A 54,047-nucleotide genomic window follows, 5' to 3' on the forward strand; every position below is an offset into this window, starting at 1 on the left:
TGAATGAGGCTCATGCCAAAGCGGCGCACGGCGGACGCCGTCTTGCCGGGCACACCATAGAGGCGGGTGAGCGTATCGGTGGACGCCGCGACCATGAACGTGTCGAGGCTCCGCCAGCGCGCATAGCGAGCGAGCAATTGCGCGTCGCCAAGGTCGAGCCCGAGACGGGCGCCTTCGACCAGTACCTGCGCCAAAGCGGCAGCGTCGCGGAAACCAAGATTGAGGCCCTGCCCCGCAATCGGGTGGATGCCGTGCGCGGCGTCCCCCACCAATGCGAGCCGTTCCCCGGTAATTTGCGTAGCGTGATGAAAGCCAAGCGGGTAGCTGGACCGCGGCCCGGCAAGCGTAATGGCGCCAAGGAAACCGCCCATCCGCTTTTCGATCTCCGCCGCAATGGCGCGGTCGGGCAGGCCGAGCGTGGCTGGCGCATCGGCGGCGGAAATCGACCAGACGATTGCGGACCGCGTGCCGGGCAGCATCGGCAGGATCGCGAACGGGCCCGCCGGATAAAAGATTTCGTAAGCGACATTGCCGTGCGGCCGCTCATGCTCGATCGTCTGGATAATCGCGACATGATCATAGGACCAGCGCGCCATGGGGATCTGCGCCGCGTCCCGAGTCGGAGAATTACGGCCTTCTGCCCCGATCAGCAGCGGCGCGGCGAGCAAACGCCCATCTTCGAGCGCGATACGAACGCCCGCCGCATCCCGCACGACTTCGGCGGCGCGGGTCTTGGGGAGGAAGTTGAGGCCCGGCACAGTCTTGGCGGTTTCGAACAAGGCGGCGCGAATCAGCCGGTTTTCGAACATCATCCCGAGCGGATCGTCGCCCTGTTCCGCGTCGAAGACGAGCCCGCCGGGCGCAAGGCCGTCGCTCACCTGGATGGACTGGATCGGGCAGCCATGGCCTTCCAGCCGGCCCGCGACCCCGATCGCCTGCAACATGCGGAAGGACGAACTGGAAACCGCCGTGGCGCGGCCATCGAACGTCTTGGCGATCGTCTGTTCCGGATCGGCGGGATCGACGACGATCGTGGAAACCCCATGTTTGCCAAGGGCGATGGCCAGCGTCAGGCCAACGAGCCCGCCGCCCAAAATGATCACGTCCGCGCGTTCCATGGAGTGGGAGATAGACCGTTTGAACGATGAAGAGAAGAATGTTGAAATCCGAACCGCTAGCCCTGAGCCTGTCGAAGGGCGTGTGAATGAGACGGTGCACACGCCCTTCGACAGGCTCAGGGCTAGCGGGAGAGCAAGGGTGGGTGGGGTCACGATGAACCAGGCTGGCCTTGACCTGGGAGTCCGCTCAAGCGCATGGTAAACAAGCGGAACATTTGGGGGCCAGGATGGCGACTTCGGCAGCGCGGAATGGGCGGATGACCCGGATGCGCGACGGCATGAAAAAGGGTGCGAAACGATCAGGCACGATGCTGGGCGGCGCTGGCCTCGTCGCGGGCGCTGTCGTGACCAGCCTGTCGCTGGTCAGCTACCGCCCCACCGATCCGGCTCTCAACACGGCGGCGGCGGGCCCTGTCGGCAATTGGATGTCGGTGCCCGGTGCCTATCTGTCGGACCTGTCACTTAGCCTGTTCGGCTTGCCCTCAATCCTCTTTATCCCCCTGCTTCTGCTTCTCGGTCTACGCCTCGTCCGGGGGATTGAAGCGGGCCGGTGGAAGCGATCGCTGACGCTCATGCTTGTTGCGATTATCCTGGTCGGCACCGGCGCCGGCATGGTCGCTGGCGGAGCAATCAACGGCCTTCCCGGCGGCTGGGGCGGAGCGATCGGTCTGTCACTCGCCAGCCTTGCTGATCTTGGACTCGCCATGATCGAGCCGAGCTTTGCCGAACCGTTCCGTCTGGTTGTGATCGGCCTTCTCATCCTGTCGGGTCTGCTGTTTGCATGGTTCGGCCTTGGCCTGCGTTCCGAAGAGCGGCGCTGGCTCATCGGACGCCGCCGCAAGGTCATCCGCTCGGCGGTCGCCGACGACCATTATGATGAAAAGGATTTCGAGGAGCCGGAGGAGCGCACGCCCGTCGCCCCGCCCCAACCGAGCCGCACGATCATCGCCGACCGCGCCCAGACACCGACAAAGAGTAAAAGGCCGCAGCGGGAGCGTCAGGCGGCGCTGGCACTGGGCGACTCATACGTTCTCCCGACTCTCGACCTTCTGACCCCGGCCCCTCCGCCTGCTAACGCTGCGTTGGATAAAGCGAGTTTGGAGCGGAATGCCCGCCTGCTCGAATCGGTGCTCGAAGACTTTTCGGTGAAAGGCGAGATCGTCGAGGTTCGCCCTGGCCCCGTCGTCACCATGTATGAGCTTGAGCCGGCGAGCGGGATCAAGGCGAGCCGCGTCATCCAGCTGGCCGACGATATCGCGCGCAACATGTCCGCCCTGTCCGCGCGCGTCGCGACCATTCCCGGCCGCAGCGTGATCGGCATCGAGCTTCCCAATGTGAAGCGTGAAATGGTGTCCCTGTCCGAACTCATCGCAAGCCATGCGTTCGAGGATCAGAATGCGGCGCTCCCGCTCGTCCTTGGCAAGAATATCGCTGGCGATCCCGTGGTCGCGGATCTGTCGCCGATGCCGCACTTGCTCGTCGCGGGCACCACCGGATCGGGTAAGTCGGTGGGCCTCAACTGCATGATCCTGTCCCTGCTCTACCGGCTGACACCGGACGAGTGCCGGATGATCATGATCGATCCCAAGATGCTGGAACTCAGCATCTATGACGACATTCCGCATTTGCTCTCGCCGGTCGTCACCGAGCCTGCCAAGGCGATCCGCGCATTGAAATGGACCGTCGAGCAGATGGAGGAGCGCTACCGGATGATGGCGTCGGTTGGTGTCCGGTCGCTCTCCAGCTTCAACCAGAAGGTGCGCGAAGCAAAGGCCAAGGGGCAGCCCCTCGGCCGCCGCGTCCAGACCGGCTATGATTCGGATACCGGCCAGCCAAAATATGAGAATGAGGAGCTGGATTACGACACGTTGCCGCTGATCGTGGTCGTGGTCGACGAGCTGGCTGACCTCATGATGACGGCGGGTAAGGAAGTCGAATTCCTGATCCAGCGACTGGCACAGAAGGCGCGCGCGGCGGGCATCCACCTCATCATGGCGACGCAGCGCCCGTCGGTGGACGTCATCACCGGCGTTATCAAGGCCAACCTGCCGACCCGCATCTCCTTCTCCGTCACCTCAAAGATCGATTCGCGCACCATCCTTGGCGAGCAAGGCGCGGAGCAATTGCTCGGCAAGGGCGACATGCTCTACATGCCCGGCGGAAAGCAGATCGCCCGCGTCCACGGCCCCTTCGTGTCGGACGAGGAAGTGCGCGCGGTTGCCGACCATTGGCGCGCGCAGGGAACGCCGGATTACAATCAATCCGTCACCGAAGAGCCCGAAGACGGCGGCTACCTGTTCGAAGGTCAGCCAACCGGCGACGACGACGCTGAAACGCAGCTTTACCGCAAGGCCGTGCAGACGGTGGCGGAGAGCCAGAAGGCCTCAACGAGCTACATTCAGCGTCAGCTTCGCATCGGCTATAACAGCGCCGCGCGCCTGATCGAACGGATGGAAAAGGAAGGTATTGTTTCCTCTCCCGATCATGTCGGCCGCCGCGAAGTGCTGATCGATGCCGAAGGGCACGCCATCTGAACGAAAGGGAACCGGCGGGTTCACTGGGCATTCAAGACCAAAACCCCATATCCCCAAACCACATGATTGGAGATTTCGTGATGACGCGTTTTCTGGCGCTCTCCCTTGCCGCCGTGCCGTTGGCCGCTTCCGCCGTAACGCCCGCCGCGGCGGTCACGCCGGTCATGGCGATTAATCAAGTGCAGTCGCATCTTAAGGCGGTGAATACGATGACCGCCAATTTCAGCCAGACCGGGCGAGGGGGCCAAACTTTGACCGGCACGTTGAGCTTGAAGCGGCCTGGCAAGATCCGCTTTCAATATCAGAAGGGCGTGCCGATGCTGATCGTGGGCGACGGCAAATCGCTCGCCATGATCGACTATGAGGTCAATCAGGTGCAGCGCTGGCCGATCGGCGGATCGCCGCTCGCCGTCTTGCTCAACCCCAACCAGGATCTGTCGCGGGTTGCGAAAGTGACGCGTAATGACGGTCAGGTCATGCTCGTTCAGGCGCGCGATCCCAAGCGCCCGGAATTCGGCACGATCACCCTCTCCTTTGCAAAGGTCGCAAGCGGCCCGGCGGGGCTGGTTCTGTCGGGCTGGACGACGCGCGATGCGCAGAACAATGTGACGACAGTGCGCCTGTCGGGCCACCGCTTCAACGTCGCGGTTGCCGACAGCCTGTTCCGCTACGCCGACCCCCGCCGCAAGGGGCCAAAAGGTTAACGCGTTCATCGGCCCGACAGGTTCGGGCTTCTATAGAAAGAATGCAGTCGAGCCGCACGAACCGGGTTTCCCCCTGTTGCTCGGTCAGTGCGGCAAAGGCTGACCCTCGCGGAAGCTCCGCGTTTGGTAGGCCCCCGCTCCAAGCCCCCGGAGTGGGGGCCTTTCCATGTGCGGATCGCCGCCAATATCGACACGCAAAGCGGGGCCCGTTACAGCCTCTTGCCCATGGCCACCAACCTCAAGATCGCATCCTGGAACATCAATTCGGTTCGCGCCCGGATTGGAATCGTCGAACAGTTCCTGAATCAGGAACAGCCCGACATCCTCTGCCTTCAGGAAACCAAGGTCGTGGACCAGGATTTTCCGAAGGCCGCGTTCCAGCGCCTTGGCTACAAGCATATGATGATGTGCGGCCAACGCATGCATCATGGCGTTGCGATCGTCAGCCGCATTCCGATCGAGGCCGATCATCGGCACGATTGGCAGGATAATGGCGAAGCCAGGCATTTGGGCGTGAACCTGGAATGCGGGATCCGGCTGGAGAACGTCTATATTCCGGCGGGCGGAGATATTCCGGACCGCACGCTCAATCCAAAATTCGGACAGAAGCTGGACTTTATCGAGCGCATGACGCGCTGGTCGGAAACCTGTGCCCGGCCGACGATCCTGGTCGGCGACTTCAACGTCGCGCCGCTGGAATGCGATGTGTGGAGCCACAAGCAGCTGCTGAACGTCGTCAGCCACACGCCGATCGAGGTGGAGGCGCTGAACCGGCTGCAGCAGGCTGGCGACTGGGTTGACCTTGGCCGCCATTTCTTCCCGGCGCCGCAGCGACTCCATACCTGGTGGAGCTACCGCTCGCCCGATTTCACCAAGAACGACCGGGGCCGCCGCCTCGATCATATGTGGGCGTCGAAGGATGTCGCCGCGCTCGCTGTCGCGCATAAGGTGCACGAACCCTGTCGGAGCTGGGAGCGGCCTTCGGACCATGTGCCGCTCGTTACCGAGTTCGTCGTGTGACGGACGCGCGGCAGGTCGCGCGGGCGGTGGATGCGCTGCGGCGCGGCTGGCCCGTACGAGTGGACGGCCTCACCATTCTTGCGGTGGAAACCGCCGACGAGGCGGGCCTTGCCGCTTTCGACGCGGGCGCACCGACAGACCTCCTCATTTCCGGCAATCGCGCGGCGACGTTGAAGCTCGCCAACCAGCGCGAGGGCACGCCGACCGGCCCAGTCCGGATCGCTCGCGCGCCGTGGATCGACCTTGCCGAGGCGACCGCGATCGCCGATCCCGCGCTTGACCTCCAGATGCCGCTCAAGGGGCCGTTCCGGACCGTGGCTGTCACGGATGCGGACCCTGCGATGGCGGCGATCCGGCTCGCGAGGCTGGCCGGTTTGCTTCCTGCTTTTTTCGTCAGCGACAGTGCCGAGGCTGATCTTGCCATCGATACGGCGGACATTCTTTCCTATCGCGAAGCCGACAGCCTGGTCATCGCATCGCGCGCGCGCTTGCCCGTGGCCGCGGCGGAGCAGGCGGAGATCGTCGCCTTCCGGTCCGAAGGCGATGCCGCCGAACATGTCGCCTTGCTGATCGGCGCGCCAAACGGGCAGCCGCCGCTCGTGCGGCTGCACAGCGAATGTTTGACCGGCGACGTGCTGGGATCGCTGAAATGCGATTGCGGGCCGCAATTGAATGTCGCCCTCGACGCGATCCGCGCCGCGGGCTGGGGCATCCTCCTCTACCTTCGCCAGGAAGGGCGCGGCATCGGTCTCGTCAACAAATTGCGCGCTTATGCTCTGCAGGATCAGGGCTTCGACACGGTGGACGCAAACCTGCGCCTTGGTTTCGGCGATGACGAGCGTGATTTCGGTGTCGCGGCACGAATGCTGAAGCTGCTGAAGCAGGACGCGGTGCGGCTGCTTTCGAACAACCCCCGCAAAGCGGAGGGGCTGGAGGCAGAAGGCGTCAAGGTCGTCGAACGCGTGCCGCTTAAGATCGCGGCCAATCCGCATAACGAGCAATATCTTGCTACAAAGCGGGATCGCAGCGGGCATCAATTATAAGTACCCCCTACCCCGTTAGGGCTGAGCTTGTCGAAGCCCGTTCCAGCTGGAACCGTCCTTCGACAGGCTCAGGACTAGCGGTGGGGAAGAGGGAGGTTAGTCGCGCGCACCGAACAGAGCGGTGCCGACTCGGACATGGGTGGCGCCGATCGTGACGGCGGTCTCGAAATCTTCCGACATACCCATGCTGAGTCCGGCCAGTTGATGGCGCTTCGCCAGCTTGGCGAGCAGCGCGAAATAGGGAGCGGGCTCGACGTCGGCGGGCGGCACGCACATGAGGCCCGCGACGGGCAGATCCGCTTGCTCGGCAAGGGCAAGAAGCTCGGGAAGCTGATCGACCGCGCAGCCGCCCTTTTGCGCTTCGGCCCCAATATTGACCTGGATGAAGCAATCGGGACGCCGCCCGCTCTTCGCCATGGCGGCTGCGAGCGCGGTGACGAGCGATGGCCGGTCGAGGCTGTGGATTGCATCGAAGAGCAATACCGCCTCTTCGGACTTGTTCGACTGGAGCTGGCCGACAAGGTGAAGGCGAACATCAGGATATTCGGCGCGGAGCGTGGGCCATTTCTCGGCAGCTTCCTGAACCCGGTTTTCTCCAAATATACGGTGCCCGGCGGCGAGAAGCGGCTTGATCTCCTCCGCACTTTTCATCTTGGACACCGCGATCAGCGTCACCGCTTCCGCCTTGCGTCCTGCAATGCGGGCGGATTTGGCAATCGCGTCGTTGACGGCGGCGAGGCGTGCTTCAGGTGGTGCGCTGGTCATGGGCCTTGCCTATAGAAAGCGCGATGATGCGCCGCCAGCCCCTCCCGCGTGTATGGATGATGACCGATGAGCGCCAAGGCGATGCGCTATGGGCCGCGCTCGATCGGCTGCCGCGTGGCGCGGGCGTCGTCTTTCGCCACTATGCTTTGCCCTTGAGAGAGCGGCGACGACTGTTCGAGCGCATGAAGAAAGTGGCGCGGCGGCGGGGTCTGCTTCTCGTCGCGGCCAAGCCGGAAGGACTACGTCTTCATTCAGCTGTCGGCGTGCATAATCATAAACGCCACGTTTATTCTTACGTAGGGCAACGACCGGTCATGACTGCGGCCGTGCATAATATGCGCGAACTCCGCAGGGCGCAGTTTATGGGAGCGGACCTCATCTTCGTCTCTCCCATCTTTCCTACGCGGTCGCATCCGGACGCCCGGTCGCTGGGAATCGAGGGGTTTAGCCGGTTGGCGCGGGCGGCGCGGGTTCCAGTCATTGCGCTCGGCGGAATGGACGGGGATCGATATCGGGAATTGCGTCGTCATGGCGCTTATGGGTGGGCGGGCATCGATGCCTGGATATGTTCAGGATCGCCCCGGATCCGCCAGTCTTGAGACTGTCGAAGACGGAACCAGCTGGAACGGGCTTCGACAGACTCAGCCCTAGCGGTGGTTCGAGAAAGGCGAAAAAGAACGCGAATTAGAAGCGGAAGGCGGTGCCGACGTAAACCGATTGACTGTCGCGGCGATTGTCTTCCAGCGGCTCAAGGCGGTCGCGCTGAATGCGATAGCGTGCGCCCGCGGTCACCGCGACGTTGCGGGCGATCGAATAAGAGCCGCCGACGTCGAGCGAATAAGCCTCTTCCGGCGCAACGATGCGCGGCAGCGGACTGTTCGCGCGTTCGGTGCCGACTTCGACGCGGCCAGTGAACTTCTTGGCCGTGTAGCTGACGCCGATATCGGCCACTTCGCGGTCGCCGGGAAGCGTTCCGCCCTGAACCTTTGCAACGTCGCCCGAAATGGCGAAACGCTTCCAGCCCACCGCAACGCCAAGATTATAGGAAACCGGCGTAAGCGCGTTGATCGGGCTTGCCGAGGTTTCCACCGCCGACCGGTCCGCAACCTGCCGATTGCCCGACGCGCGTACCGCGACGCGGACAGATTTGTTGCGATCGGCTGCAGCAGAGGGCGTGAAACGATAGGCGCCCATGCGGCTGCCGCGTCGCGCAAATTCGGCGGCAAGCCGCGGATCAGCGATCGCCGGAGTGAAAGAACCGACATTGGCGAGAGCCACGGACCGCGAGGGCCGCGCTTTCTTGGCCTTCGTTTCTTGGGCAGCGATTGCAGGCGACAGTACGAGCGCAAGCGCTGTCAGCGCTGCTCCCCCCGTTCCTGCTATCCATGCCGCCCTGTTCACATTCGACTCCCGTAACGATCGTCTATTTAGAACGACTCATCCGTCCAAACTATAGCATGATCGGCCGCGAACGCCGGAATCCCCGTCCGTGTTGCATCTTTCACACAAAGCAGACTGACAGGAGATGAACGTTCAGGGCGGATACAGGCGCGCGCTCCAGAACAGCGCTTGCCGGTTTCGCGGGGGAAACTATAACGTCGCGCAAACCTCCTTTTCGCGTGCAAGGAATGTAAGCAAGATGAAGCGTGCTGTTATCCTGGGCCTGACCATGTCGGCGGCCGTGCTGGTTTCGGGCTGCCAATGGGTGCAGAACGATATCGCCAAATCGTCCGACTGGATCACGCGCGACGTCAACAAGAGCTTCGGCAAGGATGAGCCGACCGGCATCGAAAAGGCGGATCTCGCCGCCAGCCAAGTGACGACGATCGGCGTCAACGCCTATCTGTGGAAGGCAGCGCTCGACACATTATCCTTTGCGGCGATCGCCCAGACCGACTCCAACGGCGGTGTGATCGTAACCGATTGGTACACCAACCCGAGCAATCCGGGTGAGCGGATGAAGATCACCGCGGCGATCCTCGACCGCGATCTGCGCGCTGATGCCCTCCGCGTTTCCGCCGCCCGCCAGGTGTCGCAGAACGGCCAGTGGGTCGATGCGCCGGTTGCGGCCGCGACCGTTCAGAAGCTCGAGGAAATCATCCTCACCAAGGCTCGCGATCTGCGCCGTTCGGCCATCGTAAACTAGAAGCGTCAACTAAAAGGCTCGTCCCATGGCAGCGCGTTTCAACCCGCTCGACGCCGACGCCCGTTGGCAAAGGGTCTGGGAAGAAAGGGGCGTGTTCCACGCGTCCGATCAAAGCAGCAAGCCCAAGGCTTTTGTCCTGGAGATGTTCCCCTATCCTTCGGGGCGCATCCATATGGGCCATGTCCGCAACTATACGATGGGCGACGTGCTCGCCCGGTTCCGGCGGATGCAGGGCTTCGAGGTGCTCCATCCGATGGGCTGGGACGCGTTCGGCATGCCCGCCGAAAACGCCGCGATGGAAAAGAAGGTGCATCCGGGCGACTGGACGCGCGCCAATATCGCGACGATGCGCGCTCAGTTGAAGCGTCTGGGCTTCGCGCTCGATTGGAGCCGCGAACTCGCCACCTGCGAGCCCGATTATTATGGCCAGGAACAGGCTTTGTTCCTCGACCTTTACGAAGCCGGTCTCGTCTATCGCAAGCAGAGCGAGGTGAATTGGGATCCGGTCGACATGACCGTGCTCGCCAACGAACAAGTGATCGACGGGCGCGGCTGGCGTTCCGGCGCTCTGGTCGAGCGGCGCAAGCTCAATCAGTGGTTCCTGAAGATCACCGATTTCGCCGAGGAACTGCTCGACGGGCTCGATGATCTCGATGAATGGCCGGAAAAAGTCCGGCTGATGCAAAAGAATTGGATCGGCAAGAGCCAGGGCATGCGCTTCCGCTTCCAGCTCGCAGCGCCGGTGGATGGCCAGAATGAGGTAGAGGTCTTCACCACCCGACCCGACACGATCTTTGGCGCGAGCTTCGTCGCCGTATCCGCAGATCATCCGATCGCACTGGCGCTGGCGGGCGATCCTGCGGTTGCCGCCTTCATCGCCGAATGCAAGCAAGGCGGCACGACCGCGGCCGAACTCGAAACGGCGGAGAAGAAGGGTTTCGATACCGGTATCCGGGTCGCCCATCCGCTCGATCCCGATTGGCAGTTGCCGCTCTACATCGCGAACTTCGTACTGATGGATTATGGCACCGGTGCCGTGTTCGGCGTGCCGGGACACGACCAGCGCGACTTTGAATTTGCCAGCAAATATGGGCTCCCCATCAACCGTGTCGTCGCGGCAAGCCTCGACGAGGCCGGTGCGCCGATCGGCGGAGAAGCCGAGACGGGCGGCGGCGTGATCGTCAACAGCCGCTTCCTCGATGGGCTGGACGTAGAGGCTGCTAAGGCCGAAGTCATCGCCCGCGCCGAACAAGGCGGCTGGGGCCAGGGGACGACCGTCTGGCGCCTGCGCGACTGGGGCGTGTCGCGCCAGCGTTACTGGGGCACGCCGATCCCGATCATCCATTGCGAGGCCTGCGGCCCCGTAAGCGTGCCGAAGGACCAGCTGCCGGTCGTTCTGCCGGAAGATGTGAGCTTCGACATTCCCGGCAATCCGCTGGAACGCCATCCGACCTGGAGCCAGGCAAGCTGCCCGACATGCGGCGCGGCAGCGCGGCGGGAGACCGACACGCTCGACACATTCGTCGATTCAAGCTGGTATTTCATCCGTTTCGCAAGCCAACCCGACGACAAGCCCTTCGACAAGGAAGTGGCCGAGAGCTGGCTCCCCGTCGGGCAATATATTGGCGGCGTCGAACACGCGATCCTCCACTTGCTGTACGCCCGCTTCTGGACGCGCGCGCTGAAACGCATCGGCAAGCTCGACATCGCCGAGCCGTTCAAGGGCCTGTTCACACAAGGGATGGTGACGCACGAAACCTACAAGGCGGGCGATGGCAGCTGGCTGTCGCCTGACGAAGTACGGGCGGAGGGCGACGACTGGATCCATATCGAAAGCGGCAAGCCGGTGAGCGTCGGCCGCGTCGAGAAGATGTCCAAGTCCAAAAAGAATGTCGTCGATCCCGAGCCGATCGTCGATCAATATGGCGCGGACGCCGTGCGCTGGTTCATGCTTTCCGATAGCCCGCCAGAGCGCGACCTGCCGTGGAGCGAGGCGGGGATCGAGGGCGCGTGGCGCTTCGTCCAGCGCGTCTGGCGCCTGGTTGACGAGGAAGCGACCGGCGACGGCGCAGACAGGGCGCTCGACCGCAAGCTCCACCAGACGATCGCCAGCGTTGCCGCGAACATTGAATCGCTCGCCTTCAACAAGGCTGTGGCGAATATCTATGAACTGACGAGCGCCATCGAAAAGGCCCCGCCGTCGGCATCCCGCATCCACGCGATCCGCACGCTTCTCCGTATCGTCTCGCCAATGGTTCCGCATTTGGCCGAGGAGGCATGGGCATCGCTGGGGCAGCAAGGCCTCATTGCCGATGCGGCTTGGCCCGAGGTTGATGCGACTTTGCTGGTCGAAGACGAGGTTACGATCGCGGTCCAGGTCAATGGAAAGCTCCGCGACACTTTGACCGTGCCCAAAGCAATCGATGCAAAGGCATTGGAGGAAATCGCCCTCGCGTCCGAAAAGATCGTCCGTGCCATGGACGGCAAGCCTGCGCGCAAGGTGATTGTCGTCCCCGGCAGGTTGGTGAATATCGTCGCATGAGGATCGCTGCGGCTCTTGGCTTCGCGCTTTTGCTTTCGGCCTGCGGGCTGCGGCCTCTTTACGGCGGCGGTCAGCAGCAGGAGGTCGTCGCAACATTGAGCGAGATCGAGATCGCGCCGATCGAGGGCCGCGCCGGATGGCTGGTGCGCACGGCGCTGCAAGACCGGCTGCGCGCCGCCGGCGAGGGTAGCCCGCGCTATCGTCTGCGCGTCGAACTGGACGACGAAATCAGCGGCTTCGGCCTCCGTGCCGACAATGCCGTGACGCGCGAACGGCGGACGTTACGCGCGCGCTATCAACTGACCGATGCGGCGCTCGGCACCGTGCTGCTCGATGCAACGGCGGGGTCGGACGCCGGCATTGACGTCGTCAGCTCCGAATATGCGACGGTCGCGGCTGAAGAAACCGCGCTTGAACGGCTATCGGCCGAGATAGCCGATCAGATCGTCGCACGCGTGGCGCTCTACGCGACGCGAACCGAGCCGTGAAGGCGAATAAGGGGCAGATTGAAAGCGCGCTCAAGGCGCCAGGCAATCATCGTTTCTTCCTGCTCTACGGCCCGGATGATTCAGGATCGCGGGCGCTCGCCAAGCTTGTTTCGACCGCGTTGGGGCCGGATGCGGAGCGGATCGATCTCACCGGCGCCGATCTGAAAGGAGATCCGGCACGCCTTGCGGACGAAGCTGCGGCTTTCTCTCTCTTCGGCGGCGCACGCTACATTCTGGTCGACCAGGTGGGTGACGAAAGCCTGGCTGCGGTCGAGGCCCTGCTTGAGACCCAGGCTGAGGGCAATCCGGTTATCCTCATCTCCGGGGCGCTGAAGGCGACGTCGAAGTTGCTCAAGCTCGCCCTCGCAGCGCCCGACGCGTTGGCCTTTGCCAGTTATGCCCCGGAAGGACGTGACGGCGGGCGGGTAGTGATCGATATGGCGCGCGCCGAAGGCCTCACTTTGCGCCCCGACATCGCGCAGAGGATTGCCGATCTGACCGGCGGGAACCGCGCGTTGATCGGACAGGAACTCACAAAATACGCGCTCTATGCGGGCGCCAGCCCGGAGCATCCTCAAGCGATTGATCATGACGTCATCGATGCGGTGGGTGCCGAAAGCGATGAGGGCGACTTATCGCGATTGGTTGAGGCTGTGGCGGGCGGTAATCCCGCAATGCTGGAGAGCGAGTTAAGCCGCCTTGCAATGGAGGGGATTGAGGGTATCGCCTTGCTCCGCGCCGTTCTGCGCCGGATATCGCTCCTCACCCGTATGCGTTCGGTCGTGGAGGCTGGAAGCTCCCTGGATGCCGTCATGGCGTCAGAGGGCAAGGCGCTGTTTTGGAAAGAGAAGCCCGCCATACAACAGCAGCTGGGCCGTTGGCGCGGTAATCTCCTGGCTCGCGCACTGGAGCGCCTGTTGGCGGCCGAGCGGCTGGTGAAGAGCACCAATGGACCCGGGCCTATTGTCGCCGAGGACGCTCTTCTTGCGATAGCGCGCCAGGCCGCCCGGCTACGTTGACACAAACCAGGCGCAGCCGCTCCCTCATGGGCGGTTTTAGATGCGTTCGTTGCTGAGCCGCTGGCAGATCATGTCGAGCTGGTCGAGCGTTGAATATTGCAGCGTCACATTGCCGCCGGCGCCGTCTTGATGGGCGATTTTCACTTTGATGCCCAGAATATCGCCCAACTGACGTTCGAGCGCGGCAATATCGGCTTTTTCGCCGCTCGCCGCGTAACCGGCCTTAAGCGAGCCGCTCTGAGCGGGCGGGCGCGGCCTGGCATCGCGAGCCAGTTGCTCGGCATCACGAACAGACAGGCCCTTTGCCACGATTTCGTCCGCCAGAACTTCAGGATCCGGCGCCGACACAAGCGCACGCGCGTGCCCCATGCTGAGATGGCCCGCCGCGACCTTCGCTCGCACGGGCGTCGGCAGGTCGAGAAGACGTAGCAAATTGGCAACATGGCTGCGCGATTTGTGGACGAGCTTCCCCAGAGCCTCCTGCGTATGCCCGAAATCGGCAATCAGGCGCTGATAGGCTTCCGCCTCTTCTATTGCGTTCAGATCCTGACGCTGGATATTCTCGATCAGGGCAACTTCGAGCGTGTTGGTATCATCGAACTCGCGGACGATGACCGGCACTTCGTGAAGCTGCGCGCGCTGCGCCGCACGCCAGCGACGCTCACCGGCGACAATCTGATACCGCCCGCCATGGGGCCGAACTACGATCGGCTGAAGGATACCGCGCAAACGGATCGATTCCGCCAATTCCGCCAGCGCTTCATCGTCGAAATGTCGCCGCGGCTGATCGGGATTGGGGGCGATGCTGGCCACGGGAATGGCCTGAACGCCACGGCCGACTCCACGGCTTTCATCCTGCGGCGTCTCGCCCAGAAGTGCGGACAGTCCGCGGCCGAGGCCGGGAGCACGCTTTCTCATCGGAATGTCATTCATGCAGCTTCTGCTTTCTCGGGGAGCCGTGCAATGAGCTCTCGGGCCAAGGCCATATAGGCTTCTGACCCGGGGCAACGCATGTCATAGATCAGGGCCGGAATGCCGTGGCTGGGCGCCTCGGACAACCGGACGTTACGCGGGACCACGGTGTCAAAAACGGTCTTGCCGAGTACGGCGCGAACGTCGTCACCCACTTGGGAAGACAGATTGTTGCGCTTGTCATACATGGTGAGCGCCACGCCAAGCAGCGAGAGCCCCGGGTTGAACCGTTCGCGAACGAGCTCGATCGTGCGGAGCAACTGGCTCAATCCCTCAAGCGCGAAAAATTCCGCCTGGAGCGGCACCAGGATTGATTGCGACGCCACCAGGGCATTAATGGTGAGGAGGCCGAGAGAAGGCGGACAATCGATAAGGCAAATGTCCCACCGTGTGGCGGCCGGCGCGGACAGGGCGGCGTCGAGGCGATGGGTCCGGTCGGCTTCATTCACTAACTCGATTTCGGCACCGGACAAGTTGATGGTCGCCGGGACGACATGAAGGCCTGGGACAGCGGTGGGGACCGCAACATCGTCCAGCCCGCAATTTTCGATCAGCAACTCATAGCTGCACGCTTCACGCTGGCTCTGGTCGACACCTAAGCCGGTCGACGCATTCCCTTGCGGATCCAGGTCGACGACCAAGACGCGCCATCCAGTAGCTGCGAGGGCGGTTGCAATATTGATGGCTGTGGTGGTCTTGCCAACCCCGCCCTTCTGATTTGCGATCGCGACCTTGATCATTACCGTCTCGCCCCCCTGGCCCGCCGCGAAACACCATGCGCGACGATGATCCCGGCTTCGGAATCGGTCAGGCTCGGCTCCACGCGGAATGAACCTTGCCACAAAGGCTTTTCCGCTTCCAGTTCCGATGCGGCGCTTCGCCCTTTTGGCAATAGCCAGAAAGTATCCTGCTTGGAGAACGGCAAGGCGAGAGGGAGAAGTTTCGACAGGGGAGCGAAAGCGCGGGCGCTAATGACGTCAAAGGCCTGCGGCGATACACGTTCGACCTTAGCGCATATGATTTCGGTATTTTTCGGAAGGGCTAACACCTCAGCGGCGCGACGGAGGAAATCCACTCTCTTGGGCCGCGCCTCGATCATAGTCACTCGCGCGGGGGAAAGTGCAGCGATGATGAGGCCGGGGAATCCAGCGCCGGTTCCAAGGTCGAGCCAAGTTTTTGGATTAGACGCGAACCGCAATAATTGAGCACTGTCCAGGACATGTCGGGCCCAGATATCGCCGACCGTTCCACGTGAAATCAGATTCTGCGTTTCATTTTCTTGGGAAAGGAATTCCACAAAGCGATCGAGGGCATCGAATGTTTCACGTGAAACATCACAATATTCGGTCAGCCAGGACTTGGCGAACTCGCTCATGCGGCGAGCTTTCGCCGAACATGGACTAAAATCGCTGCAAGCGCTGCAGGGGTAATGCCTCGAACACGGGCGGCCGCGCCAAGCGAAGTCGGGCACGCGCCGCTCAACCGCTCCGCCATTTCGTTGGAAAGCCCCGCGACCGAGAAATAATCGAGGTTCGACGGCAAACTAACTGCATCATCCGCCCGAACCCTGAGTACTTCCGCTTCTTGGCGCTGAAGATAGGGCGCGTAGCGGTGGTCTTGGATTGCAGTATCAATCAGCGCCGCCGGGAAGGCCGCCAGGTCCGGCACCAACTGAAATAGAGTCGCTTCGACGACCTCAGGGAACCGCAACCACTCAGCCAAGCTGCGACCAACACCGTCCTCTTTGACTGCTGCGCCGGCTGCGTTGAGCGCGCCACCTCGCATTCGATGCGACAAGAGCTTATCAATCGCCGATCGGTCGTCCTGTCGCTGCGAGAAAAATCTTCGACGATCCGCTGATGTACATCCGGCCGCAATCGCCTTGGGTGTCAGCCGGTCGCTGACATTGTCCGCGCGCAATCGCAGACGATATTCGGCGCGGGCCGTCAGCATACGATAAGGTTCAGTTATCCCCTGCAACGTAAGGTCGTCGACCATGACACCGATATAGCTATCGCTGCGGTCGAACAATATGGGCGCGCTTTGCGTTACGAATGCAGCGGCGTTCAGACCTGCGACGAGCCCCTGCGCCGCCGCCTCTTCATAGCCCGTAGTGCCGTTAATCTGTCCAGCGAGGAACAGCCCCGGTTGTTTGCCAAGCGCAAGCGTCGGCTCCAATACGCGTGGGTCGATATGGTCATACTCGACGGCATAACCGGCTTGCGCGATCTCGACCTGCTCCAGGCCCGTCATCGTCCTGAGGAACGCCAATTGTACGTCCTCCGGAAGCGATGTGGAAATACCATTAGGATAGATAAGCGGGTCGTTAAGCCCCTCCGGCTCCAGGAAAACCTGGTGGCCATCGCGATCGCCAAACCGGTGAATCTTATCTTCTATCGATGGACAATAACGCGGTCCCACACCTTCAATCTCCCCCGCAAAAAGGGGAGAGCGATCGAGATTCTCGCGAATGATCCGATGGGTCTCGGCATTGGTCCGGGTAATTGCACAATGAAGCTGCGGCGCAACCCGGCGGTCCGAAAGGTCGGAAAAGGTCCAAGCCTCGACGTCTGAAGGCTGTCGTTCAAGCCGCGACCAATCAATTGTACGACCATCCAAACGGGGCGGCGTCCCCGTTTTCAAACGCCCCATCGGAAGGTTCATGGTTCGCAACTGACTGGCAAGCGTCGCTGCCGCAGCCTCTCCAACCCGGCCGCCGGCGCGGTTGGACAAGCCAAAATGAAGCTTCCCATTCAAGAAAGTGCCTGTCGCTAGAACGACTGCAGGCGCGCGAAGTGTTCGGCCATCCGCGAGCATCAGCCCGGCGAGCTTTGGTCCATCAAAGACCAAGGACGCCGCTTCACCTTCGATAATCTGAAGGTTGTCCTGCCGGTTGAGCAGACCGTGAATCGCGGTCTTGAACCGTTGGCGATCCGCTTGAACGCGAGGGCCGCGAACCGCAGCCCCCTTGCTCGCATTGAGCATCCGGTAATGGATTGCGGCATAATCCGCCGCACGCGCAAGGATACCATCGAATGCATCGATCTCGCGGACGAGATGCCCCTTGCCTAGGCCGCCAATAGCAGGGTTGCATGACATCGCGCCGATTGTCGCGCGCGAGAAGCTGATGAGGGCTGTCGACGCGCCCATACGGGCCGCAGCAGCCGCAGCTTCGCAGCCTGCATGTCCGCCCCCGACAACGATCACATCGAATATCATGATGGTGCTCCGCTAAGCGCGGCGCCACTCCCTGTCAAATGTTCCACGTGGAACACCTATTTGCCAATGCAGAAACGCCCGAATAGGGCGTCGAGCATATTTTCGACACCGGCACGCCCAGTTATCCGATCAAGCGTTTGTCGTGCCAATCTCAATTCTTCCGCGACGATCAACATATCAGGAGCAGCGCAAGCTCGATCGAGGCTTTCCTTAACCTCATGAAGCGCGACGCGGTGCCGGCGATATAAGGCTACTTCTCCCTCCGACGGCAAGAGATCGCTCGCCCGTTTCTCCAGCAGTGCAACCAAATCATCGAGCCCTTCCCCGGTCACTGCGGAAACCGCGACGTCAGCCGAGGCTTCCGAACTGGAAATATCCGCCTTTGCGGCGACACGAATGATCCGCCGAGGATCACCGCCTTCCGCAAAATCTGGATCGCCCAGCCACAATATGAGGTCCGCGTCATCAATCCGGTCCCGTGCTCTTTGTATACCGATGGTCTCGATCGCATCGATGCTGTCGCGCAGCCCGGCTGTGTCGACGAGCACATATGGACGCCCGTTAAGTGCTAACGGTGCTTCCACCACATCCCGGGTTGTGCCGGCTATCGGTGAGGTGATCGCGACCTCACGCCCTGCAAGCGCGTTGAGCAATGTCGACTTGCCCGCATTAGGCGGTCCCGCAACGACAACGCGTATGCCGTCGCGCAGACGTTCCCCTGCCGGGCGCGCGAGCGCGGCAGCAATCTCGTTCGCGAGAGCCTCAATCGGTCCTCGCCAAGCCTCTCCTTCCGGCACATCACCTTCGTCGGAAAAATCGAGGACGGCCTCAACCTGTCCAGCAACCGCCAGAATGCGATCCTGCCAGCCTCCGATCATCCGTCCGAGCGCGCCCCCGGCCATCGCTAGAGCAGCGCGGCGCTGGCTTTCCGTTTCCGCAGCCAAAAGATCCGCAAGGCCTTCAGCCTCGGTAAGGTCGATCCTGCCATTGTCGAAGGCCCGCCGCGTAAACTCACCCGGCTCCGCAGGGACGAGATGGTTTAGCTTCGCCAGGGCCGCCAGCACTGCCGCTACTACGGCCCGCCCGCCGTGAAGGTGGAGCTCGGCCAGATCCTCACCCGTGGCCGTCGCAGGCCCTGGAAAATAAAGGATGAGGGCCTGATCGAGAGTGCGGCCATCCACTGGGTCAAATAGGGTTGCCAGCGACGCCCGCCGTGGTTCCGGTACTCTACCCGCCATGGCGTTAACCGCCGCCGACGCATCAGGGCCGCTGATCCGGATGATCGCGATGGCCGCTGGCGGCGCGCCGGAAGATAGCGCGAAGATCGTGCGGCGGTCCGGATTCACTTCTTCAGGCTCACCTGATCCATCATCTGACGCCACATGGTGAGGCCATTCTCGCCCATCGGCGCCCAGTTCTTCATCATCTCGGCAAAATATTCGCTGTTTCCACCATCGGCGAGCGCCTGCTGCATCCGCGCCACGAAGGCGTCGTGGACCGGCGTCAGATCGGGAAGGCCGAAGAAACGGCGCGCTTCCTCCGGCGTGCAATCGATATCGACGGAAACTTTCATGCGGCTCAGCCCTTCCTGCTTCAACGCCCGCTTATGCGGACAAGCAGCCCCACCATGCAAGGGCAAGGGAGGACGAGATGCCCATGATCGAGATTGAAACGCTGGACGGCCACGAACGCTTCAATGCCTATCTGTCCCAACCCCACGGCACTCCACGCGGCGCCATCGTCGTCATCCAGGAGATATTCGGGGTCAACGAAGGCATCCGGTGCAAATGCGATAGCTGGGCCTCGCAGGGCTATGTCGCTATTGCCCCCGACCTCTTCTGGCGGCTCGAACCTGGCGTTGAACTGGACGCCGACATTCCGGAAGAGTTCAAGCACGCCTTGAATCTGATGAGCCAGTTCGACCAGGATGGGGCGATACGCGACATCGAAGCGACCATTCGTGCTGCACGCACGCGCCTGTCCAGCCGCGGCAAGGTGGGCATAGTCGGCTATTGTCTGGGCGGGCGTCTCGCTTACATGGCCGCCGCGCGAACGGACGTGGATGCGAGCGTTGGCTATTATGCTGTCGGTCTCGACGATCTGCTTGACGAGAGCCACGCCATCGCAAAGCCCCTCCTCCTCCACATCGCCGGCGCCGATCACTTCGTCGATGTCCAGACGCAGAAGAAGATGCATGAGGCCCTAGACAATCATCCCCGCGTCACCCTGATCGACTATCCGGCTGAGGATCACGGCTTTGCCGCAGAGATAGGCAAGAGGCGGAGCGAGGAGGCTGCGCAGCGCGCCGATGGGCATACGCGGGCGTTCTTTTCAGAGCATCTCAACTGAGGCTCAGTCATCCTCAGCAAACGAAAGGGCGCCATCTGGCGCCCTTTCATAATTAGATACCTGTTCGCGAGGATCAGGCGAAGAAGGTCGAGATCCCAACCTGAGGATCCACAACCCCGTCATAAACCATCGTAACGGCTACATAGAGAATGACCACAAGGCCGATCCACGCGATCCAGCGATAACGCTCAATATATTTGGCGAGGATATTCGCGGCGATGCCCATCAGCGCCACGGAAAGCAGGAGGCCGATGATGAGGATGCCGGGGTGATCGCGCGCGGCACCCGCGACAGCAAGAACGTTGTCGAGGCTCATCGACACGTCGGCCACGGCAACAGCCCAGGCAGCACCGGCGAAACTCTTGGCCGGACCAAGACCCGCATGCTCGTCGCCTTCGACTTCCGGTGAACCCCCCGAGGCTGCGGACGGGCGCAGTTCGCGGTACATCTTCCATGAGACCCAGAGCAGCAACAGGCCGCCAGCGAATATCAGGCCGACGATCTGCATCAATTGCGTCACGAGAAGTGCGAAGATGATGCGGAGCACCAGAGCGGCCAGAATGCCGATCAGGATGACCTTCTTGCGCTGATCGGCGGGAAGCCCGGCGGCGAGCGCACCGACGATGATCGCATTGTCGCCCGCGAGCATGATGTCGATCATCAGCACCTGCCCGAAAGCGGCAAGGGCCGTGGGCGAACCAAGATTGGAAAGGTCCGCGACGATGTGGCCCCACATCGTGCCGAGAGCGCCAAATTGGTTCAGAACAGCATCAAGCATCGCCGCTTAACCCCTTGTCCGGCTTATTGGTTCATCGAAGCGAAGAAATCCTCGTTGGATTTCGCGTCCTTCATCTTGTCGAGAAGGAACTGCATAGCGTCGACCGTGCCCATCTGCATGAGAATACGGCGGAGCACCCACATTTTCGAAAGCGTCGCCGGATCGACAAGCAGCTCTTCCTTGCGGGTGCCAGACTTGCCGACGTCGAGCGCCGGGAAGATGCGCTTGTCGGCAACCTTGCGATCAAGGACGATTTCCGAGTTGCCGGTGCCCTTGAACTCTTCGAAAATGACTTCATCCATCTTCGAACCGGTGTCGATGAGCGCGGTCGCGATGATCGAGAGCGAGCCGCCTTCCTCAATGTTGCGCGCGGCACCGAAGAAGCGCTTCGGCCGCTGCAGGGCATTGGCGTCCACACCGCCGGTCAGAACCTTGCCCGAGCTCGGCACGACCGTGTTGTAGGCGCGGCCGAGGCGGGTGATCGAGTCAAGAAGGATCACGACATCCTTCTTGTGTTCGACCAGGCGCTTGGCCTTTTCGATCACCATTTCGGCGACTTGAACGTGGCGCTGCGCCGGTTCGTCGAAGGTCGAGGAGATAACTTCGCCGTTCACACTGCGCTGCATGTCCGTGACTTCTTCCGGACGCTCGTCGATGAGGAGCACGATCAGGAAGACTTCCGGATGATTGTCAGTGATCGCCTTGGCGATATTCTGGAGAAGGACGGTCTTACCCACACGCGGCGGCGCGACGATCAGCGCGCGCTGGCCCTTACCCTGCGGGCTGACGATGTCGATGACGCGGGCGGACTTGTCCTTGACCGTCGGGTCGAGCGTATCGAGGCGCAATTTTTCCTGCGGATAAAGCGGCGTCAGATTGTCAAAATTGACGCGATGGCGCACCGCTTCGGGATTGTCGAAATTGATCGAGACCAGACGGGTCAGCGCGAAGTAGCGCTCGCCATCCTTGGGCGCGCGGATTTCGCCTTCCACCGTGTCGCCGGTGCGCAGGCCGAATTTGCGGACCTGGTTCGGCGCCACGTAAATATCGTCCGGCCCTGCCAGATAATTGGCGTCGGGCGAGCGGAGGAAGCCGAAGCCGTCGGGCAGCACTTCGATCGTGCCCATGCCCATGATCTCGTCGCCCTGTTCGGCCTGGACCTTAAGGATGGAGAACATCAGCTCTTGCTTGCGGAGCGTCGAGGCGCCTTCAATGCCGATTTCTTCGGCCATCGCAACCAGTTCTGCCGGGGTCTTTTGCTTTAAGTCTTTTAGATGCATGGGGTTTCCCAAGGATTGAAGGTGGTCGACCGGAGCGGCAGAAACATGCGGCATATCGGAGGGCCCGCACCAAGGACTGGCAGGCAACGACTTGCACTGCCGTTAAGCTCCCGCTTTTTTCAAGTCAAGCGGGTGAACTCTCGGACCGTTCGCCCTGAGTAGCCGCTGAGCAAAGTCGAAGCGGCGTATCGAAGGGCATCCAAGATGCTTCGACACGGGCCTTCGCCAAGCTCAGTCCCTACTCAGCACGAACGGCACTGGATTCAGGAAAGCGCGCGCCGAGTTTAAAACGGACGCACAATCACGAGAATGACAATAGCCACCGTCGCAAGGCCCGGCACTTCGTTCATGATGCGCAGCGCCTTGCCGCTTACCGGCCGCACGCCCTTCGCCAGCTTCTTGCCGTAGCCAACCATATAACCGTGATAGCCGGACAGCAGGATGACCAAAGCGAATTTGGCGTGAAACCATCCCTGGCTGAAGGCGTCCGTAATGTAAGCGAGGGTCAAACCCAATATCCACACCAGCGCCATTGCCGGCGTAATGATGATATTGCGCAGCTTCTTCTCGCGTTCGATCCAGCGCTTTTCTTCGTCGGACCCCGGCGCCGCTTCCTGATGATAGACATAGTAACGCGGCAGCATGAACAATCCGGCGATCCAGAAGATCACGAAGATGATGTGCCCGGCCTTGATCCACGCATAGGTCATGCTGAGCGCTGTAGCGAGATCGATACCACCCGTCACGCGCGGACGATCCCCAGAAGTGCATTCACATGGTCAATCGGCGTATCCGGCAAGATGCCATGCCCCAGGTTGAAGACGTGTGGACGATCTTCGAAGACTGATATGATACGGCGCGCTGCGGTTTCAAGCATTTCGCCGCCCGCGATCAGGGCAAGCGGATCGAGATTCCCCTGCACCGGAAGACCGGCGGGAAGCTCGCGATGGGCCCAATGGGGATCGACGGTTTCATCAAGACCAATCGCATCGACGCCGGTTTCACGCGCATAAGCGGCGATCTTGCCACCCGCGCCCTTGGGAAAGCCGATGATCGGGGTATCGGGGTGCCTCGCCTTCAGCGCCGCGACGATCCTGGCGGTCGGCGCGATCACCCATTGTTCGAACTGCTGGGGCGAAAGGCTGCCCGCCCAGCTGTCGAACAATTGCACGGCTTCCACGCCTGCATCGATCTGGCCCGACAGATAATCGACCGTCATGCCGGAAATCGCGTCGATGAGGTGCTGGAATGCGGCCGGATCGCGATAGGCATAGCGCCGCGCCTCGGCCTGCTCGCGGCTCCCCTGCCCCGCCACCATATAGGTCGCGACCGTCCAGGGGCTTCCCGCAAAACCGAGGAACGTGGTTTCAGGCGGAAGAGCCGCCGCCACTTTCTCCACAGTCTTGTAAATGGGCGCCAATCGCTCCGGAACGGGCCTTAGAGCGCCAAGAGCGGCATCCATGAGGGGTGGTGCCAGTCGCGGCCCTTCCCCGGCCACAAAGGTCAAATCCTGGCCAAGGGCATGAGGCACGACGAGGATGTCGGAAAAGAGAATGGCCCCGTCAAAGCCGAAACGACGGATCGGCTGGAGCGTGATTTCCGCCGCGGCATCGGGATCGTAAGCCATGTCGAGAAAGCCGCCCTTCTCCGCCCGCAGAGCGCGATATTCGGGCAGATAGCGGCCTGCCTGGCGCATCAGCCAGATCGGCTTTTTCCCCGGATTTCCGCGCTTCAGCACGGTGAGCAATGGCTTGGATGGGCCGGACATGGTTTAAAGGCTCCGCACCTCTTCTATCTAATATTCTTATTTAGAAGAGAGTCTGATGAAGTTAGTTGGTCGTCGGATCGTGGGGTTTATTGGCTTCCACATATCTTGCCAACAGTTTGACTCTCGAACCACCCACGGCGCTTCACGGATTCGCGAAAAATATCCCCGATTTCCACAGATTGGCGCTGGAACTTTTCCGATGTTTGCCAAGCTGTGGATCGAATCCGGCAAATCGGGGGCGAAAGCTTTCCTTGAATCGATCCGGAGGCTTACGCTAGCCCTATCCCCATGCTTTTCCACTGGCACTTTGCGGCATGAACCGCCTCCACCTTCACCTCCTGTCGGATTCGACCGGTGAAACCCTTGAAATGATTGCCAAGGCTTGCCTGTCGCAGTTCGACGAGGTCGAGACGATCAAACATTTCTGGCCGATGGTACGGTCGGAAGGCCATCTCGACCGTGTTTTGGAGGATATCGAGCGGCGGCCCGGCCTCGTCCTCTTCACACTCGCCAATGCCGACATCCGGCGCGAGCTTGAACAAAAGTGCCGCCGCAAAGGGATTCCGGCGGTATCGGCCCTCGACCCGGTGATCGACGCCCTCACCGTCGCGCTAGGCCAGCGGGCAAAGGCACGGCCGGGGCGGCAGCACGCATTGGACGAGGCCTATTTCGCGCGTGTCGACGCGATTCAGTTCACCATCGCCCATGATGACGGCATCGGCTGGGAAAATTGGGAGGAAGCGGATGTGGTACTCGCGGGCGTGTCGCGCACGTCAAAGACGCCAACCTCCATCTATCTTGCGAACAAGGGCTATAAGGTCGCCAACATCCCCATCGTCCCGCAATCGCCGCCGCCGCCCGCCCTTTTTTCGTTGACGCATCCGCTCGTCGTCGGCCTCACCACCAATCCCGACCGGCTGATCCAGATCCGCCGCAACCGGCTCCTGTCGCTCAACCAGGCGCCGGAAACCGATTATGTTGACGAGGATTCGGTGGCGGCCGAGCTCGCTTATGCGCGACGCATGTTCGCCGATCAGGATTGGCCGGTCATTGACGTGACACGCCGCTCGATCGAGGAAACCGCCTTCGCCATCGTCAAACTGGCGAACGAGCGGATCGAGCTAGCGTCATGATACTTCTCGCATCGAAAAGCGAAACGCGCCGCCGCATGCTTACCGCAGCGGGCATAATATTTGAAAGCATCCCCGCGCCCTTTGACGAGGATGCCGAAAAAACACGGCTCCGCGCCGGTGGTTCTTCGGCTTTGGAGGTGGCGGAAGGGCTCGCCGCCGCGAAAGCGCTGGCGGCTGGGCCGCAAACCGTCTTGGTACTTGGATCCGATCAGACTTTGGAGTGCTCCGACGGCTCGATGCTCGACAAGCCGACGTCCCGGGCTGAAGCAGAGGCGCAATTGACGAGCCTGTCAGGGCGTTCTCACCGGCTCCATTCGGCAGCGGCGATTGTGGACCGGGGGAAAGTCGTCTGGCGGGCCACGGAAACGGTGACACTGACAATGCGAGCACTGACGCCCGCATTCCTGCACGCCTATCTGGATGCGGAATATGAGGCGATACGCTGGAGTGTCGGCGGCTATCGGATCGAGGGGCCGGGAGCGCAATTGTTCACGCAGGTCGACGGCAGTCATTTCGCCGTGCTCGGCCTGCCGCTTCTCCCCCTGCTCGCGTATCTGCGCGAGCGGCAAGTAATACCAACATGACCCGCCCTTATGCCGAGGTGATCGGCGATCCGGTCGCGCACAGCAAGTCGCCACTCATCCACCTATTCTGGCTGGATCGGCTCGGCATGGACGGCGATTATCGCGCCGTGCAGGTGAAGGCTGCGGACATTGGCGCCTATCTCAGCGCCCGGCAGGACGATCCGGCCTGGCGAGGCTGCAATGTTACGATGCCGCTCAAGCAGGCGATCATTCCTCACCTGTCCGCCTTGGATGCAACGGCAAGAAAAGCGGGTGCCGTAAATCTTGTCGGTTATGATTATATTGGCCGTAACAGCGATGTGGCTGGGATCAGTGGCGTCTTGACGTCGCATGAACTTGCCGCCGACGGGAATGCTCATATTATCGGCACAGGCGGTGCCGCGCGCGCGGCCGTGGCGGGGGTGCTTGCGGCCGGCATTGGCGCCGCGCAAATCCATATTCACGGCCGGGATCCCGGCAAGGCGGCGGATTTGGCAGGGGAGATGCTTGGGGCGCGGCATCAGTCCGGAACGATCGCCCGACTTACGCTCGCCAATAGCGGCCTCCTCATCAACGCGACACCGCTCGGAATGACCGGCTATCCGCAGCTTCCGATTCTACTGGATGGCGCCGCGCCTGAGCTGATCGTCTATGATCTCGTCTACAATCCGATGGAAACGCCGTTGCTTCAGCAAGCGCGCAAGCGCGGCCTCCGCGTCTATGACGGACTCGACATGCTGATCGGACAGGCTGCTGAGGCCTTCGCCCTCTTTTTCGGAGCCCAGCCCCCCCGTATGCACGACGCCGATTTGAAGGCGCGGCTCTTATGATCGTTCTTGGCCTCACCGGATCGATCGGCATGGGTAAATCGACCGTGGCCGCCATGTTCGAGGACGAAGGGGTTCCGGTTTTCGACGCCGATGAGGTGGTTCATCAGCTGCAAGGTCGGGGCGGCAGCCTCGTTCCGAAAATCCAGGCGGCCTTCCCGGGAACGACCGGACCTGATGGCGTCGACCGCATACAGCTGGGTGCACAGGTGTTCGGCAATCCGGCCGCGCTGAAGCGGCTCGAGGCCGTCGTCCACCCCGCCGTGGCCGAAGAGCGGCAAGCCTTTCTTCTGCGTCATCGCCAAGAGCCGCTCGTTGTCCTGGACATCCCCCTGCTTTTTGAAAAGGGGGGTGCAGAGCGGGTCGACAAGATCGCCGTCGTGTCCGCCCCCGCTCCTGTCCAGCGCGCCCGGGTGCTTGCGCGGCCGGGCATGACTGAAGAAAAATTCGCGCAAATCCTCGCCCTTCAGACGCCGGATGCCGAGAAGCGCGCAGGGGCGGATTTTGTTATTTCAACCGCAGGAAGCCTTGATGAAACGCGGGCTTCGGTTCGCCGCATCATCGCTTGCCTGACCGGCGCGGGCGACGGATAAGGCCGCTATGCGTGAAATCGTCTTCGATACCGAAACCACAGGCCTTAGCCCCTTGAACGGCGACCGGCTGGTTGAAATCGGCTGCGTCGAAATGCTCAATCGCGTCGAAACCGGGCGCACCTATCATGCTTATGTCAATCCCGGCCGGCCCATGCCGTCGGAGGCCGAGGCGGTGCATGGTCTCAGCGACGTCTTTCTCTCGGACAAGCCATTCTTCCACGACATTTGCGAAGAGCTGCTCGATTTCCTGGGCGATTGTCCGCTCGTCGCGCATAATGCCAGTTTCGATTTCGGCTTCCTCAATGCGGAGCTCGAGCTGTGCGGCCGCCCACTTATCTGCATGACGCGCATGGTGGACACGCTGGCTCTTGCCCGCACCCGTCATCCGGGCGCCAAGCACAGTCTCGACGCGCTCTGCACCCGTTATGGCGTGGACCGGAGCTTGCGCATCAAGCATGGCGCGCTGATCGATGCGCAGCTTCTCTCGCAAGTTTATGTGGAGCTGACCGGAGGGCGCCAGATCGGCTTTTCGCTTGCTGCCGAAACCGTCGTGGAAACGGCGGCGGAGAAGGACGGCCTGCTCCTGACGACCGCCGTTTCCGCGATCGCTCGCCCGCCGCGTCCGCACGCGCCATCAGAGGAAGAATTGTCGCGCCATGCCGCTTTTTTGGCGGAAATTACCGATCCGATATGGAACCGGGTCGGAGCGGCGCGGTTGACGTAGATCAGGAGCGGGGTCATTCTTTCTGTCCCTGCCAATTGCCGGGAGTGAATAATGGACATCCAGGTCTCTGGTCATCAGGTTGATACGGGCGAGGCCCTACGCCAGCATGTTCAGGATCGATTGCAGACGATGGCAGAGAAATATTTCTCGCGTGCCCAATCTGCCCAGGTGACTTTCGGCAAGGCTCCCTACGGCCATTTCAGTTGCGACATCGTCTGCCACGTCATGCAGGGGTTGATCCTTAAAGGATCGGGCCGCGCGTCCGATGCCCACCCCGCCTTCGATCAGGCAGCAGACCGCATCGACAAACAGCTTCGCCGCTATATGCGCCGCCTGAAGGACAAGCACGGCAATGGTCCTGTCAACGGCGCGGCTTATGATTTCGACGCGGGCTACACCGTGTTCGAAGCGGGAGACGAGGAAGCGGAAGCGTCCGACAATCCGCCGATCGTTGCCGAAACCCGGGTTGATATTCCCGAAGCATCGGTGTCGGACGCGGTGATGCTGCTCGACCTTCGCAACACCAACGCCTTGATGTTTCGCAACAGCGGCACCGGGAATTTCAATATGGTGTATCGCCGCGAAGACGGAACGATCGGATGGGTCGAGCCGCAACGCGGCTGACCGCCATCCGTTGATCTTTCCGCCGCGCCCTTTTTCGGGCAAAGGGGCCCCCGCCGGGGGCCTTAAGGTGTTTCTATGAATCATTTGTCGGATATCCTGTCGATCGATTCGATCGATGCGGATCTCAATGCCCCCAACAAGAAGGGGCTGTTCCAGTTGCTCGCAGCAGCTGCAGCGCGCCGGACGGGCCTGGAGGCCAAGGCGATCGCGACCGCGCTCAGCGAGCGTGAGAAGATCGGGTCCACTGGCTTTGGCGGCGGCATCGCCATCCCACATGGCAAGATGGACGGACTACCGCGCGTCTACGGCTATTTCGCGCGTCTTGAGCCTGCGATAGACTATCACGCGATCGACAATCTGCCGGTCGACCTCGTCTTTCTCCTCCTCTCCCCGCCCGATGCCGGTGCCGATCACCTGAAGGTACTGGCGAGTGTCAGCCGCGTACTGCGCGACAAGACGGTGGTTGCCAAGCTGCGCGGCGCGCGCTCGAAGGATGCCATTTACGCCCTGCTTGCTGGAGTGGAATCGCTTGCCGCCTGACGCGATAGGGGCCGAGGCGCATTTTCGGGCCCTCGAAACGCTATATGCGGCCGCTCCGATCAACGGCCTGTTCCGCTCAACGCTCGAAATCGTCGAGGAAGGCTTTGCCCGTATCCGCTTCGATATCGACGAGCAGGTCTTTCATGCCGCAGGCGCCGCGCACGGGACCATCTACTTCAAGATGCTGGACGACGCGGCTTTCTATGCCTGCAACAGCCTGGTGAGCGATCGTTTTCTCCTCACCACCGCCTTCAACCTGCTCTTCACGCGCCCTTTGCGCGCCGGGCCCGTTATTGCCGAAGGACGCTGGGCGAGCGGCCGCCGCCGCGTGCTCGTCGCCGACGCCCGGCTGATCGATTCGGAGGGCGAGGAGGCCGCAAGGGGAACGGGTACCTTCATGCGCTCCCACATTCCGCTCGCCACTCTCCCCGGCTACCGGACGGTCGGATGACTCGGCCAAGGCTGGCCGCGTCAATGATCGCCGGCGTACTCCTACGCCTCGCAGCCCGCGATGGCGGCTTTGGCGCCGTGTTGTCGAAGGGGGATGAGCAAGCGGGCGAAATCATCGTACTCTTGCTCGAAAAAGGCCGGAAACGCGCCATTCTCGAGAGAATATTGCAGCCGAATGGTGACTATTGCTGGCATCCTGCCGACGCCAAAATCGTTGAAGACGAAGATAAATTTCAGGACTTCCTGGCCCGCCGGACGCGGTTCGATCCCGATTTGTGGTTAATCGAACTGGACATCGCATCTGCCGAACGGTTCGCCGCTGAAATGAATGCGTTGAATTGACGGATCGCCGGACCCGTAACTAATGGCGCCCAGTTCCCACGCGGGGGGCCGCGAGTAGCGCTTTTAGTTCAGGCGCTGCGGCCACGCAGACGGAAGGCGATCAGGAGGCTCCTGACCCGTGTTTGGGTCAAGCGCGTCCGGCGTACGATCAGCCAGCCGCACATGATAGAGTTTCGATGTCTGTTTCGTTGCGCGCTGCGGCCTTCGCCGTGGCTACCTTTGCTGTTGCGGCCACCGCCACGATTGCCCGCCCTTCCCTCGCCTGGGAAGCCGATGCAGCCCCTGCGGTTCCGGCCTTTGCGGTGCACAGCGCCGCCGCCATCCAGGATGGCACCTCCCCGATCAATCCGATCGATTCGGCCGGCGAAATGCCCGCCGCCACCTCTCTTCCCATAACTAAGCACGCCGTCGCCCAGCTTGGTGCCGATGAGGATGCGATCGAGGTAGAAGCTGAGGAAAAGTCGCTGGCGCCGGTCAAGACGCTGAGCGCGCTGGTCGACGACCATGATGAAAGGGATCTCGATGCCGAGATGGAATGCCTCGCCGGCGCCGTCTATTTCGAATCCAAGGGCGAGCCGCTGGAAGGCCAGCTTGCCGTCGCCGAAGTCATCATCAATCGCGCGAAATCCGGCCGCTTCCCGGCCAGCTATTGCGGTGTAGTGAAGCAGCGCGGCCAATTTTCCTTCGTGCGCGGCGGCAAATTCCCGCCGATCGCACGCGGTTCGGCCCATTGGCGCAAGGCCGTCGGCGTCGCCCATGTCGCGGCGCAGGACCTGGCCGACAGCAAGGTCGATGATGCTCTTTTCTTCCACGCCCGCCGCGTATCGCCGGGTTGGAAGCTGAAGCGCCTCGCCACGGTCGGCAATCACATCTTTTACCGCTGATCCTTTTAGCAGCGGGGACGGATGGGCCTGCTTCCACGGGTGGAGGCGGGCCCTTCGTTCATTCGGCGGCTTCCCGCGCGTCGTCGCGTTCGCTCTGCTGACGCTCCCACATCTCGGCATAGAGGCCATTGTGGCGGAGAAGCTGGGCGTGCGTTCCCTGTTCCACCACCCGGCCCTGATCAAGGACGAGGATATTGTCGGCATCGACGATGGTCGACAGGCGGTGGGCGATGACGATGCTGGTGCGGTGGGCGGCGACCGCTCGCAAAGTCGACTGGATCGCGGCCTCTGTACGGCTGTCGAGCGCGCTCGTTGCTTCGTCGAGGATCAGGATCGGCGGGTTTTTGAGCAGGGTCCGGGCGATGGCCACACGCTGCTTCTCGCCGCCTGACAGCTTCAAGCCCCTCTCGCCGACTCGCGCGGCATAGCCTTCGGGCAATTGAGCGATGAAATCGGCTATGGCTGCCCCCATGGCCGCACCCTCGATCTCCGCCTGAGTCGCGCCATCCCTGCCGTAGCCGATATTATAGCCGATGGTGTCGTTGAACAGGACGCTGTCTTGGGGAACGATGCCGATTGCTGCGCGCAAGCTCGCTTGCTGAACCGCGGCTATATCCTGCCCGTCGATGGTGATGCGTCCGCCCTGCGGATCGTAAAAGCGAAAAAGCAGGCGCGACAAGGTCGACTTACCCGCACCTGAAGGTCCGACCACGGCTAGCATCGTGCCCGGCGGCACATCGAACGTCACGCCCTTCAGGATCGGCCGCTCGAGTTCGTACCCGAAATGCACGTCCTCGAAACGCACATGGCCTTTGCCGACATGAAGAGGCGGTGCGTCGGCGGCATCGACGACCTCCGCCTTCGTATCGACGATGCCGAACATCGCCTCCATGTCGATCAGGCCCTGACGGATGTTGCGATAGACCCAACCGAGCATGTCCAATGGCCGGAAAAGCTGAGCGAGCAATGTGTTCACCAGCACGACATCGCCGGGCGTAAAGCGGCCGATCGACCACCCCCACACGGTGAAACCCATGGCGCCCGCCATCATCACATTGGTAATGAGCGACTGACCGACGTTGAGCCAGGCGAGCGAGGTTTCGTTCTTGACTGCGGCGTCGGCATAGCGGGCAACGGCGCGGCCGTAACGCTGCGCCTCGCGCTCCTCGGCGTTGAAATATTTGACCGTTTCGAAGTTGAGAAGGCTGTCGACCGCGCGCGCCACCGCGCCAGTGTCGAGATCGTTCATTTCGGTCCGGAGCCGCGCCCGCCAATCGGTCACTATGCGGGTGAACTGAATATAGGCGACGACCATCGCGATTGTCGCGATGACGAGACCAACGCCGAATTTGATCCAGAACAAGCCGAGCACGATCGCAAGCTGGATAATCGTCGGCGCGATGTTGAAGAGAAGGAAGTAGAGCATGGAATCGATGCTCTTCGTGCCGCGCTCGATGATCTTGGTAACGGCGCCGGTACGCCGTTCGAGATGAAAGCGTAGCGATAGATCATGGAGATGGCGGAAGGTCGTCTCGGCAAGGCGTCGCGTCGCGTCCTGCCCCACACGCTCGAAAATGCCGTTGCGCATATTGTCGAACAGAACGCCGCCAAACCGTGCGCCCGCATAAGCGGCGACAAGGGCGATGGCGATCGTCACGCCCGCTTCCATCCCCTTCGTCATCCGGTTGACCGCGGCGCTATAAGCAAGCGGCATGACGAGGGTGGTGATCAGGATCGAGACCAGCACCAGGATGAGTGACAGGATCACGCGGGCGCGAAGGGCGGGGGCATGAGGCGGCCAGAGATAGGGCATGAAGCGGCGAAGTGCCGCCCAGCCTGCTTCAGGCTCGGTACGATCTTGGGAAGAGGATGGCGGCATCGACCTCTAAATAGGGCGCTTGGTGCGCGACATCAATTTCGGCTGCGTAAAGTCTGGAACAGCCCGCTTTTCGAACGGTTTATCGCATCGTAGTTATTGGAGAGCGGAATATGGGACCGGTCGTGTATGTGATGGCAATCCTCGGCTGTGGCGAAGCGGATAGTGTGTGCCAGCCGATCGCGACCATCCCCGCCCGCTATGAAAGTCAGGATGCCTGCAACGCGGCGGCCGAAGACGTGCTCGCCCGACAAGACGACATCCTCTTCCCAGTCGTGGTTGCCCAGTGCGACGAGGAAGGGAAGCCGACTGCGGGTAATCTAATGTCGGAAACCGTCAAGCTGCCTGAAGCCCGCGAGCCGCAGCTTCGCCGCGCACGCGCCCAGGGCGATCAAGCCCAGGGATAATAGCGCGATTTAGAATTTACCGCTCAACGAGAGGGTAAAGATCGACCCGTAATCGCGGTCCCTAAATTCCGAATAAAGGACGCCGTTGGTTCTCCGCCCATCGTAGAAGGTGCGCGTAAACTGTTCTTGCGTACCGAGCAGATTGTCGAAACTCATCCGCGCGGTCAAACCAAACACATCCTTATTTTCGATAAAGGCGCCAACGCTGCCGGGGCTGTTGAAAGGTCGCTCGCGCGTATCGAGCCGGTAGGTCCAGGCCTGTTCGAATTCGCTATAGCCCGCGCCATAGGCCCAATTGGTGCCCGGTATATCGTGGCGGAAAGACACCTCCACAGAGCGGAACTGATTGTTGTTGAGCGGCCGGAAGATGCCGGTCAACGGATCCTCAATCCGGCTTTTCTGAAATTGCATTTCGAGGTCGATCTTCGCCCCCCTGACGCCAAAGGGATCGAGATTGAGCGTGCTCGACCAGAAAATGCCGTAGAGGCTCGCTCTGTCGAGATTGCCTGGAGCCTGGCCATCCTCGCCAATGGGCACCACGTCCACGACATCTTCGTACAGCCTGCCGAAGAGGCGCGCGGTTGCCGTGCCATAGGGGCCGAAACTGCGCGTGACTTCGACCTGCCCGGACCAGATTTGTGTCGGCACCAATTCGGGATTTCCAGCGTCGCCCGTGCCGCTGCCGACATTGACGAACGCCACGAAGTCGAAAAAGTCGAGCTGTCCGACTTCGCGCGAAATGCGGCCGCTGACGTCGAGGCGAGCGGTCGGCTTCCAAGCCAGCGAAACGAAGCCTTTAGGCCGCCAGAATCGCCGCCTGAGGCCGCTGGGTCCGGTTTGGGTAAGTTCCGAATATTCGCCGCCGAGCGAGCTCTGCAGCGTCAATTTCGTACTTAAAGGGCGTCCGTAAGTGATCGATGCTTCGCCCCTTTTCTCCTTCACCGTCGAAATCGCATTGTCGAGCGGCAGAGGCTGGAACACGCCGCCAACCAGTCCATAGAGCGCGCTGTTCACATCCAGCACATTATAGGCGCCTTCCGCCGCAACCTGCCAATCGGCGGCGCCGGCCTTCCAGCTATATTCGCCACGCAAGATGGATTCAGCCTCGTCGGCCGTCTGTTCGAACCTTTGCCCCGTGGCGTCGCGGCCGTCCGCATAGCTGGTGACATAATATTGGCTGTAGGGGCTGTGCTCGAACCGGCGCAGGCCGATCAGTTTCAACCGGCCCGAGCCAAGCCCGAACTCGTAATCGCCGCCGACTTCGTAATTCCATTCCCGCTCTTCCTCAAAGAAACGGCGGACGCGATCGGGCTCGATCGCGTTGTAGCGGTAAGACAGTTCATCCGCATCGAGATGGTAGATCTGATAGGATGCGTTGAGGTTGGCGATGGCGCCCGTGGCACTCCGGTGTTTCAATCCAAGGGTGAGTTTCGGTTCTTCGACATAGATATCCAGCCGCTCCTGCCGCTCATCGATGATGTCGCCCGCACCATTGGTAACGATTTCCGGTCCAGCATTACCGTTGGCGCGGCTCCAGTTGGTGATCCCCACCGTGTAATCGAGTTTTCCTGAAGAACCGCTAACCGAAATTTGCCCATTGGTGATGTTGGGCTGAATTCGCTTTGCCCGCGCCTGCGGATTCCATTCGAATTGACCGCCAAAGGCCTTGCGCGCGTTCATGATGACATTGGCGACCTGGCCAGACAGGCCGGGCACGTTGAGCGTCGCGCCATCAACGATGTCGATGCGCACGACATCCGCTGCGGGGATGCGGGTAAGCTCGGTCACGACATCGTTCGACTTGCCCGAAAACCGTTCGCCATTGATCAGGACGTTTGTCGATGCCTGCCCAAGGCCGCGCCGCTCATCCGGTTGGAAGATGATAAAGCCGGGCACCTGCCGCAGCATATCGTAAGCGCTCTTGGGGGCGAAACGGGTGAAATCGTCAGGAGCGTAGCTTTTCGCCCCTTCGGCGGCGGCGGGGAGTGTGGGAACAGGGGCAGGTGCACCGTCGATGTCCTGGGCCATTGCGGGCGAGGTCGAAATACTGGCGCCCGCCAGCAAAATCCATTTTCTACGACCGCCCACTCCGCCCACATTCTCTCTCCCGCTGCCAGTGTTTTAGTTGAGCAATGCTGCCACACTCGTAGCGGGATCGGCAAGATAAAAGTTACATTTGTAGCATGCCCCTGAAGATGTTGACGAACCTGTCCAGCGACGGACCGCCGGATATGCGCGGTCATGGTTGGAACGAGGGCATTTGGGGTCCGTTGTCTTTGGATATTGGGAATCCGGAGGATCAGCATGGGAAAGCAGGTTTTGAACGACGTCCATGGCTCGACCCGCCCGAAGCAGAAACAGGACAACGTTATGCCCGACGATCCAGAGGATGGCGGCCGCAAGAGCTTTATCGCTGGCCGCGACGGCGGAAAGGCGCCCGTGAAAAAGGCGCCGGAGCAGGACCAACAGGATCGATCGACGATCGAGGTTTTTGGTGAGGAGGGCGCTGGCAAGGCGCCGAAGGAATAAGCCATGAACTATACCGAAACGCTGAATATGATCCACGAAGATGCACTGCCCGGGCATGAGAGCGAATTGGAGCCCAAACCGGATTGGGAGCCGCGTTATCCAGGGTCGGATCGCTTGAAGGGAAAGGTCGCGCTCATAACCGGCGGCGACAGCGGGATCGGTCGCGCGGTCGCGGCGCTCTTTGCGCGCGAAGGGGCGGACATCGCCATTTCCTACCTATGCGAGCATGACGATGCCGAAAAAACAAAGCAGATCGTCGAGGCCGAGGGGCGCAAGGCGATCCTCCTGCCCGGCGATCTGGGGGACAAGGCGGTGTGCGATTCCATCGTCGCGGATACGGTGGAAAAGCTCGGACGGCTCGATATCCTTGTCAACAATGCAGGCGAGCAGCATCCCGATCAGGATATTCGCGACATCACCGAGGAGCAGCTGAAGCGCACCTTCCAGACCAATATCTTCGCGATGTTCTTCCTGACGCAGGCGGCGCGTCCGCATTTGAAGGAGGGATCGACGATCATTAACTGCACATCGATCACCATGTATCAGGGCTCGAAGGAGCTTCTTGACTACAGCTCCACCAAGGGCGCGATCACCGCGTTCACTCGCTCATTGTCCGAAAACCTCGTCGGGGAGGGCATCCGCGTGAACGCAGTCGCTCCAGGCCCGATCTGGACGCCTCTCAACCCGTTTGGGGGCGCATCGCCCGAAAAACTCAAGGATTTTGGAAAGGATACACCGATGGGGCGCCCCGGGCAGCCCAACGAGGTCGCGCCCTGTTTCCTGTTCCTCGCCTGCGAGGATTCAAGCTATATGTCGGGGCAGGTGCTGCATCCCAATGGCGGCACGATCGTGAACGGATGACAAAGCGCCTTTAGCCTGAGTGCATCTTTGCTATAGTCTCCCCTGAACAACAGGGGAGATTGACGTGCGGGCATTGGGCGGGATCATCGCGGGGCTTCTGATCGGGCTAGTCATCGCACTCGCGCTGACCATCGTCAGCATCGTCATTCATCCCTTCCCGCGCGACTTCAATCCGCGCAGCGCGAATGACCTCGCGACTTATTATGAAACAGCCCCATTTCTCGCCTTGTTCATGATCGTGCTCGGCCGGTTCCTCGGCGCACTGGCAGGCGGCTGGGTGGCGAATGCGATCAGCGGCACGCGCTGGACCGCCTGGGTTATCGGCATCGCCCTATGCGCCTATATCGTCATCGAGATGAGCGGTATTCCGCATCCGCTCTGGATGCAGATCACAGGTGTGCTTGCGCCGCTGGTCGGCGCGGCGATCGCGCATCATTTCGCTGGGCGTTCGCGCATCGAAGAGGATGAAGTCGTGGAGGAGGATGAACCGCATGACGAGGTATCGGAGCTTTAAGGCCTTCTGGCCTTTTTACCTTCGCGAACATGCCAGGCCCCGGACGCGGGCCTTCCACTATGCGGGAACGAGCCTCGTCATTCTGATCGCGCTGGCCGCCATCCTGACGGGCCGCTGGGCACTCTTTTTCGCCATGCCGGTTGCCGGCTATGCCTTTGCCTGGGCCAGCCATGCCGCGATCGAGCGCAACCGGCCCGCCACCTTCACCTATCCACTCTGGTCGCTCGCCGCCGACTTCAAGATGTGGTGGCTCTGGCTAACCGGGCGCCTTGGTCCGGAACTGGACGCGGCAGGCGTTCCTTCACATCGGCAGGTTTGAAATTGCCGCACTTAGCATAGGCGGACTCTTTTTCCGCCTACGGGAGCAGCTGGCCGACGTCAGCGACACCCAACGCTTCACCACATCTCTGCCTTGCTATTGATAACCAGTCGCAATAACTATGGACATGAAGGAGACGTTCATGTCCGATTTCCGCCTTGCCCGCTTGTTGCTTCCCAATCGGATCGGTCCTCAGTCGCAAAGCGAAGCGCGGCTGGTGCGCGCGGTGCGGCTGTGGGTTGTCCTCAACAAGCAGGGGCGAGGACATGTCGGTGCGGTGGCTCAACAACTCGGCAGCCGCGAGAGCGCGCTTGCGCTCGATCTTCTGATGATGCGCGTGGGGATCGCCTGGACGGAGGCGTTCGTCGTCAACCCGCCTTGTTGCCCGCGCTTCACGCATGATGAGGCGCTAATCCTCGATATGGTCGCCATGGGCGCGATAGACGACCGACAGGGCTTCGACCGCCTTTTATCGGAAATGCTGCCGTGCGATGCGCGTGAGGCTCTGTTCCATTCCGCCCGCCAGCTTGGCGCCAGGATCGCCGCAGCCGTCAGCTGACACGCTCGATCAATGCCTGTGCTGCGGCGGGCGCCCGCACCTTGGCGCCATTGATGAAGAATAGATAGACGTCGCGTGGTTCCTTGGCCGGCACCTGAGCTGTGACATGCTCCAGCCCATCCGGCATTTCTCCTTTCTCCCAGCAATGCGCCACGGCCGCCCAGTGATCGAGCGCGTCCAACGAATATCCGGTCTGGACGCCTTCGTCCGCATTCAGCAACCGCGCATAAGTGAAGTCGCTCGTTTGATCCGCGATCGCGGGATATTTGGGTGAGTCGGCGAAGACGATTGCCGCCTTGTGTTTGGCCGCCAGCGCTATGAAGTCCGGATCCTTGAAGCTGTCATGCCGCACCTCCAGCGCGTGGCGAAGCGGCAGCCCATCCTGCTTTTCCGGGAGAAGTGCGAGGAATTGCGCAAAATCGTCCGGATCGAATTCTTTCGTCGCAGCGAATTGCCAGAGAATTGGCCCCAGTTTGCCACCGAGCTCGGTAATCCCCTGCGTCAGGAACTTCTCGATCGATCCCCCTGCTTCGCCCAGAATTTTACGGTTGGTGCAGTAGCGCGAGGCCTTGAGGGTGAAAACGAAGCCGTCCGGCGTCGCATCGCGCCATTTCGCGAAGGTGGCTGGCTTCTGCGAACCATAGAACGTGCCGTTGATTTCAATCGCGGTGAGCCGGCGCGAGGCGTAATCCAGCTCCTTCGTCTTTGGCAGCCCATCGGGAAAGAAGGTGCCGCGCCACGGTTCGTAACTCCATCCGCCGATGCCGATCCGGATTGTCATGTCCGCCTCTCCATTTCCCGTGTCCGCCCATCATGCTATCGCATGTCCCAGCCAACAAGGAGCCATGTCATGCGCCCGGTCACCCCGTTTCTTGCGGCCGTCGCCGCTTTATCGATCCCCGCCGCCGCGATCGCATCGCTCACCGTTGGCGCAAGAGCGCCCGATTTCGAAACCCAATCTGCGCTCGCGGGCAAGGTGCGCACATTGAAGCTCAGCGATGAATTGAAGAAGGGGCCCGTTGTTCTCTATTTCTTCCCTGCCGCATTCACGCCGGGCTGCACGTTGGAAGCCGCCGACTTCGCGCAGGCGAGCGACGATTTCCGCAAGTCCGGCGCGCAAGTCATCGGGCTGTCGGCCGATCCGATCGGTAAGCTGGCCAAATTCTCAGTGGAAGCGTGCCGCAGTAAGTTCGCGGTCGCGACAGCAACCCCGCAACTCATCGCCCAATATCAGGTGAAAATGCCCGCGCGAGAAGGCCTGTCCGATCGCACCTCCTACGTCATCGCGCCAAATGGCCGGGTCATTTACGCGCACAGCGACATGAACCCGCGCGATCATGTCCGGAACACCCTTGCCGCCGTCCGCCAATGGAGGGCAGCGCAGCCCTAAAGGCTGGCGCCGTCCACCGGTGTGATCGTCACCTTATCGAGATCGATATCGGCGCAGCGCAGATTAATCGCGACCATGGGCCCCTGCGGACCCTTCCCTTCGCCAAAGGGTGCGCAGCCACAAATCTTGCAGAACTGATGGCGGATGATGTGGTTTTTGAAGGTGTAGACGCTGATCGCCTCGCGGCTCGTTTCCAGCCGGAATTTGTCAGGCGTGGCGAAGGCTAGGACGTAGCCCTTTCTGCGGCAGATCGAGCAGTTGCAGCTTATCGCGTCGACCGGGTCTTCATCCAATGTGTAGGCGACCGCTCCGCAATGGCAGCTTCCCGTAATAGCCATGTCTTTACCCCTTCAGGCGGGTGCGTCCGCCGTGCCGCCGATCGCGGCGCGCTGCGGTTCGTCGCGCGTATAGGTACCGACGAGCAGGCCTGCCGCCAAGACATGGCCCCTCAAGGCATCGATGAACGTGCCGCGCCCCGGGCTTCCGCCCGTATCCGGCGCGGCTGACAAAGCAAAAAGCTGAAAGGCATAATGATGGAGGCCGTGGCCGTAGGGCGGATCGGGCGGCAGCCACCCTTCTCGGAGATAGGAGTTGCGGCCGACATCGCCCTCCGCTGTGCCCGGCCCGTCCGCGACAATAGCGCCTTCGGCCAGGCGGTTTTCCCCCGGCGGTATGTCCCAGACGATGGCATGGACGAAGGGCTGGGGCGCCGGCGCGTCGAAATCCTCGACGATCAACGCCAAGCTTTGCGTGCCGTCCGGGATGCCGCCCCAGACCAAAGGCGGGGACACGCCCTCGCCATCGGCCGTAAAGCGCGGCGGCAGTGCGCCGCCATTGGCAAAGGCCGGGCTCGTCAGATCAAGATAGCCGAAATCGCCGAGGCCGGCTTGCGTGATCGCGATTTTGTCCGCTCCCGCTCTGACGCTGCGGAGGGCGGTGCCAAGCCAGCCGGGCACATGTTCAAGCATAGGTCGTCCTTTCAAAGCCTTTTGAAAACCGCTCGCCCGCGCAAAGGCTCCGCAGGCGCTAGTATCTCATCCCTGCCATGGGCTAATCGGCAGCCATGGGCCTTCACCACGCGCACAATCACAGCCATGGGCACAGTCACGGTCACGGCCATCACGGACATGCCCATGCGCCCGCCGATTTCGGTCGGGCATTCGCGATCGGGATTACGCTCAACCTCTCCTTCGTGATCGTCGAGGCGACATTCGGATTCCTGTCGGGGTCGATGGCCCTGCTGGCCGACGCTGGGCACAATCTTTCGGACGTTCTCGGCCTTGCCGTCGCTTGGGGCGGGGCGACGCTGGCAAAGCGGCCGCCCAGCCGTCGATATACGTATGGCCTGCGTGGATCGACGATCCTGGCAGCGCTTGCCAACGCGTTGCTGCTGATGGCCGCGGTCGGCGCGATCGTAATGGAGGCGGTGGAGCGGATCGGCGATCCCCAGCCGGTCGGCGGGCGAACGATGATCGCGGTGGCGGCGGTGGGCGTCGTCATCAACCTCGGCACCGCCTTGCTTTTCGCGCGGGGCCGACAGGGGGACATCAACATTCGCGGTGCCTATCTCCACATGGCGGCGGATGCGGCCGTATCGGCGGGCGTCGTCTTGGCGGGCCTCGCTATCTTGGCCACCGGCGCCGCATGGATCGACCCTGCCGTCAGCTTGATCGTGGCGGGATTCATCTTCTGGAGCGGCTGGGGCTTGATGAAGGAGGCGATCGCCATGTCGCTTGGCGCCGTGCCGTCAGGCATCGGCCCCGGCCGGGTGGAAGAGGCGCTTTCCCGTTTGCCGGGCGTCGCCGCCGTTCACGATCTCCACATCTGGCCGATGAGCACGACGGAAACGGTGATGACAGCCCATCTCGTCATGCCGGGCGGTCATCCCGGGGATGCGTTCCTTCACGATGTCCAGCACGTGATGGAAGACCGCTTCGGCATTCACCATGTTACGCTGCAGATCGAACTCAGCGCTGACAGCCGATGTCACATGCGGCCTGCCGACGTCGTCTAGGAGCCGAGAAGCGTTCCACATTTCCGAAGCGACCAGCCCTCGGCCTTCTTCTCTACGACGCAAAGGGATTCGCGCGCGAACGTTGGCGTATAGCCATAGCTCAGCGCGACGAGGGCAAAGCGGTGGCTTTTGCTCAAAACCGGCTTGCCGATCGTCAGCCACTGATTGGGCTGGGTCGGATCGGGCTTGAAGGCGATATCCGCTTTTTTCCAGTCGCAAGAGGCACTGAAGGCAGGACGCGCCGCGCCGTAACGGGCGACGAGATCGGCGCGCTCCGCCGCTGGCATTTCGGGCGCGATGCCCTCCAGCATGGCCGCGTCGCGCCCCACCCAGGATTGCAGCGTATCGATGTCGAACGGCTTCGAAAGCGGATTGGGATCAGGTTTGGCATTCGCCTCCTCGAGCCGTTTCGCATAGGCGGCGTGGCGCTTGGCGCGGGAGGATTGCGCTTTCATGGGTTCGGGCGCGGGAAGCGGAGTGCTGCCATCCTCCCGGCGAATCAGCTCCTTACGCACGACTTCCGAAAGGATCGCACATTCGTCGCTCGAGGCCGCGAGGGCTGTACCCGAACCTGCGGACGAGATTGCCAAGGCAATTGCGGTGCGGATCATGATCGTCTCCCTGGTCATCGTTAAAGGCTAGCAGACCCTCCAGTAAAGACCAGCGGTTGACGGGTTATGCTCCGGTCCGCACAGACGCGGCATGACAGAGGCACAGGGTCAGAGCGTCAAGCTGCATGATAGCTGGAAAGCGGCGCTGGCGGGGGAATTCGAGCAGCCTTACATGCATGCGCTGAAGCAATTCCTGACGACGGAAAAAGCAGCCGGAAAGCGCATTTTTCCCAAGGGCGGCGAATGGTTTCGCGCGCTCGATCTGACGCCGCTCGATAAAGTGAAGGTCGTGATCCTGGGCCAGGATCCCTATCACGGCCTGGGTCAGGCTCATGGCCTTTGCTTCAGCGTCCAGCCTGGCGTCCGCACGCCGCCCAGCCTCGTCAATATCTACAAGGAGTTGGAAAGCGACCTGGGCATCAAGCGGCCTGCGCACGGTTTCCTCGAACATTGGGCGCGGCAGGGCGTGCTGCTGCTGAACAGCGTGCTCACCGTCGAAATGGGCATGGCCGCATCGCATCAGGGTAAGGGGTGGGAGCGTTTCACCGACGCGATCGTCCGTGCAGTGAATGCGAAGACCAAGCCCGTCGTCTTCATGCTGTGGGGCAATTATGCGCAGAAGAAGGCGGCATTCGTCGACAGCGTCGACAAGGGGGGGCGCCATCTGGTGCTGAAGGCCGCGCATCCCTCGCCGCTCTCCGCGCATAATGGCTTCCTCGGCTGCCGCCATTTTTCAAAGGCCAACGCCTTTCTGGAAGCAAAAGGCATGGCGCCCATCGACTGGTCACTGCCGGACGTTTAGAACAGGGCCATGATGACCGAAGATGATGACGCCTTCGTCTATGATGAAGCAACCGGAGAGTGGATCAGCGCCGCCGAGGCAGCTGCAAAGGGCGGCGCGCAAAGCATCGAGGTCCGCGATGCGGTTGGCAATCTTTTGGCCGATGGCGATCAGGTGACGCTCATCAAGGATCTGGTCGTAAAAGGCGCGGGCCAGACGTTGAAGCGCGGCACGCTCATCAAATCGATCCGGTTGACCGGCGATCCCCAGGAAATCGATTGCCGCTACGAAGGGATTAAGGGCCTCGTCCTCCGCGCCGAGTTCGTAAAGAAGCGCTAAGGTCGGAACCGGGCCCCGCATCGGGGGCGTTCTCCTCATTCCAACGAGAGGAGCCGATCCATGCCCGACAAGACCCTGGCTGACATATCCGAGAAATTACGCGACATCGATTTCGCGATCCTGTCCACCCGAACGGAAAATGGCGCAATCGCCGGCCGTCCGATGAGCAACAATCGTGACGTCGATTATAACGGCGATTCCTATTATTTCACCTGTGACGATACGCGCATGGTGCAGGATATCAGCCGCGATCCCAATGTCGCGCTGAATTTTCAGGCCAAATCCGGCATCGTCGGGCAGCGGCCGTTTTTCGCCGCCGTGGAAGGCCGCGCGGACCTCATTCGCGACAAGGCGGCATTTGCCCAACATTGGTCCAAGGGGCTCGACCGCTGGTTTGAAGAGGGGATCGACACGCCCGGCCTCGTCATGATCCACGTCCGCGCGCAACGCCTCCATTATTGGGATGGAATGGATGAGGGCGAACTGGCTCTCTGAGGATTGCTGCGATTTGCTCGATTCCACTCCGGAAGGCCACGCTTCACCGATCCGGTAAAAACTCGATCACGGCTCAACTGTTGGTCTGTCCGGATGGGGCATTTCGAAGGGAGTTTTTTTGAGATGGCCAAGTTAACCTTCAGTATCGCGACAATCTCGGCGCTCGCGCTTGCCGCACCTTTGGCCGCACAGACGATGGCACCGGGCATCGAAACCCGTGTCGATCAGCTTCAGACGCGGCTCGACAATGGAATAAACCGGGGTTCGATTACGCGCGATGAAGCTACGCCGCTGCGCGAGCAACTTCGCGCCCTGCGTCAGACTGAGCGGCAATTAGGCCGGAACGGCTGGACCAGCAGTGAGCGACGCGACATGCAGGGCCGTATCCAAACCGCCCGCGAACAGATCCGCGTCGCGGAGCGCAATGAGGTGACCCGCTATGGCAATAGCGGTTTCATCGACCGCAATAATGACGGTTGGGATGATCGCGATGCCAATCGTGATGGTCGGTTCGATAGTGGGTATTACGGCCAGGGCGGACCGCTCGAGCTTCCGCCATGCGAGACGCGAAGCGGCCTTGGCGGGGTGATCGGATCGCTCTTTGGCGGGCAGAATAGCAATTGCATTTTACAGCCCGGCCAGCGTGCGACGAGCGGCCTGTACGGCGTACCCGTCGATCTACGCAGTCAGTATCGCGACGGTAATGGCGTCTATTACCGGTCGGACGGCAATGCGATCTATCAGATCGATTCCCGCACCAACATCGTCACGCGCGTTTACGACATCGACTAACTCTCTTCCCTGAGCGGGAGTCGAAAGGGCGTTCCGGTCTCATCCGGGGCGCCCTTTTTCAGTCCAGCGGCCGATTGATCCGGATTGCACCAACCGACTGGTTTCCCGCTCCGGATAGACTATCCATACGTAACCGATACGAAGGGGGTGTCTATGTTCAAAATCCGGTTCATTCTGTGCGCGTCACTTACCGCACTGTCTCTATCGGCTTGCACCGGTCCGACGGTACTCGGGCAGCGATTGAAGAAGGCGAATGTCTGCCCGTCGGCCGATACGGGAAAATGTGTGCAAAGCACCGGCAATATGACGCCAATCTATATCGAAAAGCCCGCGCGCTTTGCGAATATAGATGACAATGGCATACCTGTTTATTGGCAATATCTCGGCCGTATGTGGACGGGCGACGGGACGCCGGTCTCCAATTATTGCGGCAACGTTTTTGGGACCAATCCCTTCCTGACCTTCGAAGCGGCCTATAATGCCGATCCCGCCAAGCCGGACATCAAGGTGCTGCGCCAGCCGGTTATCGATCAGCCTTTCTACTTCACCCGCAAAGCGTTCGATAAAAAGGCGATCGAGGGGAATATCGATGTCGGGCAGGTGCTCAATCTTGCCGGCGTTCCCATTGGTGTCGCGGGTCGCGCTCAAGCCGAAGCGAAATTGAAGGCGATGGCGAGCCGGGTTGCCAATTCCAAGATCAAGATGGAGGGCAATTACCACTTCACTTATATCGAACCGGAAGTGGTGGCCGCGCTCTTTGCCGAAAACACGCCGGCGGAACTCGCGGCATGCGCGGATTATCTACGAACGAACAATGCCGCCATCGTGACCGGCATGACGGGCGTTTACGTGAAGACCCTTGAGGTTGAAAATAGCACGCAGGACAAGATCGATGCGGACCTGAAGGTCGCATTGAACGGAATCCTACCCGATTCGAAGATTGGAGAAATCGGGCTGCAATGGAAGCGCGAGGTAGATGAGGTCTTCCGGTCGGAAACCAAGCCGGTCTTCCAGGTGCTGTCGCTCTCCCATTACGGGCTGCGCAACCAGCCCTGATTGAAATTCAAGGTATCTCGGCCTTGGGGGGCGGACCGTTGTTGCCGCCCCCCAAGGCTCTCTTCCATCAGAGCAGATAACGGATTTTGATGCGCTGCTCCTGGGTGCCCGCTCCGATCACGAATTGAGCTTCGCGGAATTTGGGCGGGCCGAAGCGGATGGCGGGGTTTTTTGAAAAGCCGAAGCCTTCGCGAGGCACGAGCGCCAGCGTATCGAGTTTGCCATTGCCGTTTTCGTCGTGGATCGCGGCGATGGCGTAAGTGCCGGGCGCGAGCCTGTCGAAATGAGCAACTTTGTTCGGGCCTGCCGCGAAGGAGGTCGTGAGCGCCTGCGGATCCCCCTTGCAGTCGGGGAAGCGCGCCGGATCGCGGGTGAGGCAGAGGTGTACTACGCCCTTTGCGTTGCGCAGATTGTCGATGTGAACGGTAAGGCCGCCCTCACCCGCCACCGTCGCGGCGCTAGGTACGGCGAGGATGAGAAGTGAAATCCCCAAGGCCGCGGTCCGTGCCGCAGAGACGATCCCAGAAGCGGAAATAGAGGCCATAATTGCACTTATACTCGCGATGATGCCGCTCGTGATGGCTGGCGGTGATCAGCCATTTGCCCGCCGGGCCCTGAACCAGGGCTTTCGGGAAAATCTCCCACCCCATGTGGTTTGTTACGCCCATCACCGTCATGACGAGAAGCACGAAAAGAAGCGCCCCCGCGTGGATAGGGATGAGAAAGACGAGGGCCGGTATCACGACGGCGCCCGTCAGGGCTTCGATCGGATGAAAGCTCATCGCCGCCCAGGCGGTGGGCGGGCGGCTTTCGTGATGCACCTTATGCGCGATGCGAAACCATCGCGGCCGGTGCATCCAGCGATGCGTCCAATAAAACCAGCTGTCGTGAAGGAAAAGGTAGAGGAAGATCGAAACCGGGATCCACCAAAGGGGGCGGTCGAAAACATCCGTATAGATGCGGGTCCAGCCAAATTCCCGCCAACCCCAGGCGACAATCCCGGCGGGAAGGCCGTAAATGGCGGCGCTCAATATCGACCATTGGATTTCACGTCGGATCTGGACGTCTTTACCGTCATACAGATCGGGGAACCGCCGGCATGTCAGCCAGGCGAAACCGCCGCTTACGCCGACATAGCGAATGGCCACGATCAGCGTCATCGCAAGGGCGGAGAGGAAGGCGGCTTTGAACTCCATCCTTCCACATTAGCGCGCTTGGCGCGGGCTGGCAGTTGAAAAGTGCGCAGCCATCGCCCAGAAACCGAACAAGGCGCCCGGATGGTGCGCATAACCGGGCGTCGTTGGATGATCGTGACACGAATTCTGAAACATTGTCTCTTCGTGGTCGCGGCAATCATCGTGGCCGCCCCGGCAGCGGCGGAGGTGAAGATCACCTTCCATTCGCGGGAATTCGGGGCGACCTTTCCTCATGCTTTCGTGTCGTTGAAGGGCAGGCTGGATGCCACGGGCGAGGTGATCGATACGGGCTACGGTTTCACCGCCAAGACGATTTCCCCGGCGATCCTGATGGGTTCAGTCGGCGGCCAGCTGCAAGTCGAAACACGCTCCTATATCGAAAACAGCCAGCGGCACTTTACCATCACGGTGGACGATGAAGGCTATCGCACGCTGATGGCGGTGGTCGACAAATGGCGCAACGCCAAGCAGCCCTCTTACAATCTCAACCGCGCCAACTGCGTGCATTTCGTGGGCGAGATGGCGCAGGCTGCCGGCTTGAATGTCACCTTCGATCCTAAATTGATGAAGAAACCGCGCTCTTTCCTCGTCTCAGTGAAGGCGGCCAATGAAGCGCGGGTCGAGCCGGCCTTGGGTCTGGACGGCACGCAGGCTGCGGCACCCTGATGACGGATGCCCGCCTGATCATCGCGGGGGGCGGCCTTGCCGGTGCACTTGCCGCTTTGGCACTCGCCGAGAAGCGGCCGGATGTCGATCTGTTGCTGGTCGAAGGCGCCGACCGGATCGGCGGCAATCATATCTGGTCTTTCTTCGACAATGACGTTGCTTTGGAAGACCGTTGGCTGATCGATCCCGCCGTCGAGGCGCGATGGAGCAGTCATGACGTCATCTTCCCGGCGAGACGGCGCACATTGCCCTTCGGTTATAACAGCGTCACTTCGGATCGCCTCGACGCATTGGTACGTGCACGGCTTGGACCTCGCCAGCTCCGCCTCAGTGCGCCTATCGCCGCGGTCGGCCAGGACCACGTCCTTTTAGTCAGCGGTGAAAGGGTCGAGGCGGATGGGGTGATCGATGCGCGCGGCGCGGACAATCTCGAAGCGCTCGACCTTGGCTGGCAGAAATTCGTTGGCCGCGTTTATCGTTTCGATACCCCGCACGGGATGGACCGGCCCATCATCATGGATGCAACGGTAGATCAGAAAGATGGCTATCGTTTCGTCTATTGTCTGCCCTTCACGCCCGATACGATGCTGGTCGAAGATACTTATTACAGCCTGTTGCCCGATCTCGATCGCGACGGAATCGGGACGCTGATCGACCATTATGTGGCGGGCAAGGGATGGACGGCGCGAGTGGAGCGTGAGGAAACAGGCGTGCTGCCGGTTGCGATTGGGGGCAATATCGCGCGTCTTTGGGACGGAGTCCCAGTCGCCCGGATCGGCCTTCGGGGTGGTTTCTTCCACCCGACCACCGGCTATTCGCTGCCCGATGCGGTGCGCATCGCCATGCTTCTGATCCGTCAGCATGACTTTAGCGGCGCGGCACTTCACGCCGTGATGAGTGGCGAGGCGGAACGGTTGTGGCGGGCACGGAGTTTCTACCGCCTGCTCAACCGTATGCTGTTCCGCGCTGCCCCTCCTCCGGAACGGTACCGCGTCCTCCAGCATTTCTACAGGCTTGATCCGGGGCTCATCGCCCGCTTTTACGCTGGTCGCTCCACCGCCTGGGACAAGGCCCGGATCCTGTCCGGCCATCCGCCCGTCCCAATTATGAAAGCTTTGACGTCATTATGGCCATGAAAACTGCGGCGGTGATCGGATCGGGTTTCGGCGGCCTCGCGCTTGCCATTCGTCTGCAATCGGCGGGCATCGCGACGACGATCGTGGAGGCGCGCGACAAGCCGGGCGGGCGCGCTTATTATTGGGAGAAGGACGGCTATCGCTTCGACGCCGGGCCGACTGTCATCACCGATCCCGAATGCCTGCGCGAGCTTTGGGCATTGTCCGGCAATGACATGGCGCATGATGTGGAGATGCTGCCCGTCTCCCCCTTCTACCGGCTGAGCTGGCCTGACGGAGAGACTTTCGATTACACCAACGACGATGCCGTACTGATGGAGCAGATCGCCCGGCTCGATCCGGCCGATGTCGAAGGGTATCGCCGCTTCCTCGATTATTCGGCGGGCGTTTATGCCGAGGGGTATGAGAAATTGGGCGCGGTGCCGTTCCTCGACTTCAAATCAATGCTGAAGGCGGCGCCCGCGCTGGCGCGTTATCAGGCGTGGCGGTCGGTCTATTCGATCGTGTCGAAGTTTGTGCGGAGCGAGAAGTTGCGGCAGGCGCTCTCCTTCCACACCCTGCTGGTCGGAGGGAATCCGATGACCACTAGCGCGATTTACGCCTTGATCCACAAGCTGGAGCGCGATGGTGGCGTCTGGTTTGCAAAAGGGGGAACCAATCGCCTCGTCGCGGGCATGGTCAGGCATTTTGAGAGGCTCGGCGGCACGATCCGGCTTGGCGATCCGGTGGAGGAGATCGAAACGCGCGAGGGACGCGCCACGGGCCTTCGCACGCAGAGCGGCTGGCGGTCGACCTTCGATGCGGTCGCGTCCAATGCTGACATCGTCCACTCTTACGATCTCCTGAAAGCGGTGGGCGCGAAACGGGCCGGAAGTTTGCGCCGGAAGCGCTTTTCGCCCTCCCTTTTCGTCGTCCACTTTGGCGTCAAAGGGGAGTGGCGGGACATTCCCCATCATATGATCCTTTTCGGGCCGCGCTATCAGGGCCTGCTTGGCGACATTTATGGCAACGGCCGCGGGCTTGCGGCGGACCCCGCGCTCTATCTCCATCATCCGACGGTCACTGATCCGGATATGGCGCCGCCCGGCTGCTCGACTTTCTACGCGCTGGCGCCAGTGCCGCATCGCGGCAATCTCGACATCGACTGGGCGGTCGAGGGGCCGAAATATCGCGACCGGATATTGGAGATTGTCGAGCAGCGTGTCGCGCCCGGCCTGCGAGGAAGTATCGAGACATGCTTTCATTATACGCCGGAGGATTTCACCACCGATCTTGCAGCGCATCTGGGATCGGCCTTCAGCCTTGAGCCATTGCTCACGCAAAGCGCCTATTTCCGGGTTCACAATCGCGACGACGCCATTCCCAATCTCTATTTCGTCGGAGCGGGCACGCATCCGGGGGCGGGGATACCGGGCGTTGTCGGCAGCGCGAAAGCGACAGCGGGGCTGATGATCGATGACCTTGCCCGCTGAGCGCGCGGCCATCGTCGCGGGGGCTTGGAACACGATCCGCGCGGGATCGAAATCTTTTGCCTCGTCCAGCCGTCTGTTCGATCCGCAAACGCGGGAACGGGCCTGGCTGCTCTATGCCTGGTGCCGCGCCTGCGACGATTATGCCGATGGGCAAATATTGGGGCGTCCGGGCGATGCGTCGCGCGCAGATAGAGATTTCGATCCTGTCGAGCACATCCGCTCGCAAACGACCCTCGCCCTTTCCGGTCGGGAAACCGGCGAATTGCCGTTCGACGCGCTTCGGATCGTCGCGGCGGAGTGCGGGATTCCGCACCGCTTCATCCGCGACCATCTCGACGGGTTCGCGATGGATGCGGAAGGATGGCAGCCGCGCAGCGAGGCGGATTTGCTGCTCTATTGCTACCGGGTTGCGGGCGCGGTGGGCTGCATGATGGCGGTGGCGATGGGCGTCGATCCGGACGATGAGGACACGCTCGACCGCGCGGCGGACCTGGGCATCGCATTCCAGCTCGCCAATATCGCCCGCGACCTGTCGGAGGATGACGCGATCGGCCGCTGCTACCTGCCGCTCAACCTGCTTGCCGAATTCGACATTCCGCCGGGCGAGCATATGCGCCCGGCCTACCGTCAACGCATGGGCGTGGCGGCCGGGAGGCTGGCGGCGCTGGCCGGGCGGTTCGAGGCGTCGGCCCGCGTCGGCGCCCGCCATCTGCCCTTCCGATCGCGCTGGGCGGTGCTGTCTGCCGCGAATATTTACGGAGCGATCGGCCGGAAAGTGGCGCGGCGCGGGGCCCATGCCTGGGATTATCGGGTGGTGATCGGCAAGGCGGATAAATTGCGCCATGCTGCCGCTGCTTTTCGGGAGGCGTCGTTACCAGGGCGGGACGAGGTGAGCCGCTCTGGGCTTTGGACGCGGCCGAAGGATTAGGATGACGATCGCCAGCGTTAATCGAGGCGCTTCGAACTCTTAAAGCTCCCTTCGCTCGACCCCTCTGTCCAATATCTCCCCCAAAGGGGGGGAAAGGCTTGTTTTTGGTGCTCTGATTTGAGCGCTCTGGCTTGCGGCAAGCTGCCCCTTCAGCACATCGGCACGCGGTGCCCATAGGAAGCCGAAGCTTACCGAGCCATGCTTGTTTTCCGTCGCGTGGTGGAGGCGGTGGGCCTGCACGATCCGCTTCATGTAACGGGAGCGCGGCACATAGCCGTGCGGCAGGCGCTTGTGGACGATGACGTCATGGAAACCGAAATAGATGGCACCATAAGCCGCAATCCCCGCGCCCATCCATGTCGCCCAATCGCCCCACCCCAGCTGCACGCCGCCAAGCAAGAAGAGGATCGAGGGAAGAGCGAAGATCACCGCGTAGAGATCATTGGCCTCGAACGGGCCGGTGCGCGGGCGGTGGTGGCTGGCGTGAAGGAACCAGCCGGGCCCATGCATCACCCAGCGGTGGGCGGCATAAGCGACGCCTTCCATCATCGCGATGGTGGCGAGGAAGACGGCGAAACCTGCGGGCCAGGACATGATGGTCATATAGGCGCTCAATGTGCGGCTGTCAGGCCGCAGGCCGGGCGGGGCTGGGTGCTTCCTCGACAGGCAACGGCGCCTGGGCCTGTCCGGTCCGCGGCTCGAGCAAAGCGGCGGTCTCAATCGTGTCGAGCGCGCGGCGGGCCGCTACGTAGCGCCGGGCGTCGGCGATCCAATCCGTAGCCGCGCCATGACCGGGAATGCGCAGGATTTCGGCAAGCGCGACGTCCACCTGCCCGGCTGCCAACCGGTCCGTCGCGCGCGCGACGCGTTCGGCGGGCACGGTGGAGGGCGTGCCTTCCTTGCGGACGGTGATGAGGCTGCCCAGTTCAACTTTGAAAGCGGTCCACCAATCCCGCTCCGTCCCCGCGCCCGCAAGGGTGGGGCTCACGGCCTGCAGGCCTTCCTGCAATTCCTGAAGCGTGATCGGTTCGCGCGCAGCGCTGATGATCGTGCCGACCGCCTGGGGCTGCGTCGCCGCGAAACGCTGGCGGAGCAGGCCTTCGATATAACCCAAAGCCACGCCGCGATCGAGCGCGCGGCGGGCGGCAAAGGCGACGAGCAGGCCTTCGGCCCGGTCGGCATTGCCGACGGCAGCCTGGCTTTGATTGGCGATTTCGGACAGGCGCTGTTCGAGGATGCTCACCCGGCGCGACACTTCGGGATCGACGATCGCCACGCTAGCGGGCGGCGTTGCAGCCTGAGGAGCGGCGGCGGGGGGCGGAGCGGCATCGCGCGGGCCGATACCCAGATAGCGGGCGCCATCCTGCCACTGGGTGAGAATCCACGCCATCGCGGCCAGGCCGACCAGGAAGGCGAAGAGGGGAAGCAGCCACAAGGCGGTGCGGCCCCGGCGGCGCTGCACGGGGGCCGGGGCGATTGCGGGCTCGAAAGCGGGTTCAGTCATGTCCATCGCCGTCAATCCTTATCCGTCGCGATCCGCGCCGCAAGCGCCAGCAACATTTCATCGCGCGGCCCCAACGCGGTGTCGACCCGCTGCCAGCCCCCGCCAGCTGCGGCTGCCGCTGCCCGGCTGATCGCGGCGATCCGTATCGTATCGCGCGAAATGCCCGCATCATCCACCAATTTCGCGAACACAGCGCCCGCGCGCGGCGAATGGATCAGCGCCAAGGCGCCGCTTTCCAATGCCTGGGCAGCATCGGACGGAAGCTGGCTTGCCGCATCGGACGTGTAGACGGGCACATGGATGACACCCTTGCGCTCCATCTGGATATGGTCGCGACCGCAGAGGTGGAGCAGGTGCATATTGCCGCGAATGCCGCGCAGCAGCACTTCGACTCCTGCCGGTCCGACACTCACATCTTCAAAACCAGCTGCCCGCGCCGCGTCTGCGGTTGCCTCGCCCACGGCGTGAACTGGAAGGCCGTGATAAAGCGCCAAATGTGGGCCGGCGAGGCGAACGGCATTGGCGCTGGTTAGGAGCAGCGCATCAAAGGCGGCAGGATCCTTGGGTTCCCAATCGAGCGGACGAACGATGAAGAGCGGCGCGACCACCGGCTCGAGGCCCAGAGCCCGCGCTTTTTCGGCGCTCGCCGTCGCTCCGGGCTGGGGCCGGAGCAGGAGTATGAGGCGGCTCACCCGGCGAACAAGGCGCGCAGGGCCGGGCTCGCCCGATCGAGGAGCAAGGCGGCGAGGCGGCCGGGAGCGCCTTCATCGTCGGGTGTGAAGAGGATTTCGCCCGCCTGCCGTTCGCGCCCGTCACTGGTGAGGATTTCGGCGCGGAGCAGGATGTCGTCCCCATTCAGTGTCGCAAGCGCGGCGATGGGGGAATGACAGGTGCCGCCCAGCGCCTCGAGCAGGCGCCGCTCGGCCCAAACGCAGAGGCTGGTCGGTGCATGGTCTACCGCCGCGACCAGATCGCGCACCGCATTGTTGCCGGTGCGCACTTCGATGCCCACCGCGCCCTGCGAAGGGGCGGGCAGCATCTCGTCGATCGCGACGCCCGCTTGCACATCGAGCCGGTCGAGCCCGGCGGCAGCGAGCAATGTGGCATCGGCGTCGCCCGCACCGATCTTGCCGAGCCGGGTCGCGACATTGCCGCGAATGGAGACGATCTGGAGGTCCGGCCGCCGCGCCAACAATTGCGCGGCCCGGCGCGGAGAGGAGGTGCCGACCACCGCACCGTTCGGCAGCGCGTCGAGGCTTGCCGCGCCGATCAGCCGGTCGCGCACGTCGGCGCGCGGCAGCATCGCGGCGATGCGAAAGGCATCGGGCCGGATCGTTTCGACATCCTTCATCGAGTGGACGGACAGGTCGGTGCGCCCGTCGAGGAGGCAGCGGTCCAACTCCTTCGTCCACAGCGCCTTGCCGCCGACTTCGGCGAGCGGGCGATCCTGAATGATGTCGCCGGTCGTCGTGATCGGCACGATTTCGATGTCGGCGTCGGAGAGGCCATGCGCGGCCTTCAGCGCTGCCGCCGCCATATGGGCCTGAGCAAGCGCGAGCGGCGATCCGCGGGTTCCGATGCAAAGGGGCCGGTTCATCGCCGCACCTGCTAGCCGCAATGACACTTGAGGGTCAAACGGCGCGCGGGATTCCGGGCATGCCGTGACGCGTGTCAAGCCGGACAAGCGCGGCGGAAGGAAAGAAATCGGCTTAAGGCCGCCTTGGTGAGGTGACCCGCAGACGAAACGTTCGGGCCGCTAGTTTCCTGCTTTGGCACGAACACATTATCGTGAAAGAAAATTAGCGATCGGCGTAAGATCGTAACCGGCCTCTGCGGCTTTCCGTATGATCTCCGCGCCATTGTCGCCCGCCTCGGCCCGTGCCAACGCCCACAGGAAGGTCGAGCGCGTGCCTGATCGGCAGAAAGCCAGCACAGGCTCCTCGGCTGATCCAAGAGCCTCGCCCATTGCGGCCACCTGATCTGCCGAAAAGCCGCCCGCGACCGGAATGTGCCGATAGGCGATCCCCGCCGAATCCGCCGCAGCCTCGATCTCGGCGGCTGAAGGCTGGCCAAATTCCTCCCCGTCCGGACGATTGTTGACGATCATCGTCACGCCCTGCGCGGCGATGGCGGGCACATCCTCCGGCCGGATCTGTCCGGCCACGGACAGGCTGTCG

General features: G+C 61.9%; 63 protein-coding genes (2 of these 63 only partly in view). 37 read left to right on the forward strand and 26 right to left on the reverse strand.

Translation table 11 applies throughout. The features are described from left to right. On the reverse strand, positions 1 to 1,118 hold the 5' portion of the coding sequence (locus C7I56_RS09540) for a UbiH/UbiF/VisC/COQ6 family ubiquinone biosynthesis hydroxylase (protein WP_106640379.1). 91 nt of this gene lie to the left of the window's left edge; only the first 1,118 of its 1,209 coding nucleotides appear in the window; the start codon lies at positions 1,116 to 1,118; the stop codon falls past the left edge of the window. Between the two features lie 227 nt (positions 1,119 to 1,345). On the opposite strand from C7I56_RS09540, the gene C7I56_RS09550 reads away from it, so the two are divergent. The 4 genes from C7I56_RS09550 (at position 1,346) to ribA (ending at position 6,419) form a co-directional block, all read left to right on the forward strand. After that, on the forward strand, positions 1,346 to 3,652 hold the full coding sequence (locus C7I56_RS09550) for an FtsK/SpoIIIE family DNA translocase (protein WP_106640381.1): 2,307 nt from the start codon (positions 1,346 to 1,348) through the stop codon (positions 3,650 to 3,652). An 80-nt stretch (positions 3,653 to 3,732) separates the two neighbouring features. Beyond that, positions 3,733 to 4,356, forward strand: a complete 624-nt coding sequence (locus C7I56_RS09555) for a LolA family protein (protein ID WP_106640688.1) — start codon at positions 3,733 to 3,735, stop codon at positions 4,354 to 4,356. Positions 4,357 to 4,581: 225 nt separating this feature from the next. Next, positions 4,582 to 5,376, forward strand: a complete 795-nt coding sequence (gene xth, locus C7I56_RS09560; protein WP_106640689.1) for an exodeoxyribonuclease III — start codon at positions 4,582 to 4,584, stop codon at positions 5,374 to 5,376. Further along, positions 5,373 to 6,419 carry a GTP cyclohydrolase II gene (gene ribA, locus C7I56_RS09565; RefSeq protein ID WP_106640382.1) on the forward strand — a complete coding sequence of 349 codons (1,047 nt, stop codon included), beginning with the start codon at positions 5,373 to 5,375 and terminating at the stop codon, positions 6,417 to 6,419. The genes xth and ribA overlap by 4 nt, the downstream gene beginning before the upstream one ends. 96 nt (positions 6,420 to 6,515) lie before the next feature. Here the strand turns inward: ribA and C7I56_RS09570 are convergent, their stop codons facing one another. Next, complete coding sequence (locus C7I56_RS09570) at positions 6,516 to 7,184, reverse strand: YggS family pyridoxal phosphate-dependent enzyme (protein WP_106640383.1); 669 nt, start codon at positions 7,182 to 7,184, stop codon at positions 6,516 to 6,518. A gap of 23 nt (positions 7,185 to 7,207) precedes the next feature. Here C7I56_RS09570 and C7I56_RS09575 point away from each other — a divergent pair, with 23 nt between their 5' ends. Beyond that, entirely contained in the window at positions 7,208 to 7,783 is a 576-nt protein-coding gene (locus C7I56_RS09575; protein ID WP_106640384.1) for a thiamine phosphate synthase, read from the forward strand. 85 nt (positions 7,784 to 7,868) lie between these two features. Here the strand turns inward: C7I56_RS09575 and C7I56_RS09580 are convergent, their stop codons facing one another. After that, a complete protein-coding gene (locus tag C7I56_RS09580; protein ID WP_245409666.1) occupies positions 7,869 to 8,585 on the reverse strand; it encodes a porin in 717 nt (238 codons plus the stop codon). Between the two features lie 238 nt (positions 8,586 to 8,823). Here C7I56_RS09580 and C7I56_RS09585 point away from each other — a divergent pair, with 238 nt between their 5' ends. From C7I56_RS09585 to holA, 4 genes are read left to right on the forward strand one after another with little or no spacing between them, the layout of a single operon-like run. After that, positions 8,824 to 9,330 (forward strand): DUF3576 domain-containing protein, encoded by a 507-nt coding sequence (locus C7I56_RS09585; RefSeq protein ID WP_245409667.1) that lies wholly within the window; start codon positions 8,824 to 8,826, stop codon positions 9,328 to 9,330. 25 nt (positions 9,331 to 9,355) lie between these two features. Next, complete coding sequence (leuS, locus tag C7I56_RS09590; RefSeq protein ID WP_106640385.1) at positions 9,356 to 11,872, forward strand: leucine--tRNA ligase; 2,517 nt, start codon at positions 9,356 to 9,358, stop codon at positions 11,870 to 11,872. Next, a complete protein-coding gene (lptE, locus tag C7I56_RS09595) occupies positions 11,869 to 12,360 on the forward strand; it encodes an LPS assembly lipoprotein LptE (protein WP_106640386.1) in 492 nt (163 codons plus the stop codon). Before leuS ends, lptE begins: the two co-directional genes overlap by 4 nt. After that, positions 12,357 to 13,379 (forward strand): DNA polymerase III subunit delta, encoded by a 1,023-nt coding sequence (gene holA / locus C7I56_RS09600; RefSeq protein ID WP_106640387.1) that lies wholly within the window; start codon positions 12,357 to 12,359, stop codon positions 13,377 to 13,379. Before lptE ends, holA begins: the two co-directional genes overlap by 4 nt. A gap of 36 nt (positions 13,380 to 13,415) precedes the next feature. Here the strand turns inward: holA and C7I56_RS09605 are convergent, their stop codons facing one another. From C7I56_RS09605 to C7I56_RS09630, 6 genes are read right to left on the reverse strand one after another with little or no spacing between them, the layout of a single operon-like run. Then, positions 13,416 to 14,312, reverse strand: a complete 897-nt coding sequence (locus C7I56_RS09605) for a ParB/RepB/Spo0J family partition protein (protein ID WP_106640388.1) — start codon at positions 14,310 to 14,312, stop codon at positions 13,416 to 13,418. Continuing rightward, the gene (locus C7I56_RS09610; protein ID WP_106640389.1) at positions 14,309 to 15,091 is read right to left on the reverse strand and encodes a ParA family protein; all 783 of its coding nucleotides are present in this window, start codon (positions 15,089 to 15,091) and stop codon (positions 14,309 to 14,311) included. The genes C7I56_RS09605 and C7I56_RS09610 overlap by 4 nt, the downstream gene beginning before the upstream one ends. Further along, positions 15,091 to 15,726: a 16S rRNA (guanine(527)-N(7))-methyltransferase RsmG gene (rsmG, locus tag C7I56_RS09615; RefSeq protein ID WP_106640390.1), complete on the reverse strand. Its 636-nt coding sequence runs from the start codon at positions 15,724 to 15,726 to the stop codon at positions 15,091 to 15,093. The genes C7I56_RS09610 and rsmG overlap by 1 nt, the downstream gene beginning before the upstream one ends. Further along, positions 15,723 to 17,570: a tRNA uridine-5-carboxymethylaminomethyl(34) synthesis enzyme MnmG gene (gene mnmG / locus C7I56_RS09620; RefSeq protein WP_106640391.1), complete on the reverse strand. Its 1,848-nt coding sequence runs from the start codon at positions 17,568 to 17,570 to the stop codon at positions 15,723 to 15,725. The genes rsmG and mnmG overlap by 4 nt, the downstream gene beginning before the upstream one ends. A gap of 56 nt (positions 17,571 to 17,626) precedes the next feature. Beyond that, positions 17,627 to 18,952: a tRNA uridine-5-carboxymethylaminomethyl(34) synthesis GTPase MnmE gene (mnmE, locus tag C7I56_RS09625; RefSeq protein WP_245409668.1), complete on the reverse strand. Its 1,326-nt coding sequence runs from the start codon at positions 18,950 to 18,952 to the stop codon at positions 17,627 to 17,629. Continuing rightward, positions 18,913 to 19,143, reverse strand: a complete 231-nt coding sequence (locus C7I56_RS09630; RefSeq protein WP_106640692.1) for a DUF6489 family protein — start codon at positions 19,141 to 19,143, stop codon at positions 18,913 to 18,915. Before C7I56_RS09630 ends, mnmE begins: the two co-directional genes overlap by 40 nt. 77 nt (positions 19,144 to 19,220) lie before the next feature. Here C7I56_RS09630 and C7I56_RS09635 point away from each other — a divergent pair, with 77 nt between their 5' ends. Next, the gene (locus C7I56_RS09635) at positions 19,221 to 19,919 is read left to right on the forward strand and encodes a dienelactone hydrolase family protein (protein ID WP_425352387.1); all 699 of its coding nucleotides are present in this window, start codon (positions 19,221 to 19,223) and stop codon (positions 19,917 to 19,919) included. A 73-nt stretch (positions 19,920 to 19,992) separates the two neighbouring features. On the opposite strand, the gene C7I56_RS09640 is transcribed toward C7I56_RS09635, so the two are convergent. The 4 genes from C7I56_RS09640 to hemE form a co-directional block, all read right to left on the reverse strand. Further along, positions 19,993 to 20,697, reverse strand: a complete 705-nt coding sequence (locus tag C7I56_RS09640; RefSeq protein WP_106640393.1) for a TerC family protein — start codon at positions 20,695 to 20,697, stop codon at positions 19,993 to 19,995. Positions 20,698 to 20,720: 23 nt separating this feature from the next. Beyond that, complete coding sequence (gene rho / locus C7I56_RS09645) at positions 20,721 to 21,977, reverse strand: transcription termination factor Rho (RefSeq protein WP_106640394.1); 1,257 nt, start codon at positions 21,975 to 21,977, stop codon at positions 20,721 to 20,723. 284 nt (positions 21,978 to 22,261) lie between these two features. Beyond that, the gene (locus tag C7I56_RS09650) at positions 22,262 to 22,687 is read right to left on the reverse strand and encodes a CopD family protein (protein WP_106640694.1); all 426 of its coding nucleotides are present in this window, start codon (positions 22,685 to 22,687) and stop codon (positions 22,262 to 22,264) included. 32 nt (positions 22,688 to 22,719) lie between these two features. Beyond that, a complete protein-coding gene (gene hemE / locus C7I56_RS09655) occupies positions 22,720 to 23,745 on the reverse strand; it encodes a uroporphyrinogen decarboxylase (protein WP_106640395.1) in 1,026 nt (341 codons plus the stop codon). A 314-nt stretch (positions 23,746 to 24,059) separates the two neighbouring features. On the opposite strand from hemE, the gene C7I56_RS09660 reads away from it, so the two are divergent. The 10 genes from C7I56_RS09660 to C7I56_RS09705 all read left to right on the forward strand — a co-directional run bounded on the left by C7I56_RS09660 (position 24,060) and on the right by C7I56_RS09705 (position 30,425). Further along, the gene (locus C7I56_RS09660) at positions 24,060 to 24,878 is read left to right on the forward strand and encodes a pyruvate, water dikinase regulatory protein (protein ID WP_106640396.1); all 819 of its coding nucleotides are present in this window, start codon (positions 24,060 to 24,062) and stop codon (positions 24,876 to 24,878) included. Beyond that, the gene (locus C7I56_RS09665; protein ID WP_106640397.1) at positions 24,875 to 25,462 is read left to right on the forward strand and encodes a Maf family protein; all 588 of its coding nucleotides are present in this window, start codon (positions 24,875 to 24,877) and stop codon (positions 25,460 to 25,462) included. Before C7I56_RS09660 ends, C7I56_RS09665 begins: the two co-directional genes overlap by 4 nt. After that, complete coding sequence (locus C7I56_RS09670) at positions 25,459 to 26,271, forward strand: shikimate dehydrogenase family protein (protein WP_106640398.1); 813 nt, start codon at positions 25,459 to 25,461, stop codon at positions 26,269 to 26,271. Before C7I56_RS09665 ends, C7I56_RS09670 begins: the two co-directional genes overlap by 4 nt. Further along, complete coding sequence (gene coaE, locus C7I56_RS09675) at positions 26,268 to 26,861, forward strand: dephospho-CoA kinase (RefSeq protein WP_106640399.1); 594 nt, start codon at positions 26,268 to 26,270, stop codon at positions 26,859 to 26,861. The genes C7I56_RS09670 and coaE overlap by 4 nt, the downstream gene beginning before the upstream one ends. A gap of 7 nt (positions 26,862 to 26,868) precedes the next feature. Then, positions 26,869 to 27,585 (forward strand): DNA polymerase III subunit epsilon, encoded by a 717-nt coding sequence (dnaQ, locus tag C7I56_RS09680; RefSeq protein WP_106640400.1) that lies wholly within the window; start codon positions 26,869 to 26,871, stop codon positions 27,583 to 27,585. A gap of 51 nt (positions 27,586 to 27,636) precedes the next feature. Continuing rightward, positions 27,637 to 28,209 carry a ribosome hibernation-promoting factor, HPF/YfiA family gene (gene hpf / locus C7I56_RS09685; protein WP_106640401.1) on the forward strand — a complete coding sequence of 191 codons (573 nt, stop codon included), beginning with the start codon at positions 27,637 to 27,639 and terminating at the stop codon, positions 28,207 to 28,209. 75 nt (positions 28,210 to 28,284) lie between these two features. Then, positions 28,285 to 28,749, forward strand: a complete 465-nt coding sequence (locus C7I56_RS09690; RefSeq protein ID WP_106640402.1) for a PTS sugar transporter subunit IIA — start codon at positions 28,285 to 28,287, stop codon at positions 28,747 to 28,749. Further along, complete coding sequence (locus tag C7I56_RS09695) at positions 28,739 to 29,200, forward strand: PaaI family thioesterase (protein WP_425352388.1); 462 nt, start codon at positions 28,739 to 28,741, stop codon at positions 29,198 to 29,200. The genes C7I56_RS09690 and C7I56_RS09695 overlap by 11 nt, the downstream gene beginning before the upstream one ends. A gap of 23 nt (positions 29,201 to 29,223) precedes the next feature. Then, positions 29,224 to 29,541 (forward strand): DUF1491 family protein, encoded by a 318-nt coding sequence (locus C7I56_RS09700; protein ID WP_158703086.1) that lies wholly within the window; start codon positions 29,224 to 29,226, stop codon positions 29,539 to 29,541. Between the two features lie 176 nt (positions 29,542 to 29,717). After that, a complete protein-coding gene (locus C7I56_RS09705) occupies positions 29,718 to 30,425 on the forward strand; it encodes a cell wall hydrolase (protein WP_106640405.1) in 708 nt (235 codons plus the stop codon). A 58-nt stretch (positions 30,426 to 30,483) separates the two neighbouring features. Here the strand turns inward: C7I56_RS09705 and C7I56_RS09710 are convergent, their stop codons facing one another. Further along, positions 30,484 to 32,304 (reverse strand): ABCB family ABC transporter ATP-binding protein/permease, encoded by a 1,821-nt coding sequence (locus C7I56_RS09710; protein WP_106640406.1) that lies wholly within the window; start codon positions 32,302 to 32,304, stop codon positions 30,484 to 30,486. A gap of 110 nt (positions 32,305 to 32,414) precedes the next feature. Here C7I56_RS09710 and C7I56_RS09715 point away from each other — a divergent pair, with 110 nt between their 5' ends. Continuing rightward, on the forward strand, positions 32,415 to 32,708 hold the full coding sequence (locus C7I56_RS09715) for a hypothetical protein (protein ID WP_106640407.1): 294 nt from the start codon (positions 32,415 to 32,417) through the stop codon (positions 32,706 to 32,708). Between the two features lie 9 nt (positions 32,709 to 32,717). Here C7I56_RS09715 and C7I56_RS09720 read toward each other — a convergent pair whose 3' ends face one another. Continuing rightward, positions 32,718 to 34,805, reverse strand: a complete 2,088-nt coding sequence (locus C7I56_RS09720) for a TonB-dependent receptor plug domain-containing protein (RefSeq protein WP_158703087.1) — start codon at positions 34,803 to 34,805, stop codon at positions 32,718 to 32,720. 207 nt (positions 34,806 to 35,012) lie between these two features. Here C7I56_RS09720 and C7I56_RS09725 point away from each other — a divergent pair, with 207 nt between their 5' ends. From C7I56_RS09725 to C7I56_RS09745, 5 genes are all read left to right on the forward strand, one after another. Next, the gene (locus C7I56_RS09725; RefSeq protein WP_106640409.1) at positions 35,013 to 35,237 is read left to right on the forward strand and encodes a hypothetical protein; all 225 of its coding nucleotides are present in this window, start codon (positions 35,013 to 35,015) and stop codon (positions 35,235 to 35,237) included. A gap of 3 nt (positions 35,238 to 35,240) precedes the next feature. Next, positions 35,241 to 36,098, forward strand: a complete 858-nt coding sequence (locus C7I56_RS09730) for an SDR family oxidoreductase (protein ID WP_106640410.1) — start codon at positions 35,241 to 35,243, stop codon at positions 36,096 to 36,098. 64 nt (positions 36,099 to 36,162) lie between these two features. After that, positions 36,163 to 36,612 (forward strand): hypothetical protein, encoded by a 450-nt coding sequence (locus C7I56_RS09735; RefSeq protein WP_106640411.1) that lies wholly within the window; start codon positions 36,163 to 36,165, stop codon positions 36,610 to 36,612. Beyond that, the gene (locus C7I56_RS09740) at positions 36,590 to 36,931 is read left to right on the forward strand and encodes an Mpo1-like protein (RefSeq protein ID WP_106640412.1); all 342 of its coding nucleotides are present in this window, start codon (positions 36,590 to 36,592) and stop codon (positions 36,929 to 36,931) included. The genes C7I56_RS09735 and C7I56_RS09740 overlap by 23 nt, the downstream gene beginning before the upstream one ends. Positions 36,932 to 37,073: 142 nt before the next feature. Beyond that, on the forward strand, positions 37,074 to 37,490 hold the full coding sequence (locus tag C7I56_RS09745; protein ID WP_158703088.1) for a hypothetical protein: 417 nt from the start codon (positions 37,074 to 37,076) through the stop codon (positions 37,488 to 37,490). Here the strand turns inward: C7I56_RS09745 and C7I56_RS09750 are convergent. After that, positions 37,483 to 38,271: a DUF72 domain-containing protein gene (locus tag C7I56_RS09750; protein WP_106640414.1), complete on the reverse strand. Its 789-nt coding sequence runs from the start codon at positions 38,269 to 38,271 to the stop codon at positions 37,483 to 37,485. The genes C7I56_RS09745 and C7I56_RS09750 overlap by 8 nt on opposite strands. 69 nt (positions 38,272 to 38,340) lie before the next feature. Here C7I56_RS09750 and C7I56_RS09755 point away from each other — a divergent pair, with 69 nt between their 5' ends. Beyond that, positions 38,341 to 38,880: a peroxiredoxin gene (locus tag C7I56_RS09755; RefSeq protein ID WP_106640415.1), complete on the forward strand. Its 540-nt coding sequence runs from the start codon at positions 38,341 to 38,343 to the stop codon at positions 38,878 to 38,880. Here C7I56_RS09755 and C7I56_RS09760 read toward each other — a convergent pair. Next, a complete protein-coding gene (locus tag C7I56_RS09760; protein ID WP_106640416.1) occupies positions 38,877 to 39,218 on the reverse strand; it encodes a GFA family protein in 342 nt (113 codons plus the stop codon). The two genes, C7I56_RS09755 and C7I56_RS09760, sit on opposite strands and share 4 nt — an antisense overlap. A 12-nt stretch (positions 39,219 to 39,230) precedes the next feature. Beyond that, positions 39,231 to 39,848, reverse strand: a complete 618-nt coding sequence (locus C7I56_RS09765) for a YbhB/YbcL family Raf kinase inhibitor-like protein (protein WP_106640417.1) — start codon at positions 39,846 to 39,848, stop codon at positions 39,231 to 39,233. Between the two features lie 95 nt (positions 39,849 to 39,943). Between C7I56_RS09765 and C7I56_RS09770 the strand changes: the two genes are divergently transcribed. Further along, positions 39,944 to 40,894 carry a cation diffusion facilitator family transporter gene (locus C7I56_RS09770; RefSeq protein WP_106640418.1) on the forward strand — a complete coding sequence of 317 codons (951 nt, stop codon included), beginning with the start codon at positions 39,944 to 39,946 and terminating at the stop codon, positions 40,892 to 40,894. On the opposite strand, the gene C7I56_RS09775 is transcribed toward C7I56_RS09770, so the two are convergent. Then, positions 40,891 to 41,505: a hypothetical protein gene (locus C7I56_RS09775; protein ID WP_158703089.1), complete on the reverse strand. Its 615-nt coding sequence runs from the start codon at positions 41,503 to 41,505 to the stop codon at positions 40,891 to 40,893. The genes C7I56_RS09770 and C7I56_RS09775 overlap by 4 nt on opposite strands. 91 nt (positions 41,506 to 41,596) lie before the next feature. Between C7I56_RS09775 and ung the strand changes: the two genes are divergently transcribed. From ung to C7I56_RS09800, 5 genes are all read left to right on the forward strand, one after another. Next, positions 41,597 to 42,307, forward strand: a complete 711-nt coding sequence (gene ung, locus C7I56_RS09780) for a uracil-DNA glycosylase (RefSeq protein WP_106640420.1) — start codon at positions 41,597 to 41,599, stop codon at positions 42,305 to 42,307. Positions 42,308 to 42,319: 12 nt separating this feature from the next. Continuing rightward, the gene (locus C7I56_RS09785; protein WP_106640695.1) at positions 42,320 to 42,625 is read left to right on the forward strand and encodes an alkylphosphonate utilization protein; all 306 of its coding nucleotides are present in this window, start codon (positions 42,320 to 42,322) and stop codon (positions 42,623 to 42,625) included. A 60-nt stretch (positions 42,626 to 42,685) separates the two neighbouring features. After that, on the forward strand, positions 42,686 to 43,120 hold the full coding sequence (locus C7I56_RS09790) for a pyridoxamine 5'-phosphate oxidase family protein (protein WP_106640421.1): 435 nt from the start codon (positions 42,686 to 42,688) through the stop codon (positions 43,118 to 43,120). Positions 43,121 to 43,243: 123 nt separating this feature from the next. Further along, positions 43,244 to 43,912 carry a hypothetical protein gene (locus C7I56_RS09795; protein WP_106640422.1) on the forward strand — a complete coding sequence of 223 codons (669 nt, stop codon included), beginning with the start codon at positions 43,244 to 43,246 and terminating at the stop codon, positions 43,910 to 43,912. Positions 43,913 to 44,065: 153 nt separating this feature from the next. Continuing rightward, entirely contained in the window at positions 44,066 to 44,968 is a 903-nt protein-coding gene (locus tag C7I56_RS09800) for a hypothetical protein (RefSeq protein ID WP_158703090.1), read from the forward strand. Positions 44,969 to 45,035: 67 nt separating this feature from the next. Here C7I56_RS09800 and C7I56_RS09805 read toward each other — a convergent pair whose 3' ends face one another. Both C7I56_RS09805 and C7I56_RS09810 read right to left on the reverse strand, forming a co-directional pair. Beyond that, a complete protein-coding gene (locus C7I56_RS09805) occupies positions 45,036 to 45,461 on the reverse strand; it encodes a DUF2141 domain-containing protein (protein WP_245409669.1) in 426 nt (141 codons plus the stop codon). Continuing rightward, a complete protein-coding gene (locus C7I56_RS09810) occupies positions 45,427 to 46,164 on the reverse strand; it encodes a sterol desaturase family protein (RefSeq protein WP_106640425.1) in 738 nt (245 codons plus the stop codon). Before C7I56_RS09810 ends, C7I56_RS09805 begins: the two co-directional genes overlap by 35 nt. An 81-nt stretch (positions 46,165 to 46,245) precedes the next feature. Here C7I56_RS09810 and C7I56_RS09815 point away from each other — a divergent pair, with 81 nt between their 5' ends. From C7I56_RS09815 to C7I56_RS09830, 4 genes are read left to right on the forward strand one after another with little or no spacing between them, the layout of a single operon-like run. Beyond that, positions 46,246 to 46,830: a hypothetical protein gene (locus C7I56_RS09815; protein ID WP_245409670.1), complete on the forward strand. Its 585-nt coding sequence runs from the start codon at positions 46,246 to 46,248 to the stop codon at positions 46,828 to 46,830. Further along, on the forward strand, positions 46,830 to 47,966 hold the full coding sequence (crtY, locus tag C7I56_RS09820) for a lycopene beta-cyclase CrtY (RefSeq protein WP_106640426.1): 1,137 nt from the start codon (positions 46,830 to 46,832) through the stop codon (positions 47,964 to 47,966). Before C7I56_RS09815 ends, crtY begins: the two co-directional genes overlap by 1 nt. Continuing rightward, positions 47,963 to 49,438, forward strand: a complete 1,476-nt coding sequence (locus C7I56_RS09825; RefSeq protein WP_106640697.1) for a phytoene desaturase — start codon at positions 47,963 to 47,965, stop codon at positions 49,436 to 49,438. The genes crtY and C7I56_RS09825 overlap by 4 nt, the downstream gene beginning before the upstream one ends. Further along, a complete protein-coding gene (locus C7I56_RS09830) occupies positions 49,428 to 50,366 on the forward strand; it encodes a phytoene/squalene synthase family protein (protein ID WP_106640698.1) in 939 nt (312 codons plus the stop codon). The genes C7I56_RS09825 and C7I56_RS09830 overlap by 11 nt, the downstream gene beginning before the upstream one ends. Positions 50,367 to 50,405: 39 nt before the next feature. Here C7I56_RS09830 and C7I56_RS09835 read toward each other — a convergent pair whose 3' ends face one another. The 5 genes from C7I56_RS09835 to C7I56_RS09855 all read right to left on the reverse strand — a co-directional run. Next, complete coding sequence (locus C7I56_RS09835) at positions 50,406 to 50,960, reverse strand: sterol desaturase family protein (RefSeq protein ID WP_106640699.1); 555 nt, start codon at positions 50,958 to 50,960, stop codon at positions 50,406 to 50,408. Between the two features lie 31 nt (positions 50,961 to 50,991). Continuing rightward, positions 50,992 to 51,870 carry a hypothetical protein gene (locus C7I56_RS09840; RefSeq protein WP_158703091.1) on the reverse strand — a complete coding sequence of 293 codons (879 nt, stop codon included), beginning with the start codon at positions 51,868 to 51,870 and terminating at the stop codon, positions 50,992 to 50,994. 11 nt (positions 51,871 to 51,881) lie between these two features. After that, positions 51,882 to 52,562 carry a uroporphyrinogen-III synthase gene (locus C7I56_RS09845; RefSeq protein WP_106640428.1) on the reverse strand — a complete coding sequence of 227 codons (681 nt, stop codon included), beginning with the start codon at positions 52,560 to 52,562 and terminating at the stop codon, positions 51,882 to 51,884. Beyond that, a complete protein-coding gene (gene hemC / locus C7I56_RS09850; RefSeq protein WP_106640429.1) occupies positions 52,559 to 53,467 on the reverse strand; it encodes a hydroxymethylbilane synthase in 909 nt (302 codons plus the stop codon). The genes C7I56_RS09845 and hemC overlap by 4 nt, the downstream gene beginning before the upstream one ends. Before the next feature lie 186 nt (positions 53,468 to 53,653). Continuing rightward, positions 53,654 to 54,047, reverse strand: partial view of a protein tyrosine phosphatase family protein gene (locus C7I56_RS09855; protein ID WP_106640430.1) — the 3' portion only. The gene runs 14 nt beyond the window's last position; 394 of the gene's 408 nt are visible here — the last part of the coding sequence; its start codon lies beyond the right edge, outside the window; its stop codon occupies positions 53,654 to 53,656.

Origin of the sequence: Allosphingosinicella vermicomposti (assembly GCF_003012815.1) — a bacterium.
GTDB lineage: Bacteria > Pseudomonadota > Alphaproteobacteria > Sphingomonadales > Sphingomonadaceae > Allosphingosinicella > Allosphingosinicella vermicomposti.

Bases quoted from the DNA above. Each gene is read 5' to 3' on its own strand.
- hemE (WP_106640395.1), bottom strand. From the start codon at position 23,745: ATGTCCGGCCCATCCAAGCCATTGCTCACCGTGCTGAAGCGCGGAAAT.
- mnmG (WP_106640391.1), bottom strand. From the start codon at position 17,570: ATGATATTCGATGTGATCGTTGTCGGGGGCGGACATGCAGGCTGCGAA.
- C7I56_RS09690 (WP_106640402.1), top strand. From the start codon at position 28,285: ATGAATCATTTGTCGGATATCCTGTCGATCGATTCGATCGATGCGGAT.
- C7I56_RS09730 (WP_106640410.1), top strand. From the start codon at position 35,241: ATGAACTATACCGAAACGCTGAATATGATCCACGAAGATGCACTGCCC.
- C7I56_RS09570 (WP_106640383.1), bottom strand. From the start codon at position 7,184: ATGACCAGCGCACCACCTGAAGCACGCCTCGCCGCCGTCAACGACGCG.
- C7I56_RS09700 (WP_158703086.1), top strand. From the start codon at position 29,224: ATGATCGCCGGCGTACTCCTACGCCTCGCAGCCCGCGATGGCGGCTTT.
- C7I56_RS09770 (WP_106640418.1), top strand. From the start codon at position 39,944: ATGGGCCTTCACCACGCGCACAATCACAGCCATGGGCACAGTCACGGT.
- C7I56_RS09715 (WP_106640407.1), top strand. From the start codon at position 32,415: ATGGGACCGGTCGTGTATGTGATGGCAATCCTCGGCTGTGGCGAAGCG.
- C7I56_RS09640 (WP_106640393.1), bottom strand. From the start codon at position 20,697: ATGCTTGATGCTGTTCTGAACCAATTTGGCGCTCTCGGCACGATGTGG.
- C7I56_RS09670 (WP_106640398.1), top strand. From the start codon at position 25,459: ATGACCCGCCCTTATGCCGAGGTGATCGGCGATCCGGTCGCGCACAGC.
- C7I56_RS09665 (WP_106640397.1), top strand. From the start codon at position 24,875: ATGATACTTCTCGCATCGAAAAGCGAAACGCGCCGCCGCATGCTTACC.
- C7I56_RS09760 (WP_106640416.1), bottom strand. From the start codon at position 39,218: ATGGCTATTACGGGAAGCTGCCATTGCGGAGCGGTCGCCTACACATTG.
- C7I56_RS09785 (WP_106640695.1), top strand. From the start codon at position 42,320: ATGACCGAAGATGATGACGCCTTCGTCTATGATGAAGCAACCGGAGAG.
- C7I56_RS09650 (WP_106640694.1), bottom strand. From the start codon at position 22,687: ATGACCTATGCGTGGATCAAGGCCGGGCACATCATCTTCGTGATCTTC.
- C7I56_RS09775 (WP_158703089.1), bottom strand. From the start codon at position 41,505: ATGATCCGCACCGCAATTGCCTTGGCAATCTCGTCCGCAGGTTCGGGT.
- hemC (WP_106640429.1), bottom strand. From the start codon at position 53,467: ATGAACCGGCCCCTTTGCATCGGAACCCGCGGATCGCCGCTCGCGCTT.
- C7I56_RS09575 (WP_106640384.1), top strand. From the start codon at position 7,208: ATGATGCGCCGCCAGCCCCTCCCGCGTGTATGGATGATGACCGATGAG.
- C7I56_RS09705 (WP_106640405.1), top strand. From the start codon at position 29,718: ATGTCTGTTTCGTTGCGCGCTGCGGCCTTCGCCGTGGCTACCTTTGCT.
- hpf (WP_106640401.1), top strand. From the start codon at position 27,637: ATGGACATCCAGGTCTCTGGTCATCAGGTTGATACGGGCGAGGCCCTA.
- dnaQ (WP_106640400.1), top strand. From the start codon at position 26,869: ATGCGTGAAATCGTCTTCGATACCGAAACCACAGGCCTTAGCCCCTTG.
- crtY (WP_106640426.1), top strand. From the start codon at position 46,830: ATGACGGATGCCCGCCTGATCATCGCGGGGGGCGGCCTTGCCGGTGCA.
- C7I56_RS09825 (WP_106640697.1), top strand. From the start codon at position 47,963: ATGAAAACTGCGGCGGTGATCGGATCGGGTTTCGGCGGCCTCGCGCTT.
- C7I56_RS09815 (WP_245409670.1), top strand. From the start codon at position 46,246: ATGGTGCGCATAACCGGGCGTCGTTGGATGATCGTGACACGAATTCTG.
- C7I56_RS09745 (WP_158703088.1), top strand. From the start codon at position 37,074: ATGTCCGATTTCCGCCTTGCCCGCTTGTTGCTTCCCAATCGGATCGGT.
- C7I56_RS09810 (WP_106640425.1), bottom strand. From the start codon at position 46,164: ATGGAGTTCAAAGCCGCCTTCCTCTCCGCCCTTGCGATGACGCTGATC.
- C7I56_RS09795 (WP_106640422.1), top strand. From the start codon at position 43,244: ATGGCCAAGTTAACCTTCAGTATCGCGACAATCTCGGCGCTCGCGCTT.
- C7I56_RS09750 (WP_106640414.1), bottom strand. From the start codon at position 38,271: ATGACAATCCGGATCGGCATCGGCGGATGGAGTTACGAACCGTGGCGC.
- C7I56_RS09840 (WP_158703091.1), bottom strand. From the start codon at position 51,870: ATGACTGAACCCGCTTTCGAGCCCGCAATCGCCCCGGCCCCCGTGCAG.
- C7I56_RS09800 (WP_158703090.1), top strand. From the start codon at position 44,066: ATGTTCAAAATCCGGTTCATTCTGTGCGCGTCACTTACCGCACTGTCT.
- ung (WP_106640420.1), top strand. From the start codon at position 41,597: ATGACAGAGGCACAGGGTCAGAGCGTCAAGCTGCATGATAGCTGGAAA.
- C7I56_RS09710 (WP_106640406.1), bottom strand. From the start codon at position 32,304: ATGCCGCCATCCTCTTCCCAAGATCGTACCGAGCCTGAAGCAGGCTGG.
- C7I56_RS09835 (WP_106640699.1), bottom strand. From the start codon at position 50,960: ATGTCCTGGCCCGCAGGTTTCGCCGTCTTCCTCGCCACCATCGCGATG.
- C7I56_RS09740 (WP_106640412.1), top strand. From the start codon at position 36,590: ATGACGAGGTATCGGAGCTTTAAGGCCTTCTGGCCTTTTTACCTTCGC.
- C7I56_RS09725 (WP_106640409.1), top strand. From the start codon at position 35,013: ATGGGAAAGCAGGTTTTGAACGACGTCCATGGCTCGACCCGCCCGAAG.
- C7I56_RS09790 (WP_106640421.1), top strand. From the start codon at position 42,686: ATGCCCGACAAGACCCTGGCTGACATATCCGAGAAATTACGCGACATC.
- C7I56_RS09550 (WP_106640381.1), top strand. From the start codon at position 1,346: ATGGCGACTTCGGCAGCGCGGAATGGGCGGATGACCCGGATGCGCGAC.
- C7I56_RS09755 (WP_106640415.1), top strand. From the start codon at position 38,341: ATGCGCCCGGTCACCCCGTTTCTTGCGGCCGTCGCCGCTTTATCGATC.
- xth (WP_106640689.1), top strand. From the start codon at position 4,582: ATGGCCACCAACCTCAAGATCGCATCCTGGAACATCAATTCGGTTCGC.
- C7I56_RS09610 (WP_106640389.1), bottom strand. From the start codon at position 15,091: ATGATCAAGGTCGCGATCGCAAATCAGAAGGGCGGGGTTGGCAAGACC.
- C7I56_RS09765 (WP_106640417.1), bottom strand. From the start codon at position 39,848: ATGCTTGAACATGTGCCCGGCTGGCTTGGCACCGCCCTCCGCAGCGTC.
- C7I56_RS09585 (WP_245409667.1), top strand. From the start codon at position 8,824: ATGAAGCGTGCTGTTATCCTGGGCCTGACCATGTCGGCGGCCGTGCTG.
- C7I56_RS09555 (WP_106640688.1), top strand. From the start codon at position 3,733: ATGACGCGTTTTCTGGCGCTCTCCCTTGCCGCCGTGCCGTTGGCCGCT.
- leuS (WP_106640385.1), top strand. From the start codon at position 9,356: ATGGCAGCGCGTTTCAACCCGCTCGACGCCGACGCCCGTTGGCAAAGG.
- rsmG (WP_106640390.1), bottom strand. From the start codon at position 15,726: ATGAGCGAGTTCGCCAAGTCCTGGCTGACCGAATATTGTGATGTTTCA.
- C7I56_RS09605 (WP_106640388.1), bottom strand. From the start codon at position 14,312: ATGAATGACATTCCGATGAGAAAGCGTGCTCCCGGCCTCGGCCGCGGA.
- rho (WP_106640394.1), bottom strand. From the start codon at position 21,977: ATGCATCTAAAAGACTTAAAGCAAAAGACCCCGGCAGAACTGGTTGCG.
- C7I56_RS09635 (WP_425352387.1), top strand. From the start codon at position 19,221: ATGCCCATGATCGAGATTGAAACGCTGGACGGCCACGAACGCTTCAAT.
- coaE (WP_106640399.1), top strand. From the start codon at position 26,268: ATGATCGTTCTTGGCCTCACCGGATCGATCGGCATGGGTAAATCGACC.
- C7I56_RS09630 (WP_106640692.1), bottom strand. From the start codon at position 19,143: ATGAAAGTTTCCGTCGATATCGATTGCACGCCGGAGGAAGCGCGCCGT.
- lptE (WP_106640386.1), top strand. From the start codon at position 11,869: ATGAGGATCGCTGCGGCTCTTGGCTTCGCGCTTTTGCTTTCGGCCTGC.
- C7I56_RS09660 (WP_106640396.1), top strand. From the start codon at position 24,060: ATGAACCGCCTCCACCTTCACCTCCTGTCGGATTCGACCGGTGAAACC.